Here is a 57,232-nt window from a genome sequence, read left to right on the forward strand (position 1 = left end):
CAATTAACCGCAAGGAGGGGTGAACCGTAGGCATGGCTTGTATCGTATATTGCTTTACCGCTTCTGACGGGTAGAGAAGTGTAGGTATCGGCGGGTCTATGCCTTCAAGTGAGATGGATATGTTTGCCAATGACGTCAATCTCCTGTTTACTATTTGATATTACGCCGTATTATGATATATTCGCCGGAATATTTCAACGTGCTCTGAAGATTTCATTATCATTCTTTTAATTGAAAAGTAGAGAGATTTTGGCAACACCCGCTATTTAAATGATAAGATTGAAATTTTTGTCAATTGTGCTAAGGAGATAAGGTTATGACTAAAATAATGACAATAGCAGGTCAGAAGGGGGGGACCGGTAAAAGCGTTACAGCAGTAAACCTGGCCACCTCATTTGCTTTAATTGAAAAATCCACGCTGTTAATTGATTGTGACCCCCAGGCAAGCGCCACACAATGGTGTGGTATCAAGGCGTTGGATTATACTGCTGACATTGCCCGGGTGTTGTCCGGGAAAGCAACATTTAAAGATGCTGCAATAAAAACAGAATTCAAATACCTGGATGTCCTGCCGGCAGGATTTGATTTGTTTCAAGTCGCCTTGAAATTAGCCAAAACCACTGAAAATGAAAAAATGCTACGTCTTTTCCTGAAAGATGTTGAAGATGTGTATGAGTATATTATTATTGATGCACCGTCTTCCTATGGCTTTTTAAGCGTTGCCGCCATGACGGCTGCTGACTGGCTGCTGGTCTGCATGTCTGTTCATGACAACTCAAGGCAAGATTTTCATGCCCTGCTCAGAATGGTAAAATATATCCGGACAACGCACAATGTCCCTTTGAAAATCGCCGGACTTCTTTTCAACCGGTGTGATACAAAAGAAGAAATCTTGTCCTTTATGGAAAATCAAAACCTGCCGGATATCAAACAAATGGTGTATGATACCTTTATTCCCAGGGATGAGACCATTCAGCGATCCATTGATTTGAAAATTCCCGCTGCATTGCAGAATATAAAGAGCCCGGCAGCAGAAGCCTATTTACGGTTTGCAAAGGAACTCCATTTTTTTTTCAATAAAAGAGGTGTTTTATGAAACTTACAAAGCCAGAGACCCTTCAGGAACATGAAAAAGACTTTATTGACGCAATAAACGCAGAAATAGACTGGGATGCCATTGAAAAACTGCTGCTTGAAAAGCATTGTTTCAGTCTTCAAGAGGAGATAGATTACAAAGAGGGCGATCTGGTGGTGTATGAGAATCATATTGCCTATAAATTTGATTTTGAGATTAAGGTCCCTTTAACTGTGATTTTTAACAGGAACGGTGAGTGTTTGAAGATGTCAACCCTGGGGGATGATTTTGAAGGAGACCATTCAGTGCCGCCAATAAATCCAAAACAAGATGATAAGGTGGCTCAAATGGCCTTGAATATAGCAGATATGATTTCTGAAATAAATCAGGACGATCACTAATGGCGGGGGAGGCTAAACCCGTTAATGGATTTTCTCCAGCCGTTGTAAGGGCGCAATTGGAAGAAATGCTGGCCCGGGAAATAACGGCAACGCCTGACATGGATTCAAGCCGTTTCATGTCGCTCTTGGATTTGCCAGGGATCTGCTGCATAACCCTTATTGTTGAAAAAGAAAGGGACATTCTCCAGGCGTTGGATTCCCCACCGAAAAGATATACACGAGCATCCTTTGTAAAGGAATTGATCGATATCGGGCTTGAAAATGATGCGGCCCTGGACAAGACGGTGATGTCAGTTTTAAACAGGGGATATATCGGTACAAATGCAAACGGGGAATTTATATCTGAAAAACCGGCCTTTGAGATGGCGGCGTTTCTTGACAGCAGGTTTCCGGGTATGCCGGGAATAAACCTGGTTGCCTTTGCACTTCAGATGATGGAAGAGGTGAGTTCGGGAAGAAAAAGCCTGGCCCTGGCACTGCAGAGCTTTAAGGACACCCTGAAAAGCCGTGGCGGATCGCTTTCTCGGGACCACACTGAAAAAAAATCTCCTGAATTGGTTTCAGGCAGTGTTTTAATCCCAAGTCTGGCTGAGGAAACTCCCCGGGAATTAAAGAAAGACAATCTGGATCGCCTGGCCAAAATTATCAAAAAAAGAAAAAAACAGTCAATTGATTCTCCCGGTCAATTAATTATAAAAAATTTATTTGACAAAGGATCCTCAAAAGAAACGATAGACGATCAGCAGGCAGAAGCCAGAAAAGCCCTGGAAGCGAAACAAGCCGAGGAGGTTAAACAAGCTGAGGAAGCTAAACAAGCTGAGGCAGCTAAACAAGCTGAGGCAGCCAGAAAAATAGCGAAAGCGCAACAAAAAGCCGCAGCAGAACTTGCCCTGGAGCGGGCCCAGGCAGAAGAAAAAAAGCAGGCAGCAGAAGCTGCGGCAAAAGAAACAGCAAGACAACTGCAAGAACTGGCGCTGAGGGAAAAACAGCTGTTGGCAGCCCGGGAAGCAGCACGGAAAGCCGCTGAACAGACCGCTGAAATCAAAGCAATAATGCTTGAAAAAGAAGCCCGGCTAAAGGCTTTTGAAGCGAGACTGAAAGAACAGGAAGCGCAACCGCAGCACCACAGAAAAGCAGCCGGACAAAAACAGATCCCGGAACAGGATATAAAAAAAGGGCCTCAAACAGACGCGGATGTCGCGTCCCCGGGTGTGGCCTTTGAAATCCCCCGCCCCCTGTCTTGTCCCCTGTGCAAAGACGGGGAAATTGTTTTAAAAATGACAGAAAAAGGAAAAGAATTCTTTTCATGCACCCAGCCGGAGTGCCGGTTTGTCTCCTGGGATAAACCCTATCTGTTTGAGTGCCCGCTGTGCAAAAACTTGTTTTTAACAGAAACACTGACGCCCACTGGTGAAAAAGGTCTGAAATGTCCCCGGGCGTCCTGTTCCTATACCCAGGGGAACCTGTTTGATCCAAAACAGAATATGGCGGCCCAGCCAGTCACCGGATCCGTACTGAAAAAGAAGAAAAAGATCGTTAGAAGAAGAAAGAGACGTTAAGGACTATATCCTTAGATAACCGGGTAAGAAACCATGGGAAAAAAACAGGTGAACCCTTCACAGCTGGTTCTGGCATATGCAGGCCTTGCCCTGGCTGTTTTTTTCTGGTCCATCAATACCGTTATTGCAAAAGCGGTCATGTTTCAGATAAAACCCATGACGCTTTCCTTTTACAGATGGCTTGTGGCCTTTGTCATCCTCTTGCCCTTTGCGGTTCCCCGGCTAAAAAAAGAGTGGCCATTGATTCAACAACACCTGGGATTTTTATTTATTTTAGCGGTTCCCAGTGTCGCGGTTTATAATTCTGTTGTCTATTTCGGTGCCCAGTATACCACTGCCACCAATATTTCTCTGGTAGTGTCCACAATGCCGGTTATGACCCTGCTTTTTTCCTGGATCATCAACAGAGAAGACCCTTATCTTTTACAGGTACTGGGCGTGACGATTTCTCTTTTGGGAATGGTGATGATCATCGCCAAAGGATCATGGCAGGTTTTGCTCAGTCTGTCCTTTAATTCCGGAGATCTGCTGATTGTTTTTTCCATTACCTCCTGGGCACTCTATTCTGTTTTGTTGAAAAAAAGGGAGATTGATATTTCGCCTATTTCTTTTCTAATCGTTTTGATCTGTTTTGGTATGGGTTGCATTTTACCCTTCTATTTGTGGGAATTTTCAGTTTTTGGGGGGATTGAGATCAATCCTGCCAATGTGTCAACCTTTTTGTATCTGGGAATATTTCCTTCAATCCTTTCCTATATCTTCTGGAATTATGGCGTAAAGACAGCAGGGCCGTCCGTTGCATCCATCTTCATGTATCTGTTGCCCGTTTATACGTCGATTATTGCCTATGTGTTTTTAAACGAACGTCTTTTCTTTTACCATTTTGTTGGAGGATGGCTGATTCTGTCTGGGTTGATCCTCTCATCTTTCAGGCGAACGATAAAACATCTTTGATTATTATTCCTTGACTTGGCGCTTGATTTGAGCATAAAACGAGATTTAGTAAATCAACGATATTCATTTTAGCGATAACGTAGTAAATTTGTTCGTGTTTGCTCCAAAACGGTTATGGTTAACACCCTAAGGGGAATTGTAAAGTTAATAATCACTAAAAGGAGATGTTGCATGGAAAACAACGACAGGCGAAAATTCATTAAAAAAGTTGGAATGGGTGCTGCTGCCATTGGTGCAGGAATCGCTTCCAGTGCAGTTCCTGCAATGGCCAAAGAAAAGACCTATAGATGGAAAATGGTGACCACCTGGCCGCCGCATTTCCCCATGCTGGGTGAGAGCGCAGATAAAATTGCCCAATGGGTAGATGAAATGAGTGCCGGGAGACTTAAAATTTCTGTGTATGGCGGGGGTGAGCTGGTGCCACCCTTGGGCACGTTCGATGCCGTCAGCCAGGGGACTGTTGAAATGGGGCATGCCGCTTCGTATTACTGGGCAGGAAAATGTCCGGCAGCCCAGTTTTTTGCTGCAGTGCCGTTTGGATTCAACGCCCAGTCCATTAATGCATGGATCTTATCAGGCGGTGGAATGAAACTGTGGGAAGAACTCTATGCAAAATTTAACATGAAACCGTTTCTCGCCGGTAACACCGGTGTTCAGATGGGTGGTTGGTTCAATAAAGAGATCAACTCCATGGATGACTTTAAAGGTCTTAAAATGAGGATACCGGGTCTGGGCGGTAAAGTCCTTGCAAAAGCAGGGGGCAGTGCCATTCTCATGGCTGGCGGAGATATCTATACCAACCTTGAGAGGGGGGTCATTGATGCAACCGAATGGGTCGGTCCTTTTCATGATTTGAAACTGGGCTTTTATAAAGCCGCAAAATATTATTATTATCCGGGGTGGCATGAATTTGGCACTGCATTTGAATTAATGGTGAACCTGGATGCATGGAATTCGTTACCGGACGACCTTAAGGCCATTGTCAGTGCAGCCACTTACAAGAGTAATATATGGATGTTGTCTGAGTTTGAAGCCAAAAATAATGCCGCCTTAAGGGAACTGATAGATGTCCATAAGGTCCAGCTCAAGGAATTCCCGAAACCCGTTGTCAAAGAGCTTAGAAAATTGTCCACCGAGGTGCTGGAAGAACTGGCAGCTTCTGATCCGGACAGCAAAAAGGTGTATGAGGCCTTTCTGGCATTCCAGAAAAATATTCATGCATGGAATAAACTGACAGAAGAGCCCTACCAGCAGTTGAAAAATCTTTAACCCAACTTTTGGAGGTGGCTATTTTTAAATGGGGTCAGGCTTTCCTTGTGGCACGTTAAAAAAAGTCTGACCCCGTCCAAGATAAGCGGTTAGCACCCAAAAGGGCTGGAAAAATTTTCCAGCCCTTTTGGGTCTTTTGATATAGATGAGAAAGCTATTTTGTGTTTGGACGAAAACTTACCCATCTGCTGCGTTGCTGCATAACTCTGAAATCCTCTGTACAGTAGTACATTCCGGTTTCAGAGTTTCTTGCGCCTTGCATATGAGCAACTTTTCGTCCAAACACGGGTTTCCGTTCAGGCACTATTTTATCAAAGAGTGCTGGGCAACCAGGTCACTGACTCGGGCACCAGGCAGATAATTAAAAGTCCGATAATCTGAATAATCACAAACGGAATGATCCCCTTGTAAATATCCATGGTTTTTATTTCCGGCGGGGTGACCCCTTTCAGATAAAAGAGTGAAAACCCGAAAGGGGGTGTCAGAAAAGAGGTTTGAAGGTTGACGGCGATCAGGATTGCCAGCCACAGGGGATCCACCCCCAGGTGAATCATGATCGGTGCCAGAACCGGGACATGGATAAAGGTAATTTCAATAAAATCCAGGAAAAACCCGGCAATAAAGATAATGGACATGACAATAAAGAGAATTCCCCACTTTCCAAAAGGGAGACCTAAGATCAGTCCTCTGACCAGCGCATCCCCTCCCAGGCCCCTGAAAACAAGTCCCAGGGTGGAAGCCCCCACCAGGATGATAAAGACCATACAGGTCAGTTTGGTGGTCGTATTCATGACATCTTTTACAATTTTATAATTGAATCGCTTGTGCATGGCCGTCAAAAGGGTTGCACCGATGGCACCGACGGAGGCCGCTTCTGTGGGGGAAGCGATGCCGGCAAAAATAGACCCCAGGACAGCGATCATAAGGGCCAGGGGTGGGATAAGTGCCTTAAAGACTTTTCCCAAAAGTTCTTTTCGTGTCATCTGATCAAGGATTTCTTGATCAATGGGAGGTGCCCATTCCGGTTTTATCTGGGCGATGATCAATATATAGGTCATATACAATGCCACAAGGATTAATCCGGGGATAATGGCAGCGATAAACAGATCACCAACCGAAACATTCATGATTTCTCCCAGCAGAACAAGGACAATGCTGGGCGGTATGATCTGTCCCAATGTCCCCGAGGCAGCAACCGTTCCCGTGGTCAGGCTTTTACTGTAGCGATTCCGGAGCATGGTGGGCACGGAAAGCAGCCCCATGGTCACAACGGTAGCCCCGACAATACCGGTGGAAGCCCCCATGAGTGCTCCGACAAAAATAACGGAAACAGCAAGACCTCCTTTGATCCTGCCGAAAACAAGGGCCATGGCTTCCAGTAATTCTTCAGCAAGGCCTGACTTTTCCAGCATGACCCCCATGTAAATAAATAGCGGCACCGCCATAAGGGAGAAGCTGGTCATGGTCCCCCAGATTCTTAACGGCAAGAGGTTAAAGAACCCCGGGCCAAACCCATATAGACCGAACACCAAGGAAACACCTCCGATGGTAAAGGCAACGGGGAAACCTAAAAGCAATAATGCAAAAACAACGGCAAACATAATCAGGGGCAAAAACTCAGTGATAAATTCCATTATGATTTATCCCCCTGTCGTTTGCTTGTGACCTTCAGGTTACGTGTGCCCTTTAGGTTAAGTCTGCCCTTAGGGGTATATCCCATGATGACCATAAGATTTTTAGCGGCTTCAGACAATCCCTGCACAATGAGAAGGGAAAACCCTAACGGAATCATTGTTTTTAAAATATACCGTGCCGGCAGGCCTCCAGGATCGGGTGAGACTTCCCGGACTGCCCAGGAATTCAAGATAAATCCCTTGGTGGCGAGAATGATGGCCACGGAAAAAGGAATAAGAAAAAGAAATACACCTAAAAAATCAATCCATGCCCTGGTTTTTTTCGATAGGTTGACATAGAGGATGTCCACACGGACATGTCCCCCCTCTTTCAGGGTATAGGCAGCGCCTATCAAGAAGACAATGGCAAAAAGATGCCATTCTAATTCCTGAAGGGCAACATTTCCCTTATTAAAAGCATATCTCATTACCGTGTCGTAAAATACGACCAGGACCATTAAGGTTGTCATCCACCCGACGAGATGTCCGATTTTGTCGCTCAGACCGTCGATTATCCGGACAATTTTTTCAAGAAAGGATATCAATTTTTTTGCTCCTCGATTCAAATAAACAGGGTTTAACTGCTGTACCCCTTTTAGTAAGTATGAATGAATTCAAAAAGTGAATTCCTTATAAATGTTAGGAAAACAGAAATTTGTCAAGGTTTTATCGTGGTAAGGGGGGAGTTTGTCTGGCGAAAGAATAGGTGAAAAGAATTTTTTCCCGGTAAATGATTAAATGGAGATTCGGGTGGTAAGGTTTGGTATATAATATACCAGAATTTGTTGATCAAAAAACTTTAAAAGCTGGTCGGGATGAGAGGATTTGAACCTCCGACCCCAGCGTCCCGAACGCTGTGCTCTACCAGACTGAGCCACATCCCGACTGCAGAAAAAGGTTATACACAAAAAAAACAAAAAAGTCTAATTGAAAATGCTTTCTTTTAATATTGTTGCTTCTCTTCCCGGTCCTACGGAAATAATTTTAATTTTGACATGAGACAGTTCTTCAATCCTAGCAAGGTACTTCTTTGCATTTTCCGGCAGGTCATCAAATTGTGTAATGCCTGAAATGTCGTGTTTCCAACCTGGATGGCTCTCATATACAGGGGTACATTCCTGTAAAATTTTAATGTCAGCTGGAAAATGTTTGATAATGGTTCCACTATGGTCATAGCCGGTACAAATTTTAATCTCATCCAGATCATCCAGAACATCCAGTTTGGTAATGGCAAGGCCGGTCAGGCTGTTTAACCGGGCCGCGTTTTCAAGAACAACCATATCCAACCAACCACAGCGTCTTTTCCTGCCGGTGGTGGCACCGAATTCTGAACCGGTTTTCTGGATTTTTTCTCCAATGTCATCAAATAGTTCCGTGGGGAAGGGGCCTTCACCGACGCGGGTTGTATACGCTTTTACAATCCCGATGATTTCATTGAGATTTGCAGGGCCGACACCGGACCCATTGGCGGCATTTCCAGACACAACGGAAGATGAGGTTACAAACGGATAGGTTCCATGTTCAATATCAAGGTGGGTACCCTGAGCACCCTCAAACAGCAGTGTTTTGTTATGGGCTATTCCGTCACTCAATATGACCGACACATCTGCAATATAAGGAATCAACCGGTCTTTTATTTTTTGAAACTGGTCAATTACCGTTTCCGGGTCCATGGTTTCCGTTTTAAAATAGTGCTTCAGATAAAAGTTTTTTTCTTCAAGAATAGCGGTTACTTTTTCTTTAAAAAATTCAAAATCAAGGAGGTCACAAAACCGGATGCCCCTCCGGGTTGCCTTGTCTTCATAACAGGGACCGATGCCCCTGCCGGTTGTCCCGATCTTCCGATCCCCCTTCCTGGTTTCCCTGGCACTGTCGATCAGTCGATGATAGGGCATGATGATATGGGCCCGGTTACTGATTTTAAGCATATCCGGTGACACATCGATATTATTGGATGTCAGATAATCGATTTCTTCCAATAAAACAAAGGGATCAACGACAACACCATTGCCGATAAAACATTTTTTCTGTTGGATAATCCCGGAAGGGATGAGATGGCTGATAATTTCTTTCCCCTTGACAACCATTGTGTGTCCGGCATTGTTGCCCCCCTGAAACCGGATGACATAATCTGCATGTTCGCTTAACAAGTCAACAATCTTGCCTTTTCCTTCATCTCCCCATTGTGTTCCGACAATTACTGTATTTCCCACTAATTACTCCTTTTATTCAAAAAAAAACCTTTAATGAGCTGTTTTGTTTTTTCTTCACATATCCCTGATACAATTTCAGGGTGATGGTTCAATCGTTTATCCTCTGCCATGGCATATAATGATATTACCGCCCCCCATTTCGGATCGCTTGCCCCAAAGACAAGTCGTTTGATCCTGGCATGAATGATGGCCCCCATGCACATGATGCAGGGCTCAATGGTAACATATAAAGTCGTGTCAACCAGCCTGTAATTGTTGGACACTCCGGAGGCCATGCGCATGGCATTGATCTCAGCATGGCTTGTGGGGTCATTTGATGATATGGGACAATTGTAACCATATCCGATAACCGCTTTATTCTTGTCCACAATGACGGCACCGACAGGAACTTCATCCCTGTCTGCTGCTTTTTGTGCCTCTCCAATGGCAAGGTTCATATAATATTCATCATCCATAATTCAGGCTATAGTTATATAAATCTTTTTTCTTAAGGTCAAATTAATTAAATTGTTTTGCTTGAAAATTAAACAATGATGTTGTGAAATGGTTTCAGGTCGGGGACGGATGCAGGTGGTTTCCTTTAGAAAAATTCGGTCAGGAGTTGCTATCGGGATGGGGGGGATGGTCTTTTCTATATTCAAAATGCCATTCGCCAAAACAAAATCTTGAAATATTGCAAAAATCTTGATATAAGAACCAGATTGTTTGCGCGCCCGTAGCTCAGCTGGATAGAGTATCTGACTACGAATCAGGGGGTCGTGAGTTCGAATCTCGCCGGGCGCACCACTAACAATAAAAGTTTTCAGCGTTTAGTTGAAAACTTTTTTTGTTTTAAATATCGTTTGTCCATGATTATTAGTATTCATCGACGATAATAGAAGAAGTAAAGAAGGCTATGCTATCAAAATCTATCAATCATAATAGGCAGGTTCATTATATTCAACCCCATACTTATGGGAACCTTTGGTATCAAGATCAGACGATGAAGAAGGCGTTGACCATTTGACACTGCCAAAATAACTCTTGTATTTTTCAGGACCGGGTGCATGGTCATCATAATTTTTCATTTCAAGATAAACAAGATGACCGACAACAAGTTTTTTATTCGTCAACAATAACATGCCGCCTTGGGAGTAATCTTTCATCTCTGCATAATAGTATTGATCCTGGTTGTCCATCAGGTGCAGATGCATTGGGCTGCTATGTCCATATCTTTGATAGTGCCTTTTTTCTTTATAAACTTCCATTTTTAGATCCTATTCCACGGCTTTTAAAGTGCCGGTTGAACATATCATGTAAAAAAACTAGGGTAGTTTATAACAATAATAGTGACTAAATCAATAACATCATCAATAATTGAACTAAAATTATTTTTTTTGGGTCGCTGGTTCATCTGAGTGTTTATATCCGGATGATGGCAGGTTGCGTTCAGGGTATAACCATCATGAGAATTGCTGGGCAGCCTATTGGAAATACCTGTAAATGGTGATAAATTGGTTTCCATGACAGATCTAATCCTGACAGAAAAATTTTCCGTGGCAGCTGATTTTGCAAAAGCGCTGGGCGTAAAAAAAAAGGGGGAGGGGTGTTTTGAGGGGGATGACCATGTTATCACCTGGGCTGTTGGGCATCTTGTGACCCTGTATGAGCCGGATGATTATGATAAAAAATTGAAAAAATGGAAAATTGAAACACTGCCGATTATCCCCGGTCGTTTTAAATACAAACCCATCAGAAAAACGGTTCGGCAATTTAAGAATATTAAAAAGCTGTTGGGTAAAAACCGTTTTACGCGTATCATCATCGCCACGGATGCAGGGCGTGAAGGTGAGGTCATCGCCCGGACCATCCTTTTTGAAGCGGGTTTTCTGGACAAGAGCCGCATGTTCCGTTTCTGGACCAGTCAGGCCCTTGTTCCAGAGGTGGTCAGAAGCACCATGGAAAAATTGAAACCGATTACAGATTATGACCGATTATGGCGGGCAGGCTATTACAGACAGGTATCCGACTGGATGATCGGTATGAACTGCACCCGGGTGCTGACGATTCGACTGAAAGACCTTTTTTCCGTGGGCCGTGTTCAGACCGCTGTGCTTGCCCTTCTGACCGATCGCAAAAATGAAAGAGATACGTTTGTTCCCACCCTCTATTGGACGATAACGGTGGTGTTTGCCGGGGAAAGGGGAAAATGGAACGGTCACTGGTTTAAAAAAAAAGAGACCCAGCTTACAAATAAAAAAGCGGCAGCAGAACTGTATACCCAGCTGACCCATGAAACTTTACCCGGCGTTGTGCAGTCTTTAAAAACGGAGAAAAAAAGGGAGCAACCCCCCTATCTTTTTTCCCTTACCGACCTTCAGCAGGCGGCCAATATTAAATTTGGGTTTCCGGCAAAGAAAACCTTAGACATTGCCCAGCGATTGTATCAGGATAAAAAGTGTCTGTCCTACCCGAGAACCGATTCCCGGGTATTGGGCACCCAGAGTATTGATATGGCCAAACAGATCATCAAAAAATTGACTGTGGCGTACCCGGAAATTTTCAAGGATATTGACGGGCAAAAGGTATCCCTTTCAAACAAGAGAGTGTTTAATGATGCAAAACTTACTGACCACCATGCACTCATTCCGTTCAAGCCGCTATCCGCAATGGCAACAGGGGATGAAAAAAAGGTGTTTGATCTTGTGATGAGACGGTTTTCTGCAGCATTCCACCCGGATTGTCAGTTTGAAAATACCCGGATCATTACCCTTTTCAGCAATGAAACGTTCCAGACCCGGGGAAAAATAGTTCATGTTCAAGGGTGGCGGCAGATTTACATGGAAAAAACAAAAGACAAAAAACGGATTGACCATATCCCCCCGCTTGTTCAAGGGGACACGGGTATTGCTGAAACCGTTACCTCTGATGAAAAACAGACCCAGCCACCCCCGGAATATTCGGATTCACTGTTGTTAAAAGATATGACAAATCCCGGCAGATTTGTGGCAAAAGAGGCGATAAAAAAATTCTATCGGGGGGATATCGGTATTGGTACTCAGTCAACACGAGCCCAGATAATTGAAACCCTGATCAACCGAAAATATGTCCATCGATCCGGTAAAAAACTGTTGGCAACGGACAAGGGGGTTTTTCTGGTTGGATTTTTGAGAAAATGTCCGGTTTCTTCTGTTCTTACCTCCCCCGAGGAAACCGCACGATGGGAGATGACCCTTAACACCATCGCCCTTGGAGAAGGGTCTGATACCCATTTTCTTGTGAATATTAAACACTTTGTCACCGAAGCTGTCAGCGAACTGAAACAGGCAGCGCTTGCATCAAACCGGGTGAAACCGGATATTCAGTCCTTACCCTTGATCAACAATGGTCCTGTCTGCCCGGTATGTGGCGGAAAAATAATTGAAGGGAAAAAAGGGTATGGATGCGCCAACTGGCGGGTGGATGACGGCAACTGCCGTTTTGTTATATGGAAGGACATCTCCGGTAAAACGCTGACGGCAAAAAATATCGAGACACTTCTGACAGGCAAAACAACCCGGCCGTATGTATTGAAGGATACAGCCGGTGAAAAATTCAAAGCACGGATGAGACTGATTCAAAACACACAGACGCTCTTTGCCCTGGAGATAGTGCCGGAAAATGAATCCCCGGCCACACCAGGTTTTCAGGTTTCCTGTTCCCGTTAAGAAGCGGCCAGCCGCTGGTCATACATGGATCCCACCCCATATTCATTCCGGCGCATGAATTTATCCAAAGACGGCCCAATGAGCTGCATCTCGGGATTTTCCCGTTGCACCTCCTGGGCAATTCTGATTTCTTTGGTACAGCCGGTGCTATAGGTTGAATCTTTCCCGATCCATTCCGGCGGAACCTTTTTGTTTAACAATGAAAAGCTTTCGGCAATATCGTCTGATGTCTGGAATCTCCATATATCGATGTACCGGCTTCTTTGAACAATTTCCCACATGAACATGAGATCGTCTGCATCCATACCCGGTTCATAATAGTGGGACGGGTTGATAATAAAAAGATCCGTAGACTGTTGGTGCAGGTATTCAATAAAGGTCTGCATTATTCGTTTGGCCACATCGATTTTTCCAGGGATGGAGCCAATGATACCGCTGTAAAACATAACGGTCATCCCTTTCTTTTTAGCGGTTTTCATTTGATCGATAATTTTATTGGCCATTTCTTCCAGTTGCTCATGGGAAAATTTGATAAAATGGGGATGCCTGGGTTTATACGTCACCCATAAGGCTTTTTTTTCAAGACGGATATTGATGATGTCCTGGGTAAACTGAAAATGCGAGTCGATTAATCTTTTTTTCTGGGCCACACCCCGGGATATGACACAATCTACCTCCTTGAAGATTCTGGAAAAGGTCGTAGAGGTCAGCAACAGGTTTATATTCTCCCGGGTCCCGTCAGATACCACATAGAGATGCTTATCATGTTTTAACAGCTTAACCAGGTTATTTTTGCTGATGGTTTTTTCATGAATAAAATGGGCATTTTCAAACTCCTTCACTAAAACAGGATCTGTCCTGGTGTCGGCCAGACAGACTTTTTTAAAGAAGGGCGCTTCCTTTACTGCGAAAATAACGATATGCCCAAGGTCTGCCAGAAATTTAGCAATTTTAAGATCCGCAACCACTTCACCGGATTCATCGGCAAGCCATAGTATTTTTTGGCTTTGGGCTTTCATGAGCTCGAGTAATTGCGGCAGTCCATTCCCTTTGATAGGGGTTTTAAATATCTCTTTGATCTGGCTCAATGACGGCAGTTTTGTATTTTTATGGGTCCAGAGACTGTCTTTTGCCATCAGGGTTAAACGCCTTTGGAATTCAATTTCTTTTATTCGTTCCCTTAATGCAAACAAAGAGAGGTCTTTTGGGGTCACCAGGGTCCCATTAATCTGATTTAACGCTTTTTTAAAGGTCTCAGAGTCTAAAAATTTTTGTATTTTTTTATTGGCCGCCCTCTTTTCAGCTGAATAGGGGTTTTCGATATGGGTGCGGCTTGAAAAGATCTGGTAAAGGCGTTTCTCCAGCCTTGACGGTATCAAGAGACCGGTTCGGATTTCATCATCATATTTTATTTTGATCAAGGCCTTCAGGAACTGATTGTCATAGGGTGAATCGATTAATTCATCAATCATGCATATGAGTTTATTGAACACCTGCTCGTAATGACCCTTGAGAGAGGGAAGGTATTGTCGTGACATGATCGAATCAAACATTTTGTCGGAACAGGGATAATACCGTTCTCCGTTTTCTGGATAGACCATGAATTCGATCTGTTCCCTTGAACCAACCGTGGTGGGATAAGCAAACGGGTCAATATGGTTTTTAAGGAAAAATGAAAAAAACCATGCATCAAAATCAGGATTTTCACCCACACGAACCCCCTTGTTTTCTTCGTCTTTCATGGATCCTCCTTTTTGAAAAAAAACGGTACATGCTATCATTCCCATGGGCCTTTTGCAATGAAATATCTGTGCAAATGACCTTGACACAGTGCCCCCAGGAGGCATACACATAGGATATGATGGATATGAAAACCGCGTTAGGGATTTTAAATTTGGATGGCACCGCTTCTGTTGCCGATGCAAAAAAAGCGTACCGGGATTTAGCAAAAAAATATCACCCGGATGTGTTTGAAAAGAAAAATGGCCGCCAAATTAATGCAGAGGCAAAAATGAAACAGATAAATCTGGCATTTCGCCATATGGTTCCTCTGCTGAAAAAAAAAGAAGCCAGAATAAAAGTAAAAGAAACAAGGGATGGTAGAGAAACGGTCAAAACCGGATCCATGAAACATGACACCAAACGGTTTGTTTCCTTTTTAACCCATATCATTAAATCATGGGTGTCCTTTTTCAATAAAAAAAGAAAGAACAGCAGGCCCCTTCGAGGCAAACCTGAAAAAAAAATACCGATAAACAAATTCAACCGCAAGGTCCTCCGGTTTCATGAGGTCCTGAAAAGTGTTCATCCCGTCCCCACTGATAGACAAAAAAAGACAGGTAGGCCGGAAAAGAAACGATATCCGAGAAGCCGGAGTCCTTACCTGGGGTACCAGAAGTATATGGCATTGAAAACAAAGCTGGCATCAGGACAATCCGGCCGGCATCAGGGGATACCCATCGAAAGCGTGCATAAAATTGAACCGGTAGAACCCATACCCCCAGTGGGTAAACGCTAAACCGGTTGTTGAACCATCCTTTAAAAATCTATTGTGATCAATTTGTCGCCTGTTTTAAGATCAATCAGATGGGCTGATGTGTTGTCAATCACCCCATACGTATAAAGGCCGTTTCGAGGACACGTAATGGAGCCTGGATTCATAAAGATGATGGACTCCTTTTTTTCCAGAGAACAAAGGTGGGTATGGCCCTGTATGATAATATCGGTCTCTTTGGAGCAGGGGTAAGGGCGATGGCCATGACAAAGCAGAATTTTTTTATTGAAAGCGGTAAATGCCATTGCTGTGCTGCTCCCGGGAAAAAAAGAGGGGCTGTCGCAATTTCCATAGACGTAATAAAAATGGTGTTTGAAGGTCTGTAAATCCCTTTTTATAGATTCCGGCTGAAAATCAATATTTGCGTAATTCCCGTATCGGGTATCAAAAAGATCTCCGGCAATGGCAAGTCCGTCATTGGGTGTTAACAGCTGTTTCATGGTTAGCCATGAACCGTAACTGCCATGGATATCTGCGGTAATAAAAAGGTTTTTCATGGGCGTTTTCCCTTGTTAAAAAAACTAAAGTTTCATATTATCCCATTCAAATCAATAAAATTTAAAAAAATAATATGAAATTTAAACCCATAGAAGACATATTTGACTATTCTTATCTTTCTGTGACACCGACCATCCAAATTCGGTATGGCATCGCCAAACGACCGATTGCACCGGCAAAAGCCATTCTTCTTTTATTACAGGGCCGAGCCGAGTGTATTGAAAAATATAAGGGCATTGCAAAGCAGCTCCAGGCGAAAGGATTCCAGGTGATCAGTCTGGATTGGCGGGGACAGGGCCTGTCCTCCCGGGAGCTTGAAAACCGGCACAAGGGTCATATTCAGCGGTTTGATGATTATGTGGATGACCTGGAAGCAGTCTATTCAAGGGCCATCGCGCCCCAGGGGATACCGGTTTATATCCTGGCACATTCCATGGGCGGACATATCGCCCTGCGATTCATGAGCCGGCACCCTTTGAAAATTAAACGGGCTGTCCTGGCGTCGCCCATGATTGATATCGTTTTGCCGTCAATGATGCGGCCCGCAGTAAAATTGATTGCCCATGGATTATCTAAAACGGCATTTGTAAATAAATATGTCCTGGGGTCAAAGGATTATGCGTTTGAAAACGTAAAATTCAAAGGGAATAATCTATGCCATGATCCGGAAAAATTTTGGATCTTACACAATGAGATTTTTCATAACCCTGACCTTGCCCTGGGAGGGGTCACGTGGGGCTGGCTGAGCCAGGCCCTTGAATCCATTGCAATCTTAAAACACGAAGACGTTATTCATAAAATTACCACGCCCATATTGATGGTCAGTGCCCAAAAAGATACAGTGGTATGCCCAAAGGCCCAGGAAAGATTAAGCCATCAATTGCCCCATTGCAGATTCCTTTCAATTGAAGGGGGATTCCATGAACTTCTTTTTGAACAACGGCAGATGACCCGTCAGTTCTGGGATGCATTTACCCTGTTTATGGCCAACCCAGAAAGTTGAGTGGACAATAAATTACAGGGATTTTAAGGCGTTGATTCTCTCGAGTACAGGGGGGTGGGAATAATTTAAAAACACATAAAACGGGTGGGGGGTTAAATTTGAAAGATTGTGGACAGACAGCTTCTTTAAAGCACTGATCAATGGCCGGGTGTCCTTAATCGTATCTGCGGCGAACCGGTCAGCCTCATATTCATCTTTCCGGGATGAGATTTGAAGCAGCATTGATATAAGCAGGCTTATGGGGGTGTATAACATACTAAAAAAGATCAACCCGGCATAAATGGAAACGTCTGTCATGAAAAAAGCATGAAACAACCCTTCATGGGAGATAAACAAAGACATCAGATAAAAAACAAATCCCATCTGGAAAATACCGGATAGTAGTCGTTTATGGATGTGCCGTTTTTTAAAATGTCCCATTTCATGGGCAAGAACTGAAACCAATTCTTCAATTGTCTGTTCTTTGATCAGGGTATCGAACAACACGATTCGTTTGTTTTTCCCAAAACCGGTAAAAAATGCATTGGATTTGCTGCTTCGTTTGGATCCATCCATGACAAAAACGTTGGCAAGAGAAAAATCAATGGATGCTGCATAGGCCATGATGGCTTTTTTCAGGGGTCCTTCTTCCAACGGACTGAATGTGTTGAACAACGGCATAATCCAGGTGGGAACGATATATTGAACAGCCAGAAGGAAGACAGCACTGCTTGCCCAGCACATGACCCAGGCAAATCGGCCGCCAAACTCCAGAAAGCTGAGGATCAATGATAATAGGACGCCTCCCAGTATTGCAGATAGAAAAATGGACTTGATAAGGTCGGTAAAAAAAAGCAGGGGGGTGGTTTTGTTGAATCCGAATTTTTCTTCAATCACAAAAGTGGAATACATATTGAAAGGAAGAGACAGGATCAGCTTTAAGGTCAAAAGAATGCCGGTAAAAAAAAGTCCTGAAACAATTGAGTTAAACTGAAAAGATCTGACAATGGCATCCGTCATTTGAAATCCGCCTGAAAACCAGAACAGCAAAAGGACTGCCAGGTCAACACTTGAAGTGATAAATCCAAATTTGGTGGTGACCTTCAGATAATTTTGCGAGTCCGTATATTTCTGATGGTTGTAATGATCGCTAAATTCTTTGGGAAGGGGCTGGTTCAGATTTTCCAGATTGAGGAAATCTGCCAGGTTATCCATGAAATAACCGCCGATCAGTGTTGAAAGAATAATAAGGGTAATCGCCTGTTCTGAAAAGACCATTATTAAAGAAGATCAGCCTTAAGAATTGATCTGATCTCTTAATTTTCCTGAACATTTAAACGTGACAACTCTTCGGGCCGGGAGGGTCATCTCTGCATCGGTTGCTGGATTTCTGCCTTTTCTGGCTTTTTTTTCATTTACACAAAATTTTCCAAACCCGCTAATCATGATATCTTCACCATCTTCAATGGTTTCCTTGATGATTTCAAGAAACTCTTCCATTATTTCATAGGTGGTTGTCCTGGATAAATTGAGCTTGTTTTGTATTCTTTCAGCAATAATTGTTTTTGTTAATGCCATAAATTCTACTCCTGCAGCTAAAACTAGACTTTGAGTTAGATAGTGTGTTAAAATGTTTGCTAAAATACTTTATTCCCTGTGTATTTGTCAAGTCACTAAGCTCAGGGATATTTAATTAAATGCAACCAGTGGTCATTGCATAAAAAACACGGATATGTGTTGACTGTCTTTTGTGGCAATATTTGGGTTGCCGCCGGATGGCTTTGCCATCCGTTAATGAAGCGACTGTGTTTTGGCTGGCATTGGGTTCATCCTCTTTTGGATTGTTAAATTTTAGATTGTCTGTTATTTTAAGACCATAACAATATTGAAAATATTTAAATAAATTAATACGATAAGTCAAATGATTTTAATTGTTTGGTTTTTAAAGATGGAGTAGAAAAATTCATGATAACTGCACTGACTGCTTTAGATGGAAGATATGCCGGATTAACCACACAAATTGCGGATGTCTTTTCTGAATATGGGTTGATCAAACACAGGGTGTTTGTTGAAATTGAATGGCTTAAATTTATATTAATCGATTTGAAACTCGCACCATTTGACACCCTGAACACTGAGCAACTGGATATGATAGTGGCAAATTTTGATGTGGAAGATGCCCGGAAGGTTAAAAAAATTGAAAACCAGACCAATCATGATGTAAAGGCCGTTGAATATTTTATAAAGGACAAACTGGATCTGTCAGGACTTTCAGACATCAAGGAATGGGTTCACTTTGCCTGTACCTCAGATGATATCAATAATGCCGCCTATGCATTGATGTTGAAAAAAGGCAAAGCGCTTGCAACCGAAGTGTTGCGGCAGCTTCTGGTGGATATTGAACAAAAAGCACTGCTATACAAATCCATTCCAATGATGTCAAGAACCCATGGTCAGCCGGCAACCCCCACAACGGTGGGCAAGGAATTTATCAATTTTGCCTGGCGAATTTTACAGGAAGCCGATATCATTGATGCCAGTCAGGTCCAGGCTAAAATAAACGGGGCAACGGGAAATTATAATGCCCATTATTTCGTATATCCTGAAATTAACTGGATTGAGGCCTCCCAGCGATTTTTGATGAACCACCTGGATCTGGAACCTATTTTGTTTACCACCCAGGTGAATCCGAATCATTCCATTGCCTTTGTCCTGCATGCCCTGATCCGGGTTGCCGCAACCATTATTGATCTGGATCGGGATATGTGGGGGTATATCAGTCTGGGGTATTTTAAGCAACGCGTTAAAAAAGGGGAGACCGGCTCATCCACCATGCCCCATAAGGTAAACCCCATTGATTTTGAAAACAGTGAAGGCAACATGGGAATTGCCATATCAATGATGGAGCACCTGAGTGTTAAACTTCAAAAATCAAGATTTCAAAGAGATTTGAGCGACAGTACGGTTTTGAGAAGTCTGGGGTCTGTGTTTGGTTATTTTACCATTGGCGTGAAAAATGCTCTAAAGGGATTGTCAAAAGTAGAATTGAATCATGAGGTGATACAAAAAGACCTTGAAAATAATCAGGAACTCCTGGCAGAGCCCTTCCAGACCGCTATGAGGGTGTTTGGCGAAGCCAATCCCTATGAAAGATTGAAAGACCTTACCCGGGGTCAGAAAATCGGGAAAAAGGATCTGGAGACCTTTGTTGACGGCCTTGAAAAGGTGCCTTTGTCGTTTAAGAAACGAATGAAACAATTAACCCCTGAAACCTATACCGGACTTGCGCAGAATTTGGTGGATCTCTATTTTACTAAATGACACGGTTCCCTGCAATCCGTTTGAGAATGGGGATAACCTGGATGTTTAGGGAGACAAACACATGACGGGAAAACTCTCAAAAGAGGATGGTGCATTGCTGTTAACACTTGCAAGACAGACCATCCTGGACGAGCTTGAAACAGGACATGCCGGACTTGGCGATTTGAAGACAAAGGGGTCCGCTTTGGTCCTGAAAGAAAACCGTGGCACCTTTGTCAGCTTGCATAAAAAAGGGACACTAAGGGGGTGTATCGGTAATATTGAACCGGTCAAACCTATTTTTGAAGGGATTAAGGACAATGCAAAACATGCGGCCTTTAATGATTCAAGATTCAGTCCCCTGTCCCATGAAGAGTTAAAAGATACGACCATTGAAATCAGCATCCTGACCCAGCCCCAAAAACTGGACTACACGGATGCCGATGATTTGATGGCAAAGCTCAGGCCGGGCATAGATGGGGTGATGATCAAAAAAGAATATAAGGGGGCAACCTTTTTGCCCCAGGTATGGCAGCAGTTAAAAGAGCCCAGCGACTTTTTGACGCAGTTGTGCATGAAAGCCGGATTGCCATCGGACGAATGGAAATCCGGGAACCTCAGTGTCGCTGTATATCAGGTGCAATTGTTTGAAGAGGAATCCTGATGCCGTACGCTAAGATCAATGGAATACGGTCGGTTCAATGTGAAGAAACCGATCAATGGGGGCACATATGTCAGTTGATCCGGAATTGTTAAAAGTGATTGCCTCAATGGATAGCCTGGCAGATTTAAACCGGTTTTTTGAAGACATCTTTACGCCGGCGGAACTGGATGATATTTCTTTGCGGTGGAAGCTTATGAAAGATCTTCACCATGGGCTGACCCAGCGTAAAATTGCAGAGAAATACGGTATCAGCCTGTGTAAGATTACAAGGGGATCAAAGATCCTCAAGGATAAAAATTCCCTTGTCTTTAAAATTTTAAATTCCTGAAGAATGGGATATGAGCTTCAGCGCCAGGGTTGACCATAATTCCAAATTTAACTGGTCCAGGTGTTTTGTCGCTTTCCACGCAAATTGAAACAGTTCAGATCCGGGTTGAAATTGTTCAGGAGCAGGTGTCAGTATCCTGAAAACAGCGCCCAGATGAACCCTTCCGACATCTGTAACATCTTCGCTGATCACGCCCATAAAGACGGGCAGATCGTCTCCAGGCCGTTGATCCAGTTCTTCTGTTAATTCTCTTTCCATACCGGACATCAGGATCTGTTTAAATGAGGTATGGGGGGTGTGCTGGTCAATGGGATTAATATGACCGCCTATTCCAATGGACCAGAGGTCATGAAGACGGTTTTCACTTCCCTGCCGGTTGTATATGGCTGTTTTTTCAAAGTTGGCGGTTTGCAGGATGACATAGGGAATAATCTGCTTGTATGAGGGGTTATTTTCAGCATCCGGGCGGTTTATAAATGTGAATCCTGCAGCAGAACAGGTTTCAATAAACCCATCCAGATCCAATGGTACAATACTCGTTTGTTGCACCCATGCGTCGGGTAAAAGGTCTTTTTTAATGCATAACACGGTTTCATTTTTTGTCACAGAAATGGTCCTTTGGCTTGTATATGGGAATTAAATTTCATATGTTTATCACAGATTGCAAAAAAAATGAAATACGATCTGGTGCAGCAATTCTCATTTTGGCATTTTCTTGAACGGGTCAGGCTTGTTTTATTGTGCTTTTTATCGAAAATCGGTTCTCAAAGAGGTTAAAAGCGCAATAAATCAAGCCTGACCCTAACCTGATGTTTTATATTTAGAATTGCTGGATTTTGTGAGTTTTAATGGTGCTTTTATCGGGTCCATGATATGGGGGAGAGGAACATGATTAAATCCAGAGAGGGCCTATGCTGTATTTAAACAAACATGCAATTCAACAGATGGATCAACAGATGATTCAAACAGCCGTTGAACAGGCATACCGCCTGGTATTGAATAAAAACTATACCATGCCGGACAGGATGCATGTGACAGACCATCAGAATACGCTTTTATTTATGCCGTGTTTCTCAGAAAATTTTTTTGCAGCTAAATTGGTTTGGGTTTTTCCAGAGGCCCGGCAGCATGGACAACCGGCAGTGAATGGACTGGTGGTTCTTTCTGATGCTGTTTCAGGGCACGCATTGGCCATCATGGATGGTGCGGCCATCACAGCTCAGAGAACCGGGGCAGTTGGGGGATTGGCGGTCAAGTTGCTTACGCCTAAAACTGTGACGACAGCCGGTGTTCTGGGGGCAGGGGTCCAAGGACTCAGTCAGACCCGATATCTTCTGTTTAATCGGAACATTCAAACGCTTTATCTTTATGACCTGAATCAAGAAGCGGCTAAGGCGATGCGCAGGAATATAAAACAAGAATTTATGGACGTTGACGTTGTGATAACGGATGATCCGGATCAATTGGTTGAAGCATCCCGGGTGATTATTGCAGCCGGCATGGCCCTGTTTGATTTGACCGCAGCCGCTGCCATTTATCAGGGGGCCCTGGAAAAAAATATTGGACAACTTCTTGATGGGTAGCCTGAAGGAAAAAAATGGAGCGGGAAACGGGAGTTGAACCCGCGACTTCGACCTTGGCAAGGTCGCACTCTACCACTGAGTTATTCCCGCTCAGCAAAAGTTTGTTCTACCTACTTTAAAATCGGTTGTTTGTCAAGGGAAGATTCCCGGAATTTTTCTTCGGACAAACAATTTTGCTGTGCATCCCTGAATATGATATAAAGATTTGATCATTGAAATTCTATCAATGGTCAATAAAAAAAGGCAGGCAATGGGTACACAAAAAGTGTTGGTTACCGGAGGCGGTGGTTTTTTGGGTAAGGCCATCGTTAAAAAATTGGTCGAGAAAAATTTTTTTGTCACTTCTTTTTCAAGACGGTTTTATCCTGATCTTGAACAGATGGGGGTTCTGCAGATTCAAGGAGATCTGGTAGACCTAAAGCCCCTTATGACGGCCACTCGACAAATGGATGCGGTTTTCCATGTTGCCGCAAAAGCCGGCCTTTGGGGGGCTTTTGAAGACTTTTATCGGGTCAATGTGACCGGGACGGAAAATGTGATCGCCGCCTGCCGGGCAAATAAGATTCAACAATTGATTTATACCAGTTCTCCCAGCGTTATATTTGATGAACATGATATGGAAAATGTTGATGAACGTGTGCCGTATCCGAGCCGCTATCTGGCTCCCTACCCGCAAACCAAGGCTGCAGCGGAAAAGTTGGTGAAAAAAGCTGCCAAAAAAGGGGTGAACACCATCATTATCCGGCCCCACCTGATTTGGGGCCCGGAAGATAACCACCTGGTACCCGGGATTATCAGCCGCGCCCATAAATTAAAACGGATCGGGCGAACAGACGATCTGGTGGATACCATCTATATTGATAATGCAGCCGATGCCCATATTCTGGCCTATCAAAAACTTTTGGAAAACCCGTCGTTGTCGGGGAATGTCTATTTTGTCAGCCAGGATGACCCTGTCTCAAAATGGGAAATGGCCAATGCTTTTTTAGCTGCGGCCGGCTTGCCCCCCATAAAAGGACATGTCTCGGCAAAAACCGCCTACATTGCCGGCGCCATTTTTGAGGGGGTATATCAATTTTTCAACATTAAAAAGGAACCGCCAATGACCCGGTTTGCCGCAAAAGAACTTGCCACATCACATTGGTTTAATATCTCCCGGGCAAAAAAGGAGTTGGGATACACACCAAAGGTGTCGACAAAAGAGGGCCTGCAAAGATTAAAACAATCATTTTCAGCAATGGAATAAACGGATGATGAATTATTTTCAAACGATTGCCGCCCTCAGGTATAACAAGATCATAAAGGTTATTGTGTTTTCTGCTAAAGGGTTCCGGCAGGATCGGTGTGACCTCAGGGCGTCGTCGTTGACATTATTTACGCTGTTATCCATTGTTCCGGTGATGGCCATGGCATTTGGCATTGCTAAAGGGTTCGGGTTTAAAGAAATTCTGGAAAAACGGGTCCTTGAATTATTTGCCGGCCAGGAAGAGGTGATCCAGAATGTTCTCGCCATTTCAACGAACCTTCTTGAAAGAACCAAAGGGTCCCTGATGGCGGTTTTTGCTGTTATCCTCCTTTTTTATTCTTTGATAAAACTCATCGCGCATATTGAAAATGCATTTAATCAAATCTGGTGGGTAAATGATGACAGGCCCTGGGTTCGAAAATTTACCGATTATATTGCTATTTCAATCACAGCCGGTATCCTGATTATTTTTTCAAGCAGCGCCAATATTTTTATTACAGCATACCTTGAAAAGTTTTTAGCCGATGTTAAGCTGCCGGTAAATATAGAAAACTTGATTTCTCTGGGGTTTAATATCTTTCCCTTCTTGCCCATCTGGATATTATTTGTCTTTTTCTATCTGTTTATTCCCAACAAGAAAGTTGATATTTCAGCAGCCCTGGCAGGGGGGATGATTGCCGGAACCATTTTTCAACTGGTTCAAATGACCTACTTGAAATTCCAGATGGGGGTATCCAGTTATAACGCCATTTATGGCAGTTTCGCAGCCCTGCCCTTGTTTTTAATCTGGTTGCAGACGTCCTGGGCCATTGTGTTGTTCGGGGGTGAAGTTTCATTTTCCTGGGAAAATACGGAAACACTGGAACCCCAGGATATTGATTATAATAAAATCAGTATCCGGTTAAAGAAACTGATTGTTTTGAGAATTGTTCACTTGTGCGTAAGCCGATTCGCCTCCAATAAAATGCCGGCGTCAGATATTCAGATTGCATCTGAGATAAAAATTCCCTTAAAAATAGTGAAAATCTTATTGGGCAAACTCATTGAATGCCGGATCCTGCTGGAAGTAAATGGGGCAAACAGCCAGGGGTATGTGCCGGCCCGGGATATCGATGGCCTAACAATTCTAACGGTATTGACGGCCTTTGAACAAAAAGGAAAGGGCATCCTTCAGGTGGGGGGTACCCTGCAATTTGAAGCCCTAGAAGAAAGCATGAATGAGTTTGTCAAAGCCTGCAAACACTCTTCCGGGGAAAGAAAACTCAAGGATATTTAAGCCGGTTATGCCCCGGTTGTGATATTAAAAAAATCATTAATTTCATCTTCTTTCCGTTTCAGCAGATCCAGGGTCAGTTTTAATATTGATGGACTGATACCGATCTTTTGGGGAGAATCTTTAATGGCAACGGGAAATGGATTTCCGCTATACCCAATTCCAGCCTTTTGAGTCAGGTAATCTGCCAGATTAATAATTAACGCGTGATGTTTGAATTTAATGGGGGAAGATTCCGGGTGGTGATGGAACCGACAGGGCAGTATAATAGACTGAGGGAAATGCCATCGTTTCATCATCAGTGCTGAAAGTACGGCATGATCTATCTTAAAAAGGGCATTTTCAGCAAAATATAACGGTTTTTTTTTCTCGATGGCAAATTGTCTGGCGCGTGTGTATTCCTCTTTAAAGTATACGGAAAAGATAACCTTTCCCATATCGTGGAGAAGCGCGGGAATAAAAATCTTGTTTGCTAAACCCGGATCTGTTCTTTTCGCCAGTTCCTTGGCAGCTGTTGCTACACCGATACCATGAATCCACAAGGCTTTCATGTCGAGACTGAGCCCTGTTTTTTCCGTAAAAGATGACAGTATCCCCATGCCAAGGGCAATACCGATGATTTCCTCAAACCCAATAATTGTGATGGCCCGTTTAATGGTTTCAACTTTTATTTTTTGGGCATAGTAAATGGAGTTGGCCAGTTTTAATAATTTTGTGGTCATTCCCTGGTCATAGGAGATAACCGTTAACAGTTCCTGGGTTGTTGTTTTTTCATCAGATGCAACGCTGATAATTTTATCAACAGCAACCGGGAGCGTTGGCAGCTCACTCTCCTTTTTTTGAACCATTTGGAGAATTTCAGTTCGTATGTCCACTTAATCTTTCAGGGTGTAAGTATTAAAAGACACTTTGCCGGACGGTAATGCATTTTTTTCATGCCCTTTTTTTATTTCATCAGGATAGCCGATGGCAATAATGGATTCAATCATTAGATGATCAGGTATGTGTAACAGGTCTTTAATATAAGCATCAGCACTTTTGGATGTCGTATGATCTCTTTCTCGAATTTGTATCCAGCAACTGCCAAGTCCCATGTCATGGGCGGCCAAATGGATAAAAATAGAGGCAATGGCAGTATCTTCAATCCAGACATCACTCGTGGATGTGTCGCCACAAACCACGATGCCAAGGGGAGCGCCTTTTAAGAAACCGGCACCATGGGGCTTGGCCTGGGAAAGCTTTTCAAGAAGGGATATGTCGTCAATCACAATAAATTGCCAGGCGTTGCGACCTCTTGAAGAAGGGGATCTCAGGGCGGCTTCAATAAGGGTGTTTATTTTTTCTTTTTCTACAGAGGTCCGTTTAAATTTTCTGATGCTTCGTCTCGTGTTGATCAATTCTAAAAACATGGGCAGTCCTCCTTATCATTAATGGAAACGGGTTATATTAACATTGCCCTTCAATTGCATGTCATCGAATTTTTTTCTTACCATTCGCTTGAATTTATTCCGTGTTACCGGCCACAACAGGAGCAGCCCGAAAATATCAGTAATCAGCCCGGGTGTGATCAATACCATACCGGCAATAAAAATGATAACCGCATCAAGCAACTCTTCTGCCGGCATCAGTCCCTGCTGCAAGTTCATCCTGAGTTTCATCATGGTATTCATGCCTTCCATTCTGGCAAGCCAGGCGCCGATAAATCCCGTCAGAAGCACCAGCAGAATGGTATTCAATCCCCCGATGACGGTGCCGACTTTTATCAGCAGATACAGTTCAATAACAGGGATCAGGGTAAAACATAAAAATAGTTTTAACAGCACTTTTTTGCTCCTTATGTGTTTGGGTAATCTTAGGGACTCGGAAATAAACAATTACTCCATCTTGCTTGTCTTTCAGCTCGTCTTCTTCGTTGCATCAAAGAGCACATATTTCAATATGCTCCCTTTGATGCGCCTTGAACACGAGCTGAAATACTACGCCATATTTTGTATAATTATTTGTTTCCGAGTCCCTAACCCATAATGAGGCTTAAAGTTTTTTTGTCAAGTTTTTGACAGCGCCCCTTGAAAGGCGTGTTCAAAGAATCGCCAGGCGGGTACCGGGGGTCCAGATATCTGTGATCAATTTTTTTTTAACAGATCGACGGATGATATCAAGAAAGGAATTCCTGGAAATTTCAGTGGCACCCATGCGAAGGAGATGGCTTGTGGTTACCTGACAGTCAATCAGATCAAAGTGATACTTTTTGACATGATTTGCCAGCGCCACCAAAGCCATTTTGGACGTATCACGTTCAAGGGAAAACATGGATTCCCCGAAAAAAGAGGCGCCGATGCAAAGTCCATACAGCCCGCCGACTAATTTGTCCTCCCGCCAGGTTTCAACAGAATGGGCGTATCCCATTGCATGAAGGGTTGAGTAAGCATCTATCATTTCTTCTACAAGCCATGTACCTTCATCGTTTCTTGGTTTTGCGCAGGAAAGAATGGTTTGATCAAATGCCGTGTTCACCTTAACGGTAAATTGATTCTTCTTGATTTTTTTTTTCAGGCTTTTTGAAATATTGATGTCTTCTGGGTAGAGAACAAGTCTTGGGTCCGGAGACCACCACAAAAAAGGTTCTTTTTCTGAAAACCACGGAAAGATCCCATTTTTATAAGCCATCAGGATCCTTTCGGGAGATAGATCCCCCCCGATACATAGCAGGCCGTCAGATCTTGCAAGCCATGCCGGGGGAAAATCCAATCTTTTTGATAACCTGAAAAGGGGCATTCAGTTCTTAAATATAAAATTAAGCTTATTATTCCTCAGGCTGATGGATATTTTACCCCCTTTTTCCAGTCGGCCAAAAAGAATCTCATCCGTGAGCTTGTCTTTTATGGTGGTCTGAATAATTCTTGCCAACGGCCGGGCACCAAATTTGGGGTCATGGCCTTCCTTTGCAAGAAATGATCGAACTTTTTCAGAGTAGCGCAGGGTAATTTTTTTGGCCTTGAGCATGGATTTAAGTTCTTTCATGTTTTTATCAACAATCATCTCCATGACCTGGGGTGATAGATGGTTAAACTGGACAATACCGTCAAGCCGGTTTCTGAATTCAGGACTGAATGTTTGTTCAACCGCTTTTAATCCCTTGGAATCGGAATCTGAGACCTGGGAACCAAATCCAATGGCATTGGCACTCATTTCCCTGGCACCGGCATTGGAGGTCATGATAATGATAACATTTCTGAAATCCGCTGATTTGCCGTTGTTATCGGTAAGGGTTGCATAGTCCATAACCTGTAACAGGATGTTATACAGATCCATATGGGCTTTTTCAATCTCATCAAGCAGCAGAACACAATGGGGATGTTTTCGGATATTGTCGGTTAAAATTCCGCCCTGGTCAAATCCGACATACCCCGGAGGTGCCCCGATAAGCCTGGAAATGGAATGTTTTTCCATGTATTCGCTCATGTCAAACCGTAAGAACTCTATCCCCAGATGAGAGGCCAGCTGTTTTGCCACCTCTGTTTTACCGACACCGGTGGGTCCCATGAAAAGGAACGAGCCAATGGGGCGATCCGGTGCAGCAAGACCTGCCCTTGACCGTTTAATGGACGTGGTCAGGGTCTGGATGGCATCATCCTGCCCGAAGATGACCTTAAACAGTCGTTTGGGCAAAGATTCCAGATTGGCTTTATCTTTTGAGGTAACACTCGTGACCGGCACTTTGGCAATTTTTGCCACAATTTCTTCAATATCTTTTGAGCTGACAATTTTTCGATGACCCTTTCCCTTCAATCGAAGATAGGCACCGGTTTCATCAATCACATCTATGGCTTTGTCCGGCAGGCACCGGTCATTGATATATTTATCCGACAGATAGGCAGCCGCCTCAATCGTTGCGGCCGGGTATGTCAGGCCGTGATGTTCTTCGTATAATGGTTTAAGTCCTGTCAGTATTTGAGTCGCTTCATCAAGGGACGGTTCTGACACTTCAACCTTTTCAAATCGTCTTGAAAATGCCCGGTCTTTTTCAAAATGATTTTTGTATTCCTCATAGGTGGTGGTACCGATACATTTAATATCCCCGGAAGAAAGGGCCGGTTTTAAAATGTTTGACGCGTCCATTGAACCGCTGGTGGTTGCACCGGCACCGACAACAGTATGGATTTCATCGATTACCAGCAAGGCGTTTTCTTTGGATTCAAGGGCATTGATAACATCTTTCAGGCGCTGTTCAAAGTCCCCTCGATATTTTGTTCCTGCAAGGAGTGCCCCCATATCAAGGGAGAACAGCTCACAATTTTCCAGGAGATCCGGCACGCTCTTTTCGTTTATTTTTAAGGCAAGCCCCTCTGCAATGGCGGTTTTTCCCACACCCGGGTCTCCCACCAGAATCGGATTGTTTTTTCTTCTGCGACACAGAATCTGCATGACCCTGTCCAACTCATCGGTTCTTCCGATGAGCGGATCAATCTTTTTATCCAAAGCCTTTTGCAACAGATTTGTCGTAAAATTTTCCAGGGGATCTTTCTTCTTTTGCCGCTTGGTTTTCATATCCGAGGGCTTGAATAGTTTTTGGGATGGATCCAGGGGCGGGGGGGTTTTCCCCGAAGGGCTGACACTATGTGAAATGTATTTTAACACATCCAGACGGGTAATGCCTTCTGATTCGAGGTAAAAAGCGGCATGGGAATCTTTTTCCTGGAAAATGGATGCCAGAATATCCCCTAAATTGACTTCGCTTTTTTCAGCGGATCTGGCCTGGTTGATGGCCCGCTGTATCATTCGCTGGAACCCGATGGTCTGTTGCAGCACATATTCTTCTTTTGAATCAATTCTTGTTAATTTTTCATCAAAAAATTTTTCAAGTTCTTCTTTTATCTGTTCAGGATTACCACCACATTTTTCAATTGTTTCGGCGCCTGATTCATGGTTAAGGATTGCATAAAGAACGTGTTCCACACATACATACTCATGCCTTCTTTTTTTCGCTTCCCGTACGGCAAAACCGAGAGCTGTACTTAGTTCTTTGCTTATCATACCTACTCCTTTTCCATTGTACTTTTTAAAGGAAAGCCTTTATTGGTTGCCAGATTATGAACTGTTTCCACCTTGGTCTCTGCTATCTGCCTTGGGTAGATACCACACATCTCTTTCCCTTTATTATGTATATTAAGCATTATTTGCGTTGCTTTTTCAAGTGATTTTCCAAAAACGGTTGTAAGAATTTCCACAACAAATTCCATGGTTGTATAATCATCATTATGGAGGATGACCTTATACATGGGCGGATGAACAGTTTTTGCCCTGGAGGAAACGTCTTCTGTTGTTTTGGAATCAGTGGATGCCATTAATCTAAAACCTCCTAATGCATACAGCATTTTTTGTATTTTTTACCGCTTCCGCAGGGGCAGGGGTCATTTCTCTTTATTTTTTTAGAGGATCGTTTCACGGGCTGTTTTATGCTGGAACCATCTGAATGGGAAAATGTTAGATTTTCCTGCTCCTTTTTTTGAATTTCCTCTACCTGGGATGATTCGGATATCCGGATCTTGAATAAAATATCCACTATTTCTTCTTTTATCCGTTCCATCAGGTCCTGGAACATGTCAAACCCTTCTTTTCTATAAATCCGCAGGGGGTCCTGTTGCGCATAGCCCCGCAGCCCAATACCCTCTTTTAAATGGTCCATGGACAATAGATGCTCTTTCCACCGGGTATCGACCGTCTGCAGAATGATATGCCGTTCGATTTGTCTGGTGATCTCTTCTCCAATGGCCGCTTCCCGTTGATTGTACCGTTCCCTTATATGGTCAAAAAGCATTTCCGACAGCTGTTGGGCCGTGTGATTATTCTTTACGCCAGTTTCAAGGTCAGGCGTAATGGTAAATAATTGTTTGATCCGGTTTTCAAGTCCGTCCAGATCCCATTGCTGAATCGGGGCCTTTTCCACCACAAATTCATCAACAATATCATACACCTGGTCTTCAATCATTTCCATGACAACCGGCTTTAAGTTATTCTCAAGCAGTGCTTTCCGTCTTTGTTGATAAATGACCTCCCGCTGCTGGTTCATGACATCATCATATTCCAGCAGGTGCTTTCTGATTTCAAAGTTATGACCTTCTACCTTGGACTGAGCATTTTCTATGGCCTTGCTGATAAATGAATGTTCAATATGCTCACCGTCCTCAATCCCCAGTTTGTCCATCACCGCATGGATCCTGTCGCCGCCGAAAATTCTCAATAGATCATCTTCCAGGGATAGATAGAATCTTGAGGATCCGGGGTCTCCCTGTCTACCGGCCCGCCCCCGAAGCTGATTGTCAATTCGCCTGGATTCATGGCGGGATGTTCCGAGAATATGGAGACCGCCAAGTTCCTTAACCCCTTCTCCAAGGACAATATCCGTACCGCGACCGGCCATGTTCGTGGAAATGGTGACCGCACCTTTTTGTCCGGCATTGGCAACGATTTCCGCTTCTGCTTTATGGTGTTTTGCATTGAGCACCGTATGTTTGATTCCCTTTTTTTTGAGCTTTGTGCTCATATCTTCAGACACATCAATGGAAATCGTTCCCACAAGAACCGGCTGCCCTTTTTTAGACAGCCGGATGATTTCTCGTATGGCGGCGTCATATTTTTCTTTTTTTGTCTTGTATATCAGATCTGGAAAATCTGTGCGGATCATTTCCCTATGGGTCGGGATGACCAGGACATCCAGATCATATATCTTTTTGAATTCAGCCGCTTCGGTCTCTGCTGTACCGGTCATACCGGAAAGGGTGTGATACATTCTGAAATAATTTTGAAAGGTGATGGAAGCAAGGGTTTGATTTTCATTTTCGATTTTAACGTTTTCCTTTGCTTCAAGGGCCTGGTGAAGTCCTTCACTGTAACGTCGACCCTCCATCAACCGTCCTGTAAACTCATCAACAATAATGACGTGATCGTTTTTAACGATATAGTCCGTGTCCCGTTTGAAAAGGGTGTGTGCTTTCAGGGCCTGGTTCAAATGATGGAGCAGTTCAATGTTTAGCGGATCATACAGGTTGTCCACTTTGAGGAAGCCTTCCCCCTTGGCAATTCCGGCTTCTGTTAAAGAAACGCTTTTAGATTCTTCGTCAATGGTATAATCCGTGTCCCGTTCAAAGGCCGGAATAATGAGATTGACCTGGGAATAAAAATGGGTGGATTTTTCAGCCGGTCCGGAAATGATCAACGGTGTCCTGGCTTCATCAATCAGAATACTGTCAACCTCATCCACAATGGCAAAATTGAGCTCTTTCTGGGCAAGAGAATTTTTATCAAATTTCATGTTGTCCCTGAGATAATCAAACCCGAACTCATTGTTTGTGCCATAGGTGATGTCCGCATTATAGGACCGTTTTCGTTCCTGGTCATCAATGTCATGGAGAATTGCCCCCACGCTGAGTCCCAGGAAATTGTAAATTTTTGCCATCCATTCGGCATCTCTTTTTGCCAGGTAATCATTTACCGTAACAATATGAACCCCTTTTCCGGACAAGGCATTCAGGTAAGCGGGAAGGGTGGACATCAATGTTTTTCCCTCACCGGTTTTCATCTCAGCAATGTTTCCCTGGTGAAGGGCAATTCCGCCAATCAGCTGAACATCAAAATGCCGAAGCCCAAGGGTTCTGACAGAAGCTTCTCTGACCAGGGCAAACGCTTCCGGTAAAATATCATCCAGCGCTATGCCGTTTTTAACGCTTTCTTTGAATTCAATTGTTCGTTGCGCTATCTGCTCATCAGAATATTGTTGCATTTGGGGTTCAAGATGATTAATTTGCGCAACAATCGGTTGGAGGGTTTTTATAATCCGGTCATTGTTAGATCCAAAGATCTTCGTGAAAAAGTTGAATACCATGTTGAATGTTTACCTATCATTAAATATAATTTTTAGCGTTCCGAATAAAACATATAAGCATTAATTGGTGAAATTAAAACAAAAAATTAAAATTAATTTTGTGTTTTGAGAAAAAAACAAAGAAAAAAATAATATGAACTAATTCAGGAAATATTTCAAAGGATTTACAGGGGTTCCATTCAATTGAATTTCATAATGTACATGGGGACCTGTGCTCCTGCCTGTGTTGCCGAGTGTGGCAATGACCTCCCCCCGCTTAACTTCCTGCCCCGGTTGGACCAGTATTTTTTTCAAATGACCGTACTTGGTGACCCGGCCGTGCCCGTGATCAATCACCACCAGATTGCCGAAGAACCGCTTTCCAGAGGCATAGGCGACCCTGCCATTGGCCGTTGCAACAATTTTGGTGCCGCTTTTATTTGAAATATCCAGTCCGGAATGAAATTCTTTTCTTCCGGTGAAGGGAGATGCCCGATATCCGAATTTTGACGTGATCCATCCGTCCACCGGTTTTATGGACGGACAGGATGCCAGAAGGTTTCTTTTTTGTTCCAGCAATTGAATCAGGTTTTCAAAATTAAGGGCTTGTTTCTGGGCTGTAAGATTTGTCTGGTTTGCCTGCTGGTGCATTTCACGAATCAGGGCGGTGTGCTTTTGCTCCAACGGAATATCCAGGTCCAACTCATCCTGGGGGATTCCCCCGATACCAATCAACCCGCTGGAATTACTGGTTTGCTGGATTCCTGCGATGAGCCGCACCTGGGTTTCAAATTTAGACAGATTATCCAGCTGTTTTTTCAGGGATTCAATTTCACCGGCAAAATTCTGGATTTGACCTCTCTGGTGTTTGATTTCAGCATCTTGCTGAACAACGGTTTGATTTAAACGGGTGGCGTCAAATGCGATGTTTTTCAAGCGAAAGTAATCATATCCAATAACGGCGGTGCCGGCAAGAGCCGAAACAGCCATGAACAAGACACCCCATAATACGGTTTTGTGGATGGAAAACTCCTTGATATCAGAGGTGGCACCGGGATGAAACCATATTTTAATTCTTTTCCTCATCATGATCCTTCTGAATGAAAATTTTTTTTCAATGTTGAGACCACCCTGTCCATTATAAAAATCCCTGAACCCAATTTAATCCTGTTGCATCGTCCAGTCCAAACAGGAGATTCATGTTTTGAACCGCCTGGCCTGCGGCCCCTTTTAAAAGATTGTCAATGGCGGAAACCAGAATGATCTGGCGAGTTGTTTCATCAAAGTGAATGCCGATATCACAGCAGTTTGTCCCCCTGACATGGGAGATTGCCGGATACAGGTTCTTGTCCAGCAGCCGTACAAATGGTTCATCCCCATAATATGCATCATAGGTGTCTCTGATCATGGTTTCCGTTGCAATGTCGGTTGCCTGGGCATAAATCGTTGACATCATTCCCCGTGTCAGGGGTAACAGGTGTGGCACAAAGGTGATGGTCACCGGCTGTTGCGACTGCAGGCTTAAAATTTCATTGATCTCCGGGGTATGCCGGTGGTTGCCAACTTTATAGGCGCTGAAGGATTCATTGGCTTCACAAAAATGGCTGGAAAGTGACAGGGACCGTCCGGCACCACTTACGCCGGATTTTGAATCTGAAATAATGCCGGCAGGTCGGATCAGTCCTTCCTTTAAAAGGGGTAGCAGGGGCAATAGAATGCTGGTGGGATAGCAACCCGGGTTTCCGATAAGGGAAGATGTCTTGATCTGGTCCCTGTATATTTCACAAAGACCATATACACTTTCGTTTAAGAGATGTTTTGAGGTATGGACCTGGTAAGCGGATTCGTATGCTGCCGCATCTGTAAACCGGTAGTCGGCAGACAAATCAATCACTTTTATGTTCTGTTCCAGCAGAGCAGGGACATACTGCATGGATATTTTGTGGGGCAACGCTAAAAATATGACATCTATTTTTCGGGCGAGAGCCGGGATATCCAGATCTTCGCAAATCAGGGATTCAAACCCTCTCATGGAAGGAAAAAGATCTGTTAATGCCTTTCCTTTGTAACTGTTTGAGGTGACGGCACACAACGTCGCTTGGGGATGATTGGAAATCAGTTTGACAAGCTCAATGCCTGTATACCCTGATGCTCCTGCAATACCTACGTTAATCATATGGTTCCTTTTGGTGTGAAAATTTTTGATGACCTTTCTTTTTATCAGATAGATACCGTGTTTTCAAGAATAATTACCGCCCAAAAACCTAATGAAGAATCTGGCTCAAGAAGAACTGGGTTCTTTCATGTTGGGGATTTTCAAAGAAATCGGTGGGGTTATTCTCTTCAAGGATCTCGCCTTCATCCATAAAAAGAACCCTGTGGGCAACACTTTTTGCAAATCCCATTTCATGGGTGACAACAATCATGGTCATCCCATCCTGTGCCAGGCTTATCATCACATCAAGCACCTCTTTTACCATTTCAGGATCAAGGGCCGATGTCGCCTCATCAAACAGCATGATATTGGGCTTCATGCACAGACTTCGGGCAATGGCCACTCGTTGCTGCTGACCACCGGATAATTGTCCTGGAAATTTTGCTGCCTGTTCTGCAATCTGGACTTTCTCAAGATAAACCATGGCAATCTCTTCCGCTTCTTTTTTGGGTGTTTTTCTTACCCAGATAGGTCCGATGGTTAAATTTTCAAGAATGGTAAGGTGGGGAAACAAATTGAAATGTTGAAACACCATGCCCACTTCAGACCTAACTTTTTCAATGTTTTTAAGATCTTTGGTGAGTTCAATGCCATCGACAATGATCTGTCCTTTCTGGTGTTCCTCAAGCCGGTTGATGCATCTGATCAGGGTTGATTTTCCCGATCCGGACGGACCGCAGACAACAATCCGTTCTTTGCGCTTAACATCGAGATTAATATGCTTTAACACATGAAAATCGCCGTACCATTTATGCATATCAACAATTTTAATGACGATATCTTCACTTGAAATATCGATTTTTTGATTCGTTTCTTCGTTCATAAATAATCGCTTTATACCTTGTAGTGTCAATCATAATTATTCTAAACTGGTATTCAGTTCTTTTTCCAGCTTTCGGCTATAGTTAGACATGAAAAAGCAGCAGATAAAATAGATAAGGGCCAAAAATATATAGGCTTCTGCTGAAAATCCCATCCATTTTGGTTCTGACAATGTTGTCTGTGTTGTTTTCAGTAAATCATATAATCCGATGATCACAACCAGGGAGGTATCTTTGAAAGCAGAAATTAAAACACTGACCGATGGCGGGATCACAATTTTTAATGCCTGGGGTAAAATAATGAGCCGCATGGTCTGGGTGTAATCTAATCCAATGGCGTCTGCGGCTTCAAATTGTCCCTTGTTCATTCCCTGTAATCCGCCCCGGACAACTTCTGCAATATAGGCTGCCGTAAACATGATAATGGCCACCTGGGCTCTCAATATCCCATTTATGGAGACCCCTTCCGGCAGGAATAAGGGAAAAACCACTGAAGACATGAACAATAAACTGATTAACGGAACCCCCCGTATCAGTTCAATGTAAAAAATACAAAACGTTTTAATCACCGGCATTTTTGATTGCCGTCCCAGGGCCAGAAAAATACCCAGGGGGTAGGCTGCGGTTAGACCAAAAACAGACAGGAGCAGGGTCAGAATGATGCCGCCCCATTTTTCAATATCCACGGGTTCCAGCCCTAAAACTCCCCCTTTTAACAAGATGCCCATCACTATCAGTGAAACAATCCAGGCATATCCCAGCGCTGCATGCCAGTAGTTTCTGTTCCTGCTGATGACGAGTAATGATACCAGCAGGGCAATTGCGGTGATGGGACGCCACAAGATGTCCTGGGGATAAAATCCAAACAGGATAATTTTATAATTGCTGGAGATGAGTGACCAGCAGGCCCCATCTCTTTGCCGGCAATTGGCATCCGGCAGCCAGCAACTGTCAACGAGTGCCCATTGTAAAAACGGCACAACTGAAAACCACAGGATACAGACAATCACAACCGTCAGTATGGTGTTTAAGGGACTGCTGAATAAATTTTCCCTCATCCATCCCAGAATACCAACACTTGCCAGGGGCGGTTTGATTGTTTCTGTCTTGTTATTTGTTTGCATGGTATTCCATAAACCCTTGTCTTATCATCCTCACCTTTCCACGATGGCCATTTTTTCATTATACCAATTCATGAAGGCCGAGGTTGATAAACTGAAGATAAGATAGACAATCATGATCAACATAACACCCTCAATCGCCTGACCGGTCTGGTTAATGGCGGTTCCGGCCACCGAAACAAAATCCGGATATCCAATTGCGACTGCAAGAGAACTGTTTTTTGTTAAATTGAGCATCTGGCTTGTTAAAGGCGGAATAATAACCCGCAATGCCTGGGGCAGAATAATGAGATTTAAAATTTGTCCCGGCTTTAACCCGATAGCCATTGCTGCTTCCGTCTGACCTTTGTTGACGGATTGAATACCGGCGCGCACCACTTCAGCAACAAACGCTGCCGTATATAAGACAAGTCCTAAAAGCAGGGCCGCGAATTCAGGGCTGATCGTTAATCCACCTTTGAAATTAAATCCTTTTAATACCGGAATATTCATATCCGTCGGTGCACCGCCAATGAGCCAGCATACTAAAGGCAGTCCAATGACTAACGCCACGGAAGTATATAAAACCGGAAATGTCTGGCCCGTTAAATTTTGTCTTTTGGTTGCCCATTTTTTTAAGAAAAAGATAACAATAACCGCAATGATGAAGGCCATTGCCATATATGTATAAACCGGATGGGCTTGCGGAATGCCAAAAATGAACCCCCGGTTACATAAAAACAACCCATTGAAGGGATGTATGGCATTTCTTGGGGACGGCAGCATTTCATAAAAAAAAGCATACCAGAAAAAAAGCTGGAGCAGGACCGGTATATCCTGGAAGAGTTCAATATATCCTGCAGCACATTTGTTGATCAGCCAGTTTTTTGATAATCGGGCAATCCCGAGAAATGTGCCAAGAATAACCGTTAGGATGATGCCGATAAATGAAATCAGCAAGGTGTTTAAAAACCCGACCCAAAGGGCTCGAATATACCGGTCTGCCGCCGAATACTCGATGAGTGACTCTCCGATTTCAAAAGCCGCCTCATGATTTAAAAAACCAAAGCCCGTCGCAATGGATTGCCGTTCCAGGTTGGCCATTGTGTTGGAAACCAGGTACCATGCGACAAAAGCAAACAAACAGGCCGCGCCAATCTGGTAAATGATGGATCGTTTGTCAGGGTCATACCAGAACGATATGTGGCTGGAATTTTTATGATGGATAGCGTTATTCATTAGACGGTTCTAATACTCTTTATAAATATTAAAAGATGGTGCAATTTTCATTGCACCACAATGATATGCAGCGGGATGGGCTACTTGAAGGGCGGAGAGTACATTAACCCACCGTCCGTCCACAGTGCATTCAGCCCTCTTTCAATACCCAGCTGAGTATTTACCCCAACGTTTCTTTCAAAGATTTCGCCATAATTGCCCACCATCTTGATAATATTATAAGCGAATTTTTCATCCAGGCCCAGGGCTTTTCCATTGCCTTTTGTAACGCCTAAAAATCGTTGGACTTTTGGATTTTTGCTGTTCAGCATCTCATCCACATTTTTAGATGTAATGCCCAGCTCTTCAGCATTTATCAGCGCCAGTACGGAATAATTAACAATATCCTTCCACTGGTTATCACCATGTCTTACCGCCGGTGCCAGTGGTTCTTTTGAAATGATGTCAGGAAGAATCATGTAATCATCAGGGTTTGGTGCCACGGCCCGGGTTCCTGCCAGTTGGGACGCATCAGAGGTTAAACAGTCACATCTGCCGGCAAAAAAGGCCTTGGCAAGCTCTGCCGTGTTTTCAATGACAACCGGATTCATTTTCATTCCATTGGCCCTGAAATAATCAGCCACATTCAATTCCGTGGTCGTTCCCGGAAGCACACAAACGGTTGCACCATCAAGTTCTTTAGCACTTTTTACGCCCAGTTTTTTGGGAATCAGGAATCCCTGACCGTCATAGTAATTGACTACAGCGAAATCAAGGCCAAGTGCTGAATCCCGGCTTAAGGTCTGGGTACAATTTCGGAAAAGGACATCAATTTCTCCGGACTGTAATGCGGTAAATCTTGTTTTAGCAGTCAGAGGGGTGAATTTTAATTTGTCAGGGTTGCCAAATACGGCAACGGAAACTGCCCTGGCACAATCCACATCCAGACCTTTCCAGACCCCTTTGTCATCAGCTTTTCCAAAACCAAAAAGACTGCCGTTGACGCCCGCCTGAATAAACCCTTTCGCTTTAACATCTTCCAGTGTTCCCGCCATGGTTAATGTGGACATGGCCAGAACAGTAGCGCAAACAGCGATTACTTTGAATAACTTCATAAATACTCCCTCCATCTAATTAAAATTAATTGATCTTGAACAATTCTGTTAAGAATTGCATATACGGTTGTATAACATGAATTTTTAAGGCCCTTATACCTATTAGCATATTCGCAATATTTTTCAAGCACTTTATTTGGCGATATCAGGGTCTGCCCGAAGGGTCAGGGTAAAAGAAATGTAATATTAAAAAAAACAATGTTATTTAATAAAATCAGAAATTATATTGATCCCATGTGTAAATGTGGAAAAGTTTTTAGAGAACCGGTAAATGCCATATCCCATATGGCCGGTGCTTTGGCATCCATTGCCGGACTGACGGTATTGGTCGTCTATGCCGCCATCAGGGCGGATGCCTGGCATGTGGTTTCCTTTGCCGTTTTTGGCACCTCCATGTTTTTAATGTACACCGCAAGTTTCCTCTACCATGGATTGAAGTTATCTGAAAAGGCATTGCTGGTGTTTCGGCGGATTGATCATATTATGATTTTCATGTTGATTGCCGGTTCTTATACCCCTATCTGTCTTGTGCCGTTGCGCGGCCCCTGGGGATGGAGTATTTTGGGGACGGTTTGGGGGTTTGCCATTTGTGGCATGGCATTAAAAATTTTTGCCATGAATGTCCCCCGATGGATTTCCACCCTGATTTACCTGATCATGGGGTGGCTGTGTGTGATTGCCATTTATCCGCTTGTGAAATCCCTTGAGCCGGCATGTCTTTTCTGGTTGGCCTTAAGCGGATTGTTCTACAGCGTTGGGGCCATTGTTTATTCGATTAAAAAACCCGATCCTTTTCCCGGTATTTTCGGATTCCATGAGATATGGCACGTGTTTGTCCTGTTGGGAAGTGCCTGTCATTTCTGGCTTGTGTTCAAATATTTAATGTACGTAAGCCCGGCTTAAACGAACCGTTTCTTTCATTGTAAAAATAAATCAGATTGGGTAGTATTTGTTCCTTGCATGCTTATTTTCTGACAAGGAGTCTTTATGAAAATCAATACGGTAAAAAAAATAACGGATTGCAACCACCTGAATCTTTTTTTAATTGAATATATGGATCGGGTAAATCGTGAAAAACAATGGATTTTCGCATCACGATCAGATCGCTTAAACCCCTTTGAAAAAACGGATCGCAAACCAGATGCAGTGGTCATTGTGCCGTATCATATGCAGGAAAAAAAACTGGTGATGATAAAAGAATTCAGGGTTGCCCTTGACGATTATCAATACGGATTTCCGGCAGGCCTTATGGACGAGGGAGAGTCTGTGGAGCAGACCGGAAAAAGAGAACTCTTTGAAGAAACCGGATTAACCCTTACACGAGTGTTGAAAAAAAGCCCGGCTGTTTTCTCCTCTTCCGGTATGACTGATGAGTCCGTCAGCCTTGTGTTTGTTGAATGTGACGGTCGTCCCACAACCCGTTTCAATGAGGCCTCGGAAGACATTGAGGTGCTGATGCTGTCCCAGGATCAGGCTTCGGATCTTCTGTCCGACAACAAGATTAAATTTGATGTAAAATCCTGGCTGGTGTTGAATACCTTTGCTTCCCAGGGGGTCATCTGAATGTTTTCTAATTTTTTATTTTTTCTCATTGCATTGGTTATCTATACAACCTCTGACCTGTTTGAGACGGTAAAAGAGGTTGATATTGTCCTTATTTCCGGTAGCCTTGGGGCCAGTGCTTTATTTGTTCTTATTTGTCATATGGCATTCAAACGGCTTGAACGAAAAGCCTTAAAAAATCTTTATGCGAATATGGATCCGTTTGTTCATGCCTATATTTCACGGTTGTCGGTGCTGGCCCTGATAATTTTTACCGTCAATATTTATGGATTTAAATTAAAGCGTCTTTTTTCCGGCATCCCCATTTTTGATACGCTACCCACCCTAGAAGCCCTTTTTTTTCTTGGGGTATTTCTCTTTTATCTCATGATGGTCTGGAATGAAGCATACCGGGTGCAAAAGCGAATTTTTTCCAGTGCAGTGTCGAAAAAGGACTATGTTTTATCCAATATTGCGTTTTCATTGCCGGCGCTCCTGCCCTGGTTCTGCCTGTCGCTTATTGCCGATATCCTTGGCATTATACCCTGGCAGCCCCTGGAAACGGTGTTGCATACCCCTGCAGGCGAAATCGGTTATATTGCCCTGTTCCTGATTGCCATCGCCATCTTTGGGCCGGTATTAATCCGGCGGCTATGGAATTGCAGCCCCCTGGAGCCGGGATATGCCAGAAGCAGGATTGAAAAAGTCTGTAAAAAAGCCGGGATGACATATTCCGATATTTTAAGGTGGAACCTGTTTGGCGGGACAATGATCACTGCAGGTGTGATGGGGCTTGTCGGGCGGTTTCGCTATATCCTTGTGACCCCCGCACTGCTGAAATCACTGAATGATGATGAATTGGATGCCGTTATGCTGCACGAAATCGGTCACGTCCAAAAACATCATATGGTGTTTTATCTTTTCTTCTTTGCCGGGTTTATTGCCTGTAATTTCGTTTTTTTTGAACCGGTTATGCTGTTTTTGTATATCCTGGAACCGGTGTATGATTTGTTTGCACGCATGGGGGTTGGAAAAGCGTCTGCGCATCCAATCCTGATCAGTGTGACGCTCATTGGCAGCTTTGTCGTGTATTTCCGATTTGTATTCGGGTTTTTTATGCGAAATTTTGAACGTCAGGCAGATCTTCATGCCTATCATCTTGCCAATGGTGCAGCCGCTCTTATTTCAACCTTTTACAAGATTGCATCCTTTTCCCGGCAACCCATTGATAAACCCAATTGGCACCATTACAGTATCGGTCAACGCGTTCGATTCCTGGAGAACTGTCAATCAAACCCGGCCTTGATACACGCCCATCATTTAAGGGTCAAAAAAATGATTGCCGGATATTTTGTCCTGGTGAGCCTGGTTTTTGGTATAGGCTATTCCATTAATTACGGGATGGCCAAGGATGTATTTGACAATTTTATTGCTGAAAAAATTCTGTTTCAACAACTGGATGTTGACCCTGAAAATTCGGATCTGTATGCGGTGGTCGGTGATTATTATTATAATAAAAAAAATTATGAAAAAGCCATTGATTCATATGAAAATGTCCTGCGGGTGGACCCGGAAAATGTTCATGCATTAAACAATTTGTCCTGGCTTTTTGCCACCTGCCCGGAACCGGGGTACCGAAATGGGAAAAAGGCCCTGGAATATGCCAGCCGGGCATTGACACAAAAAAAAGACGCCTTTGTCTTCGACACCTATGCTGAAGCACTTTTTGTGAATAATGATATCCCGAATGCCGTAACAGCAGCAAGGGAGGCCCGGCGACGGTCAACGGATAAAAAAGCGTATTACGAAAATCAATTGCAGCGGTTTGAGAAAATGTTAGCCCCTTGACACCTTGAATAGTGCCTGACCGGAAATTAGGTGTTTGGGCGCCTCTAAGAGCGGTTCAAACACTAAATGCCGATGGGGAAAAATGCCATGCCCGCTATTTGAACGACTTCTTTTATCACCCGTCCGGTCCGGGTGGCTACGATTAACGCCATGGTATCCTGGAGGGAAACCAGTTTTCCGAAAATTCGTTCATAACTCAGGTTTTCCACCTCGCCGTCAAGGCTATTGGTCAGGACGAATAATTGACCGTTATCCTTGTACCGGTTTTTCAGTCGCCAGACAAAGATTTCAATATTTCTGGCACTGTTATACAGGGTCTGTTCATTCAGGTAATCCAGCATGAAAAGTTCACACTTGCTGTTATATGATTTATGAATCATGGTGTATAACCCCACCATCAATGCAAAGATCCGATCCCCTTTGAATTCGGGTTCAAGGCCCAGTAAAATGGCATCGGTACTGTCTTTGAAATTTAATTCCGGGTGTTTTTCAAGGGCCGGACATTGAAAAATCTGGTTCAGGCGGGAATCCATTGTCTGGCCGTTACCCTTTTGCAATTCAAAGGGATTTCTTTTGTAAAGTTTTTGGGTCAGGGTTTTTAGAAGGGAGATCGCCTGGTTCATGTGGATTTCAGAGATGACATCAATATCTGTTTTGGCAAAATTCTTAATATGAAAGTCAGAAGATCGGACGCATCCGGACAATAAAAAAATACAAACAAGCGTGAAAAACAAAAGTTTAATCAGGGGGGGTGGGGGAAGTCGGTGTTGCTTTTGTTGTGTCCCCCTGAAATTAATGGGCATCATTTCAGGGGGATAAATCATTTACACGACTTTTTCGGCTCTATATTCTTGAAGTCCCTTGTGCATCGTCTTGACAGCAAGCTGAATACAATGATGCTTTTTTTCCGGGATATTTTCAAGGACTTTAAAAACATCCCCATCGTTAATTTTTAATGCTTCGTCAATGGTTTTACCCTTTACCAGATCAACAGCTGCCATTGCAGCCGATATCGCACCGGCACAACCTGTGATTTCATACCGGACATCTTTGATGAGATGATTGTCATCAATTTTCAGGTAAACCTTCATCGTATCGCCACAGGATCCAACGTTTTCAGACACCTGATCCGCATTTTCAATATACCCCATATATTTTTTTTCAAGATAATAATTGATTGCCGGATCAGCATAGCCTGCATCCGCCAGCATTTTACGTTCAGCATCAGATGTTGTAATTATTGTAACCACCGCTTCTTCCTTCACTTCACCCTGATCAAAAGAATATTTTACCGGGCATGATAAGTAAAATCTCTTATTGTTAAAACAAAAACTTGTGTTCTAGAATAATGAATTTCTTTTTGATGTCAAGCAAAATGGACAAAACAGTTTATTTATTCCCTCCGGTTATGGGAATATTGTTCCCCCCTCCGGCAAGCAAAAAATAATACTTGAGATTATTATAAGCTGTGATATTCTATGCAATGAGGTTTTCTGGGTTAATTTCCCAAAAGATTCAATGATGATGGCAATACTTGCAGTAGCTCATATTATTATATTTTCTTCTACCATTGGACAGGACAAAAAGGAGAACAGTTTATGAAAGAGTTGATTAAGTACATTGCTCAGGCGTTGGTTGATAATCCGGATCTGGTCGAGGTCCAGGAAATTAAGGCACAGCAGACCCTTGTGTTGGAATTACGGGTTTCAAAAGAAGACCTTGGAAAAGTTATTGGTAAAAAGGGCAGAACTGCCCAGGCCATGCGAACTATTTTGTCATGTGCCTCTGCAAAAGAGCAGAAACGGGTTATTCTGGAAATTGTTGAGTGATCTTCAAAACCGCCAGGGTTTCTATCAATGGATGAATTAAGAGACAAACATCACACCCTTAAAAACCCAGATGTTTTACCGGTTAAGAATCCAGATAATATCAGTGGCCTTTGTTTCAGGATGTCCCCTTCGTCAGGTGACACAAATTTTTGAAACAAAGGCCACTGAATCAGGCGTGCCGGTTACATCTTGAAATCCCTGTTCGGGTCCGCGGACCGCGCGGCAAATCCAGGAACTGCGAAATTTACGAAATCATGGAAATTCGTTTTTTTCCATGGCGTTTCGTTTGACGTGAGCACGGATACGCCAATAACTTCTCCATACATAAATCTGGGTTCTGTTGATACCAGAAAAAAACAATTGTTAACCGATTAACACTTTCGTGCCTATGCTTTGATGGACAGGGCAGGATTTTTATGGTTCTTTTTATCACTTTTAAAGGCCAGAGGGGGAAAAAAGAAATGTGCAACGCCAGGCCCGATGTAGAAATAGATACATCGATCATTGAGTTGTACTAAGAATGGTTAACTAAAGGTTAACAATTTATTTACAGCTTTGTCGCGAACCCCTCAATCTTATTCTCCGCCCTCAATATTTTTTATCGTTATAATTCAATTTGTTATAAATAATTTTTAAAAAATTTAAAGCAATGGCACGTTTGTTGGTTTGATAAGGCAAGTACCATATGTTTGAAATTTAAAAAAGGAGGGGAAAACACGAGAGGATTGACGGTATCGTTAAAAGGAAAAATGACGAAATGACATTAACCTATCTGCCGGGTCCGGAGGCAATAGATATTCACAGATCATGCACTGTCTATTGGTGAATCTGGAATCCGGAGGGATAAAAAAGGAAAATGAAGATGAAAAAAACGATTGGATATTTTATTTTTTCTCTACTTTTTTTAAGTTCACCGGTTTTTGCATCTGACGATATTGAGATGCTTAAAAACGAACTTATGAAAATGTCCCAGACCATGGAGGCGCTGCAAAAAAAAATTGAGGGTCTGGAAAAAGAAAGAATAGAAGAGAAAGAAGAGGTTCAATACCTCAGTGGACGGGTGGATAAAACAGAACTCCATACGGTGACAGACAAACTTTCTTTGGGGGTTGAGCTTAGAACCGAGGGGCATTCCCTTCACTATGAGGATATGCAGGTGGCACCGGCAGGATTAACTCAGACGTTTACGAAACCCTATACAGGTCCGTTTGGACCGGGTTTTACCGGTTTCAGTGGTGGGACATTGAACCAGATCCAGACCGCTATCGCTGGAATGGCAGGTGCCGGCGTTATCCCACCTGCAGAGAAATATGATGCAGACAATGATTTTATACCCACCACCAAGTTTAATCTGAATATGCGGGCAAAGGTTAACAGCAACCTGAGTTTTGACGGCCGGTTGGCCGCTTATAAGGCCTGGGGGGATTCTTCCGGTGTAAAAATAAATTCCGGCAGTCTTGGCGATGTGACCCTGGATGGCAATACCACCTCAATTCCCCATGGGGATACCATTCGTCTTGAGCGGGCCTATTTTTTATATTCAAATCAGGTCAATGATATCCCCATCAGTTTTTCTCTGGGTCGACGACCGTCGACAGACGGACCGCCCATGGAATTCGGGAAAAACAGCCTGGAGGCAGGGTCACCCCTTGCCACTATTATCAACTGGCAGTTTGACGGTGGGTCACTGGTATTCGGGCTTGAGGAGCTGACCGGTATACCGGGAGCAGCCTTTAAACTCTGTTACGGCCTTGGATTTGAAGGGGGATGGGGCAATTCCTATTCGCTTCAAAATACATCTGCTGATGTGGATGATGTTCATATGTTTGGTGTCATTGCCACCCTTTATGAAGATGATTCCTTCAGCAGTGTCTTTAATTATGCCCATGCCTGGGATATTACGGACGGGTTTACCGGACTGACGGTCATGCCGTTTATCGCATATGAATCCGGGGGGCAATACTATTTTGACGCCAATGCCGGCGGTTACATCAGCCGGATGCAGCCGGTCAGCGATATCGGAGACTGGGATGCGGCTTCCCTGCTGTTAAGATCAAACCTGGAGGAACGTACGGGAAAAGATATTGATGTTTTTCTGGCCCTGTCATGGAGCCATACAGATCCGTCACAGATTTCCCAGAACCCGTTTTACAAGATAATGGGCCAGGGATTGTTAAGTTCCAATGGACAGCTTGAATCCCAGCATGGGTATAGTATCTATACCGGGGTGAGGCTTCCCATGCCCTTTGATGCAAAGCTGGGGCTTGAGTACAATTGGGGGTCACAATACTGGTTTAACTTCACCGGAGCAGAGGATGCCATTGCCGGAAGCAAGTTGGCAGCCCGGGGTAGTGTGTTTGAAACCTATTATCTCCAGCCGGTTGTTTCAAATAATTTTTTCCTGAAACTGGGGATGAAATATTACGATTATGAGTATACTGGCAGTGGTAATCCCCTTGGCGCGCCTGTAAAGATTTCAGACATCAATTCCCTGAATGCAATATTTCCGGTTATTGACAAGGTGTGGGACGTGTATGCGTCATTGACAATGAGATTTTAAAGGGTAAAGTAAAGGTAAGGTCGTTAAAAAAAAATTATTTAATAACGCCCATGCCCATACGGGCACAACAAAGCATGAAAGTGATGAGAGGTGAGGTATGCGTATTGAGGGAGGGATAAGTTCTCACGACTCAAAACTCATAACGCACGACTTTCATACAAAAAGAGAAGGAGAATTAAATGAATAGAAAAATACTGAGTCTGGCGGTGGCGATCATGTTTGTATTGTTCGGGACATCGATTTTGTTTGCAGAAGGTCCCAGCGGGGACAAGAGAAAAGGCAAATATACCTATAAAAAAGTTTATAAAACGTGTGCAAAAAGGGGGGCAATTGAATCAACGACCCCTTTTATCAGCCCGAGCGATAAGACAATGGCACAGTGGGAAAGAATTTTTGACAAAAAGAAGTTTGAGATTTTTAAATGCAGCGAAGAATTCAATGCTCTTTCCGAAGCGGATCTTCAGGATATTTATGCATATCTCTACAATTTTGCTGCCGATTCTCCAAGTCCGGCAAAATGCAAATAATGTCATGCCGGCCGTACCATGCCTGGAAATACTGTGAAATTCACCGTTGTTAAATGGTACAGATAGAGAATCGATCCTTTTTCAAGGGCAGAGGTCATGAACCTCTGCCCATTTTTATGGAAACAAGGGGATAAAACTGTAATAAAATGGGGGGGTGTTGTTAGGCCGTCTTTCGGTGCTGACAAGGGTAGGCGCGTAAAGAGATCCACCCGAATATCGGACCGATTACCAGGGGCAGAAAAGCGGTCCTTACCCCGAACCAATTGATCCACAGGCTTAACAGTTCAATGGTGATAATGGTGATTAAAAAACCAATGCAATTCACAATCGTTAAGGCGGAACCCACGTATTTTCGTGGCGCAAACTGGGTGTTCAAGGATGAAAATTGTGGGGAATCAGCCACAACTGTCACCCCCCATATCTGTATAATGATCAAAGCAATGCCCTGGGGAAGGTTCTGGAGAAATGGGGAAACAAGACAGATGGAACCAGACATAAACAATACCACCAATGCGATTTTACGACTTCCCACCCTTAATGCAATAATGCCCCCCACGGCACATCCCAAAAAACCAAATATGAAAAAACCAAAGGTCCAAAGTTCGACATTGGTTTTTACAATGGTGCCGAAAAGCAGGGGAATGTAGGCAAAAACCGCATAAAGTTCCCACATGTGGCCGAAATATCCAAAAGAGGCAGCCCGAAAACCGGGGTGGCGGAAGATATCTTTGATCACACCGAGATCAAATTTAGACCCTTTCGGCAGGTGGGGGCCATCTCCCACCAGGAACAGCTGGATCAATCCCCCGGTTAAACACAGCACAGAGGTTACCTGAAGAATGGAGCCGATATTGCCCTGCCAGTTCAACGCCTTGATCAGATAGGGAAAGCCGGCGGCCAGGACCAGGGCCCCCACCAGCCATCCCAGGGCTCTTGAAATCGTCTGGGGATACCAGGATGCGGCGATTTTCATGCCCACAGGATAGATGCCGGCAAGGGATACCCCACAGAGCATTCTTGACATCAAAAGAACCGATTTGTGAGTTTCCAGGAAGATCCCGGAAAAATTAAACACAGCCCCCAGAAGGGCACTTAAAAAAAACACCCGGGCAGGGGAAAACCGATCGGAAATGTTTAAAAAGGCAAACGCCAAAGTGCCGATGATAAACCCGAATTGAATGGCAGACAACAGGAATCCCTGACCCATATAGGCCACATTTGCCGCAAACCAGATAGAACCGGAAAGAAACTGGGATAAAATAATAAAAAATAACCGCATGTAAACGCTCTCATCCTTTTGGATCTATCTTATCGATATGCTTCAACAATTTGTGCAAGCACTTGGTCACCTGGACACAGTTCCTTTTCCGTTAAGGCATTCAGGGGGGTGTCCGTGGTTTCGAGAATGGCATGGGTGTCCTTGAGGTCCTCATTCATATGCAGGATTCCCGTAAGGAGGTGCCCCTTTTCCCGGTGGCGTTCCAGCCCGTCAAGGGCAGATCGTCTGTTCGTTATATCAAGGGAATCACCGCTTTTATAAAGCTGGATCACACTGCTGTCATGCAGGGTAACCGATTGGGTTGTCCCGGGTTCATACTGGGTGGTGATTTCCTGCCGGGGGGGGATGAAATCAACCGTGGCCGTGGCTTCCCGATGGTCCCGGACCCACTGGTAGCTCTTGGTGGAGGTGACGGTATTGTTGAAGGTGACACAGGGAGAGATCACATCCACCAGGGCAAACCCTTTATGGGTTATGGCTGCCTTGAGCATGGGAACCAGCTGCGCTTTGTCGCCTGAAAATCCCCGGGCAACAAAGCCGGAACCCATCTGGATGGCCAGTTGACACAGGTCGATGGCTTCAAACGGACTGGGATGTCCTTTCCGGCTGGCCGATCCCCTGTCCGTCGTGGCAGAATCCTGTCCTTTGGTGAGCCCGTAACAGCCGTTGTTCATGACAATATAGGTCATGTTCAGGTTGCGTCGCACAATGTGTACAAATTGTCCCATACCAATGGACGCGGTATCGCCATCACCGGAAACCCCTATATAAAGGAGGTCCTTGTTGGCCAGATTGGCACCGGTGGCAACGGAGGGCATGCGGCCATGGACGGAATTGAACCCATGGGATTTGCCCAGAAAATAGGCCGGTGTCTTGGAGGAACAGCCAATCCCGGACAATTTAACCACCCTATGGGGTTCCAGGGAAAGCTCATAGCAGGCCTGGATGATGGCATTGCTGATGGAATCATGCCCACACCCGGCACAGAGCGTGGAAACAGCGCCTTCATAATCGCGTCGGGTATACCCGAGATCATTCTCGGGAAGGTCGGGATGACGGAACGTGGGACGTCGGGAGCTCATTTGGCACCTCCTTGATGGGTGTCGGTTCCCGGGGGTACCGATGGGGTTATGATCGCTTTTATGGACCGGGTAATATGGCCGGCAGTGATGGGCAAGCCATCCATGGCGGGGATGGAGAACAGTTTGTCCGGACGAATATTGCACTCGTTTATCAGCAGGGTGCGCATCTGGCCGTCCCGGTTCTGTTCGATAACAAAAATGTGATCATGCCGGTCAACAAACGCTGTGACTGCTTCCTGGAAGGGAAACCCCCGGAGTCGCATGGTATTAATGATGATATCCTGCTCACCCAGCTGGTCCATGGCTTCATAGGCCGAATGGGTGCTGGTACCGAAAAAAATGGCACCCTGGACACAGGTCTCATCCTTTATTCGGATATGGGGCCCGGGTACAAGGGGTTTTGCCGTGTGCCATTTCTGCGTGAGACGTACCATACAGCGTTCATATGCATCATTGTCCTCGGTGTAGGCTGCATATTCGTCATGGGAGGATCCCCGGGTAAAGTAGGCCCCCAGCGTCGGGTGAGTCCCCGGGATTGTCCGGTAGCAGATGCCGTCCCCCTCCCGGTCGAGATATCTGCCCCATTTCTCGGTCATGGCTTCAAGTTGTCCGGCATCAAGAACCTTTCCCCGGTCATAGATACGGCTGTCATCCCATTCCAGGGGCAGGCTGATATGATCATTCATGCCCAGGTCAAGGTCGCTCATGATGATAATCGGGGTTTGAAGTCTTTCCGCCAGATCAAAGCTGTCTGCCGTCATCTCAAAGCATTCTTTTGGATTACACGGAAACAGCAGGATGTGTTTGGTGTCCCCATGGGATGCATAGGCCGCGAGTAACAGATCAGATTGCTGGGTCCGGGTGGGCATTCCCGTGCTGGGTCCGCATCTCTGGACATTGATCAGTACCACGGGGATCTCTGCAAAATAGGCCAGCCCCAGTAATTCATTCATCAGGGAGACCCCGGGGCCTGATGTGGCGGTAAATGCCCGGGCGCCGTTCCAGGACGCACCCATGGCGATCCCCAATGCTGCCAACTCATCTTCGGCTTGAATAATGGCTGCCTTTCGTTTACCGTCGTCATCCCGTCTGTATTGGCTGGTGAACTTCTCAAATGCTTCAATCACAGAGGTGGACGGGGTTATGGGGTACCACCCGGCCACGGTGGCCCCGCCATACAACGCCCCCAGTCCGACTGCGCTGTTACCATCCATCAAGATATGGTGGGGCATCTTTTGGCTGCGTTTCACTGACAGCTGGCAGGTGTCGGGAAACTGTTTGACAGCGTATTCAAATCCCAATTCCAGGGCGTGGATATTCGGTGTGGCCAATTTTGGTTTTTTACGAAACTGTTTCTTAATTGAATCGGTTAGAACGGAAAATTCCATATCCAGCAGATGGGCCAGGGCCCCGACATAGATGATATTCTTGAGCAACTGCCTGAGTTTCGGATTCTCAATTTCCCGGATGCAGATCTGTGTTAACGGGATATCGATAACCGTGATATCCTCCCGGAGAAAATCATCCGGCAGCTGCCTTGAGGAATCATAGAGAAAATATCCGCCCGGCGAAAGATCATCATAGTCCTTTCGTAATGTCTGTCCATTGACAGCCACGACAAAGTCATATCCTCCCCGGCGACCCAGGTAACCCTTCTCACTGACCCGCACCTCATACCAGGTGGGCAGGCCCTGGATATTGGAAGGGAAAATGTTTTTGGGACTGACCGGGACCCCCAGTCGAAAGACTGCCTTGGCAAAAAGATTGTTGGCACTGGCAGAACCTGAGCCATTTACATTGGCAAAGCGGATAACAAAGTCATTGACCCTTTTAAGTTTCATCATTTCTGTCCTGCCTTTGCTGGTTTGTACGTATATTTTTGTATGTCCCAGGCTGCCGTTGGACATCGCTCTGCACAGAGTCCGCAGTGAAGGCAGACATTTTCGTCCTTGACCATGACCCTTCCCGTGGGCAGCAGGTCAGAAACATAAAGGAACTGGGATCGGTTGGTTGCCGGGACGGAGAGGCTGGACCGCAGGTCCTCCTCTTCTTTGTTTTCAATAAAGTTAATACAGGTGGTGGGGCAGACATCAACACAGGCATCACATTCAATACAGTCCTGGACGGTAAAAACCGTCTGCATATCGCAATTGATGCACCGCAGGGCTTCTGTATGACCGATTTTCCGGTCAAAGCCAAGTTCAACTTCCATCAGGCGATCCTTGATGGACTTAACCGTTGAAACCATGGGAACAGCCTGCCGGTGCTCATCCGAGACATCGCTATGGTACATCCAGTCATGTAGTCCCATCTTCTGACCGGCAAGTGTGGTAAAGGGCAGGGGTCGTTTTGAAAGGTCCTCCCCCCGGCAGAAAAGATCCATGGAAATGGCGGCTTCGTGACCATGTGCCACGGCGGTAATGACATTTTTGGGTCCGAAAGCGGCATCGCCGCCGAAAAAAACTTTTTTAATACTGGATTGAAACGTGATTTCATCTACCCGGGGTCGGCCTTGATCATCGAAGATCAGGCCGATATCTTTTTCAATCCAGGGGAAGGCGTTTTGCTGGCCAACGGCCAGCAGCACTTCGTCACACGGGATGAAAACCGGTTCCTGGTCAGATGCCGGACTTCCTGGTGCCAGTTGAAAGGTCATACCGGTTAACCGGTCCTCTTTTACCACAAACGCCGTGGGGGACAGGTATTCTAAAATAGGGATGTTCTCTCTTACGGCATCTTCAATTTCCCAGGGAGATGCTTTCATTTTTTCCCGGGGGCCTCGAATGATGACCGTGACATTTTCCCCGCCAAGCCTGCGGGCGGTCCTGCAACAATCCATGGCGGTATTGCCGCCGCCAATCACAAGGGTTGTTTTGCCGGTCTTTTTTTGATGGCCATATTGAACGCCGGCAAGCCATTCTATACCAATGTGAATAAACGCGTTTCCCGCCTGTCTGCCGGGTAGGTCAAGATCCCTGCCCCTTGGCGCCCCGGTACCGATAAAAACAGCATCATACGCCTTGTCGAGAAATGACTTCATGCTGGAGATATAGGTGTTAAAATAGGTCTTCACCCCCAGATCAAGAATAAGGTTTACCTCTTCATCGAGAACTGTCTTGGGCAAACGGAAGGACGGTACCTGGCTCCTGATAAACCCACCGGCCGCTGACTGATCGTCATAAAGATCGATGGCATACCCCAGCGGTAACAGATCCCTGGCCACCGTGAGGGAGGCGGGTCCCCCCCCGATAAGGGCAATTTTTTTCCCGTTTTTTTTCTTGGGAATGTCTGGGAGACGCTGGGTGATGTTTCCCTTATTGTCAGCACAAACTCTTTTCAACCGACAGATGGCCACGGCGTTTTTTTCCACCCGGCCTCTCCGACAAGCCGGTTCACAAGGTCTGTCACACACTCTGCCCAGGATACCGGGGAAAACATTGGACTCCCAGTTGATCATATAGGCATCTGTGTATTTCTTTTCGGCGATGAGCCTGATATATTCCGGAACGGGCGTATGTGCCGGACAGGCAAATTGGCAATCAATCACGCGATGAAAATACTCGGGATTTGTAATGTCAGTTGGATTCAATAATTTTTCTCCCACTTATGTTGATGTGTGTGCATTGTTGATATGTTAATTTAAACCATAATACGGTGAGCTTGTGAAGTTCTTTTTTCCGTTGATATTTAAAACAGACATCACCCTAGTTCAAAGACGGAAATATCGGTCCTTTTTTTTTCATTTGTTTTCTCGATTGTAACTCTTTAAAAAAAAATGGGGAAAGAGGATAGAAAAGAGGCCGCCTGTATATCCCGGAACGGCCTCGTGAAGCGTAATTTATTTTGATAATAGTTTTTGTAATTGAGTGGTAAATTCGGTTTCCATCTTCAGTTGTCCTTTCCATCCTTCGGTGTAGGCCATCTCCAGGTATTTTTTCTTATCTTCAGGTGAGAAACTGATCACCTCCATGCCGGCTTGTTTGAGAATTCCCACTTCATTTTTCATGTTTTCAACGGATTCCGTATCAACGATGGCCGCTTGTTCTGCCAATACTTTCAATACGGCTAACCTTAAATGATCCGGCAGATGGTCCCATTTTTGGGCATTGGCCAGGACAGGATGACAGACTTTGTAAAAAGGAGGGCCAACAACATATTTTGCGACTTCATGCCAGCCCCAGGGCCTGATACTGTAAAGCGGCCACATGAATCCGTCCACAACACCCCGTTCCAGGGCTTGATAGACATCCCCCGGTTTGATGGCACTGGGAATGCCGCCTAAAGATTTAATAAAATCGATGTACATTGCAGAGGTTCGAATCCTGAGGCCTTTTATCTCCGCCAGGTTTTTGACTGGTTTGATGGTGTAAAGTTGAAATTGGATTTCACTGCCCAGCCTGCCTAAATAAGCCGCATTCAGTTTATCCCGGTGGATCTTGTCAAAGATGGCATCCACTCCTATCATCCGTTCTTCAGTGGTGTTCAGTCGAGACAGTTTGGCGACATTTGCGGCGGGTGCAATGCCGGCATAGTACGCCGCGGTTCCGAACATCACATCAATGGTTCCCATCCGGATTGCCTCAGCCTGGTCCCTGGAAGGGATGACCTCAGGGCCCCCTAAATATTGTATTTTCAATTCACCTGGATATGTTTTGGATAGATAGTCATTTGCCGCCTTGATAAACGGTAAATACTCTGTTGCAACTTCAGAGGCGTTTTTCGGCCAGGCACTGATCGCTTTTAAGATGTATTTTTCAGCAAATGCGTGGCTGGTGAAACTAAAAAAAATAAAAACCGAGACCATAAAAATCAGTTGATGTGGGACTGTTTTTTTCATCCTGTATTCTCCTTTCGTTATATCTAACGGGTAATTATAAAACGGACATCTGGCTTTTTGTATTTTTTCCTGTGAATTTTAACTCAATGTATCATAGCTTTGGATATGATTGCAAATTTGCATGAGAATTCCCATAGAAAGTTGTTGCGGTTAAATAGCGCCAGCGCAACATGATATAATTGAAGACGGGCTGTTGTCCCATCCTGAAAATGATTTTTTTTGAGTATGTTGTTAAAATGGCGCACCCTTGTACCCATTTTTCCGGTTGGCGATCAGAGTAATGCTTGTGTTTTTTCATGTAGACTTTTATATATTCCATATCTGTCTTTCATATAAAAGGAGAAAAAGGAATGAAAAGAACGCTTATTATTGCAATATTGATCCTCTTTAATACTGTTTCAGTATGGGGTTCAAATGGTAATGAAGCAGATAAAGCGATTGAACCGGAAACGGCGTATCTGGGTGAGCAGAAAAAGATTTTCAGGCAAAATATTCCATCCATCGCAAAACAATTTATTGGTATCTCCTATGAACTTGGTGCCAATCCACTGCAATCAAGCGCTTCTGATAATTCTCACTTGTTTTTTTCTATTTATACGTTAGCTGCCCAAAAGGCTGGTTTATCTTACAAAGAATATCTGCCCATGAAATACCTGTTACTCAATATACATGAAGTGGACGAGAACGATCTTCAAAATGGAGACCTCCTGGTGCTTAACAATGCCCATGCCGCCATGATTTATCATGTTGAAAAGACGGGGAAAATTCATTTAATCTACGCATCAGGAAAGCGCAGACAAGTTTTATCCTTTAATAGTGACAACCCCGTATTTTATGTCTACTGGTTGGAAAATTTGAAAGGGTTTTACAGGCTGGCAGATGTCATGCTGAAACAAACCAATTGAGTGCGATAATGATTGTATTGGATCGGGTTACGAAAAAATTTGGTACGCTAAAAGCGGTCGATGACGTTTCATATCAAATTCATAAAGGAGAATTCTTTGCGTTGCTTGGACCCAATGGCGCCGGGAAAACAACGATTATCAAAATGCTCTTAGGCTTTATTCGACCCACTTCAGGCAGCATCAACATTAATGGGGTCCCCTCTTCTGAAACACGGGTACGGAAAAATATGGGTTATATAGCAGAACGGCATATGATCCCCCCATACCTTTCCGGTTTTGAATATCTGCATCGCCATGCATCGCTAATTGGATTATCCGGGAAAAAAGCACGACTCGAAGTAGAAAGGGTTGTGGAACTCGTATCAATGTCAGGTATAGAAAAGAAAAAGAGTGCTGGCTATTCAAAAGGCATGAAGCAACGGATTGTGATTGCGGGCGCATTAATCGGAACCCCGGATCTGTTGATACTTGACGAACCGGTTTCCGGCTTAGATCCAATGGGTATCAGAGATATCAGAAATATTATTGATAGCCTCAGGCGGTATGAAATAACCATTGTCTTAAATTCTCACTTGTTATCAGAGGTTGAAAAAACATGTGATACGGCAGCGATTATGCATAACGGCAAAATAGTCGCAAAAGATTCAATTGACGCTATAATGGCGCATGGGGAAAGTCTTGAAGATGTATTTGTTAAGCATGTAACCCAAAACACTCAATACTGATAAAATCATATGAAAATGGTTTTCAAAATTGCACGTTATACGATGGTGGACCAGATGAGGGCCAAAAGTTTTTATCTGCTTATCGCTCTGTCAATAGGCCTTCTTTTCTTGATGAGGGGGTGTTATTCGGCAGATTATGTGATCAACGGCCAGCCGGTTGAAAGCATCTGGCATGTTTCCCGGGTTATTTTCCAGGTAATCGTTATGGGAATGCTTCTAATGGTGTCCATGATATCCATGAGGATATTCACCAGGGATCAAAACGATGGTTCAGTGCAGATGTTTCTTTCAAGACCTGTTAATCGCAGGGAATATGTGCTGGGCAGAATCATCGGCACATGGTTAATTTCTTCAGGATTTATGTTGCTGTTACATTTGACCATGGTTTTAATGGTCTGGTCCCATACCGGTGACATTAATTTGGGATATATAGGGGCATCAATTGTTTGTTCAGTGAACCTTCTTTTTATTGTTGCAGCAGTGTGTTTATTTTCTTTGTTCATGCCGGAT

General features: G+C 44.2%; 54 protein-coding genes and 3 tRNA genes (1 of these 57 cut by a window edge). 24 read left to right on the plus strand and 33 right to left on the minus strand.

Translation table 11 applies throughout. The features are described 5' to 3' along the window. The first annotated feature begins 316 nt into the window (after positions 1-316). The 5 genes from Q1Q15_RS17920 (at position 317) to dctP (Q1Q15_RS17940) (ending at position 5,258) form a co-directional block, all read left to right on the plus strand. Entirely contained in the window at positions 317-1,096 is a 780-nt protein-coding gene (locus tag Q1Q15_RS17920) for a ParA family protein (protein WP_300463033.1), read from the plus strand. After that, positions 1,093-1,476, plus strand: coding sequence for a hypothetical protein (locus tag Q1Q15_RS17925; RefSeq protein WP_300463036.1), 384 nt, complete (start codon positions 1,093-1,095; stop codon positions 1,474-1,476). Before Q1Q15_RS17920 ends, Q1Q15_RS17925 begins: the two co-directional genes overlap by 4 nt. Next, positions 1,476-3,035 (plus strand): topoisomerase DNA-binding C4 zinc finger domain-containing protein, encoded by a 1,560-nt coding sequence (locus Q1Q15_RS17930; RefSeq protein ID WP_300463039.1) that lies wholly within the window; start codon positions 1,476-1,478, stop codon positions 3,033-3,035. The genes Q1Q15_RS17925 and Q1Q15_RS17930 overlap by 1 nt, the downstream gene beginning before the upstream one ends. Positions 3,036-3,068: 33 nt before the next feature. Beyond that, entirely contained in the window at positions 3,069-3,989 is a 921-nt protein-coding gene (locus Q1Q15_RS17935) for an EamA family transporter (RefSeq protein ID WP_300463042.1), read from the plus strand. A gap of 171 nt (positions 3,990-4,160) precedes the next feature. After that, a complete protein-coding gene (gene dctP / locus Q1Q15_RS17940) occupies positions 4,161-5,258 on the plus strand; it encodes a TRAP transporter substrate-binding protein DctP (RefSeq protein ID WP_300463044.1) in 1,098 nt (365 codons plus the stop codon). Between the two features lie 311 nt (positions 5,259-5,569). Here dctP (Q1Q15_RS17940) and Q1Q15_RS17945 read toward each other — a convergent pair whose 3' ends face one another. The 5 genes from Q1Q15_RS17945 to tadA all read right to left on the minus strand — a co-directional run bounded on the left by Q1Q15_RS17945 (position 5,570) and on the right by tadA (position 9,599). Continuing rightward, positions 5,570-6,892, minus strand: coding sequence for a TRAP transporter large permease subunit (locus Q1Q15_RS17945; RefSeq protein WP_300463047.1), 1,323 nt, complete (start codon positions 6,890-6,892; stop codon positions 5,570-5,572). Further along, positions 6,892-7,476, minus strand: coding sequence for a TRAP transporter small permease subunit (locus tag Q1Q15_RS17950; protein ID WP_300463049.1), 585 nt, complete (start codon positions 7,474-7,476; stop codon positions 6,892-6,894). Before Q1Q15_RS17950 ends, Q1Q15_RS17945 begins: the two co-directional genes overlap by 1 nt. 262 nt (positions 7,477-7,738) lie before the next feature. Further along, positions 7,739-7,815, minus strand: a tRNA-Pro gene (locus Q1Q15_RS17955). 39 nt (positions 7,816-7,854) lie between these two features. Next, positions 7,855-9,144: an adenylosuccinate synthase gene (locus Q1Q15_RS17960; RefSeq protein ID WP_300463052.1), complete on the minus strand. Its 1,290-nt coding sequence runs from the start codon at positions 9,142-9,144 to the stop codon at positions 7,855-7,857. After that, positions 9,144-9,599, minus strand: coding sequence for a tRNA adenosine(34) deaminase TadA (gene tadA, locus Q1Q15_RS17965; RefSeq protein WP_300463055.1), 456 nt, complete (start codon positions 9,597-9,599; stop codon positions 9,144-9,146). The genes Q1Q15_RS17960 and tadA overlap by 1 nt, the downstream gene beginning before the upstream one ends. 254 nt (positions 9,600-9,853) lie before the next feature. Between tadA and Q1Q15_RS17970 the strand changes: the two genes are divergently transcribed. Further along, positions 9,854-9,930, plus strand: a tRNA-Arg gene (locus Q1Q15_RS17970). Between the two features lie 125 nt (positions 9,931-10,055). Here the strand turns inward: Q1Q15_RS17970 and Q1Q15_RS17975 are convergent. Both Q1Q15_RS17975 and Q1Q15_RS17980 read right to left on the minus strand, forming a co-directional pair. After that, on the minus strand, positions 10,056-10,391 hold the full coding sequence (locus Q1Q15_RS17975) for a PilZ domain-containing protein (protein WP_300463056.1): 336 nt from the start codon (positions 10,389-10,391) through the stop codon (positions 10,056-10,058). Between the two features lie 44 nt (positions 10,392-10,435). Beyond that, positions 10,436-10,648: a hypothetical protein gene (locus Q1Q15_RS17980; RefSeq protein WP_300463059.1), complete on the minus strand. Its 213-nt coding sequence runs from the start codon at positions 10,646-10,648 to the stop codon at positions 10,436-10,438. Here Q1Q15_RS17980 and topB point away from each other — a divergent pair. Further along, the gene (gene topB / locus Q1Q15_RS17985; RefSeq protein WP_300463062.1) at positions 10,647-12,830 is read left to right on the plus strand and encodes a DNA topoisomerase III; all 2,184 of its coding nucleotides are present in this window, start codon (positions 10,647-10,649) and stop codon (positions 12,828-12,830) included. The two genes, Q1Q15_RS17980 and topB, sit on opposite strands and share 2 nt — an antisense overlap. Here topB and Q1Q15_RS17990 read toward each other — a convergent pair. Then, on the minus strand, positions 12,827-14,572 hold the full coding sequence (locus Q1Q15_RS17990) for an ARMT1-like domain-containing protein (RefSeq protein ID WP_300463064.1): 1,746 nt from the start codon (positions 14,570-14,572) through the stop codon (positions 12,827-12,829). The genes topB and Q1Q15_RS17990 overlap by 4 nt on opposite strands. Before the next feature lie 125 nt (positions 14,573-14,697). On the opposite strand from Q1Q15_RS17990, the gene Q1Q15_RS17995 reads away from it, so the two are divergent. Continuing rightward, the gene (locus Q1Q15_RS17995; RefSeq protein WP_300463067.1) at positions 14,698-15,348 is read left to right on the plus strand and encodes a DnaJ domain-containing protein; all 651 of its coding nucleotides are present in this window, start codon (positions 14,698-14,700) and stop codon (positions 15,346-15,348) included. 20 nt (positions 15,349-15,368) lie between these two features. On the opposite strand, the gene Q1Q15_RS18000 is transcribed toward Q1Q15_RS17995, so the two are convergent. After that, a complete protein-coding gene (locus Q1Q15_RS18000; protein ID WP_300463070.1) occupies positions 15,369-15,881 on the minus strand; it encodes a YfcE family phosphodiesterase in 513 nt (170 codons plus the stop codon). 74 nt (positions 15,882-15,955) lie between these two features. On the opposite strand from Q1Q15_RS18000, the gene Q1Q15_RS18005 reads away from it, so the two are divergent. Next, entirely contained in the window at positions 15,956-16,885 is a 930-nt protein-coding gene (locus Q1Q15_RS18005) for an alpha/beta hydrolase (RefSeq protein WP_300463072.1), read from the plus strand. 12 nt (positions 16,886-16,897) lie between these two features. Here the strand turns inward: Q1Q15_RS18005 and Q1Q15_RS18010 are convergent, their stop codons facing one another. After that, positions 16,898-18,142 (minus strand): M48 family metallopeptidase, encoded by a 1,245-nt coding sequence (locus Q1Q15_RS18010; protein WP_300463074.1) that lies wholly within the window; start codon positions 18,140-18,142, stop codon positions 16,898-16,900. An 18-nt stretch (positions 18,143-18,160) separates the two neighbouring features. Then, complete coding sequence (locus Q1Q15_RS18015) at positions 18,161-18,442, minus strand: integration host factor subunit alpha (protein ID WP_300463077.1); 282 nt, start codon at positions 18,440-18,442, stop codon at positions 18,161-18,163. 387 nt (positions 18,443-18,829) lie between these two features. On the opposite strand from Q1Q15_RS18015, the gene purB reads away from it, so the two are divergent. From purB to Q1Q15_RS18030, 3 genes are all read left to right on the plus strand, one after another. Continuing rightward, positions 18,830-20,185: an adenylosuccinate lyase gene (purB, locus tag Q1Q15_RS18020; RefSeq protein ID WP_300463080.1), complete on the plus strand. Its 1,356-nt coding sequence runs from the start codon at positions 18,830-18,832 to the stop codon at positions 20,183-20,185. 61 nt (positions 20,186-20,246) lie between these two features. After that, on the plus strand, positions 20,247-20,828 hold the full coding sequence (gene amrA, locus Q1Q15_RS18025) for an AmmeMemoRadiSam system protein A (RefSeq protein WP_300463083.1): 582 nt from the start codon (positions 20,247-20,249) through the stop codon (positions 20,826-20,828). Between the two features lie 67 nt (positions 20,829-20,895). Beyond that, on the plus strand, positions 20,896-21,156 hold the full coding sequence (locus Q1Q15_RS18030) for a Trp family transcriptional regulator (RefSeq protein WP_300463085.1): 261 nt from the start codon (positions 20,896-20,898) through the stop codon (positions 21,154-21,156). Here Q1Q15_RS18030 and Q1Q15_RS18035 read toward each other — a convergent pair. Further along, complete coding sequence (locus tag Q1Q15_RS18035) at positions 21,145-21,762, minus strand: phosphoesterase (protein WP_300463087.1); 618 nt, start codon at positions 21,760-21,762, stop codon at positions 21,145-21,147. The genes Q1Q15_RS18030 and Q1Q15_RS18035 overlap by 12 nt on opposite strands. Positions 21,763-22,067: 305 nt before the next feature. Between Q1Q15_RS18035 and Q1Q15_RS18040 the strand changes: the two genes are divergently transcribed. Continuing rightward, entirely contained in the window at positions 22,068-22,739 is a 672-nt protein-coding gene (locus Q1Q15_RS18040; RefSeq protein WP_300463090.1) for a hypothetical protein, read from the plus strand. A 15-nt stretch (positions 22,740-22,754) separates the two neighbouring features. Here Q1Q15_RS18040 and Q1Q15_RS18045 read toward each other — a convergent pair. Further along, positions 22,755-22,829 (minus strand) — tRNA-Gly (locus tag Q1Q15_RS18045). A 160-nt stretch (positions 22,830-22,989) separates the two neighbouring features. Here Q1Q15_RS18045 and Q1Q15_RS18050 point away from each other — a divergent pair. Beyond that, on the plus strand, positions 22,990-23,985 hold the full coding sequence (locus Q1Q15_RS18050; protein WP_300463092.1) for an NAD-dependent epimerase/dehydratase family protein: 996 nt from the start codon (positions 22,990-22,992) through the stop codon (positions 23,983-23,985). Positions 23,986-23,989: 4 nt separating this feature from the next. Beyond that, positions 23,990-25,261, plus strand: a complete 1,272-nt coding sequence (locus Q1Q15_RS18055; RefSeq protein ID WP_300463095.1) for a YihY/virulence factor BrkB family protein — start codon at positions 23,990-23,992, stop codon at positions 25,259-25,261. A gap of 5 nt (positions 25,262-25,266) precedes the next feature. Here the strand turns inward: Q1Q15_RS18055 and Q1Q15_RS18060 are convergent, their stop codons facing one another. The 13 genes from Q1Q15_RS18060 to Q1Q15_RS18120 all read right to left on the minus strand — a co-directional run bounded on the left by Q1Q15_RS18060 (position 25,267) and on the right by Q1Q15_RS18120 (position 39,588). Continuing rightward, a complete protein-coding gene (locus Q1Q15_RS18060) occupies positions 25,267-26,133 on the minus strand; it encodes an HDOD domain-containing protein (protein ID WP_300463097.1) in 867 nt (288 codons plus the stop codon). After that, complete coding sequence (locus tag Q1Q15_RS18065; RefSeq protein ID WP_300463099.1) at positions 26,134-26,667, minus strand: nitroreductase family protein; 534 nt, start codon at positions 26,665-26,667, stop codon at positions 26,134-26,136. Between the two features lie 18 nt (positions 26,668-26,685). Continuing rightward, positions 26,686-27,081 carry an FxsA family protein gene (locus Q1Q15_RS18070; protein ID WP_300463101.1) on the minus strand — a complete coding sequence of 132 codons (396 nt, stop codon included), beginning with the start codon at positions 27,079-27,081 and terminating at the stop codon, positions 26,686-26,688. Positions 27,082-27,337: 256 nt separating this feature from the next. Then, positions 27,338-28,033 carry a leucyl/phenylalanyl-tRNA--protein transferase gene (aat, locus tag Q1Q15_RS18075; RefSeq protein WP_300463104.1) on the minus strand — a complete coding sequence of 232 codons (696 nt, stop codon included), beginning with the start codon at positions 28,031-28,033 and terminating at the stop codon, positions 27,338-27,340. Then, on the minus strand, positions 28,034-30,292 hold the full coding sequence (gene clpA / locus Q1Q15_RS18080) for an ATP-dependent Clp protease ATP-binding subunit ClpA (RefSeq protein ID WP_300463106.1): 2,259 nt from the start codon (positions 30,290-30,292) through the stop codon (positions 28,034-28,036). It lies immediately after the preceding gene. A gap of 2 nt (positions 30,293-30,294) precedes the next feature. Further along, positions 30,295-30,603 (minus strand): ATP-dependent Clp protease adapter ClpS, encoded by a 309-nt coding sequence (gene clpS / locus Q1Q15_RS18085; RefSeq protein ID WP_300463108.1) that lies wholly within the window; start codon positions 30,601-30,603, stop codon positions 30,295-30,297. A gap of 14 nt (positions 30,604-30,617) precedes the next feature. Beyond that, on the minus strand, positions 30,618-33,140 hold the full coding sequence (gene secA, locus Q1Q15_RS18090; protein ID WP_300463111.1) for a preprotein translocase subunit SecA: 2,523 nt from the start codon (positions 33,138-33,140) through the stop codon (positions 30,618-30,620). A 138-nt stretch (positions 33,141-33,278) separates the two neighbouring features. Further along, positions 33,279-34,208, minus strand: coding sequence for a M23 family metallopeptidase (locus Q1Q15_RS18095; RefSeq protein WP_300463113.1), 930 nt, complete (start codon positions 34,206-34,208; stop codon positions 33,279-33,281). Between the two features lie 49 nt (positions 34,209-34,257). Further along, complete coding sequence (gene argC / locus Q1Q15_RS18100) at positions 34,258-35,295, minus strand: N-acetyl-gamma-glutamyl-phosphate reductase (RefSeq protein WP_300463115.1); 1,038 nt, start codon at positions 35,293-35,295, stop codon at positions 34,258-34,260. An 88-nt stretch (positions 35,296-35,383) separates the two neighbouring features. Then, positions 35,384-36,157 (minus strand): amino acid ABC transporter ATP-binding protein, encoded by a 774-nt coding sequence (locus Q1Q15_RS18105; protein ID WP_300463118.1) that lies wholly within the window; start codon positions 36,155-36,157, stop codon positions 35,384-35,386. 36 nt (positions 36,158-36,193) lie between these two features. After that, positions 36,194-37,279: an amino acid ABC transporter permease gene (locus Q1Q15_RS18110; RefSeq protein ID WP_300463121.1), complete on the minus strand. Its 1,086-nt coding sequence runs from the start codon at positions 37,277-37,279 to the stop codon at positions 36,194-36,196. Positions 37,280-37,309: 30 nt separating this feature from the next. Continuing rightward, a complete protein-coding gene (locus tag Q1Q15_RS18115) occupies positions 37,310-38,494 on the minus strand; it encodes an amino acid ABC transporter permease (RefSeq protein WP_300463124.1) in 1,185 nt (394 codons plus the stop codon). An 80-nt stretch (positions 38,495-38,574) separates the two neighbouring features. Further along, positions 38,575-39,588, minus strand: coding sequence for an amino acid ABC transporter substrate-binding protein (locus Q1Q15_RS18120; RefSeq protein WP_300463126.1), 1,014 nt, complete (start codon positions 39,586-39,588; stop codon positions 38,575-38,577). Positions 39,589-39,786: 198 nt separating this feature from the next. On the opposite strand from Q1Q15_RS18120, the gene Q1Q15_RS18125 reads away from it, so the two are divergent. The 3 genes from Q1Q15_RS18125 (at position 39,787) to Q1Q15_RS18135 (ending at position 42,978) form a co-directional block, all read left to right on the plus strand. Further along, positions 39,787-40,491, plus strand: a complete 705-nt coding sequence (locus Q1Q15_RS18125) for a hemolysin III family protein (RefSeq protein ID WP_300463129.1) — start codon at positions 39,787-39,789, stop codon at positions 40,489-40,491. 84 nt (positions 40,492-40,575) lie between these two features. Continuing rightward, the gene (locus tag Q1Q15_RS18130) at positions 40,576-41,151 is read left to right on the plus strand and encodes an NUDIX hydrolase (protein ID WP_300463132.1); all 576 of its coding nucleotides are present in this window, start codon (positions 40,576-40,578) and stop codon (positions 41,149-41,151) included. After that, on the plus strand, positions 41,152-42,978 hold the full coding sequence (locus Q1Q15_RS18135) for a M48 family metallopeptidase (protein ID WP_300463135.1): 1,827 nt from the start codon (positions 41,152-41,154) through the stop codon (positions 42,976-42,978). A gap of 62 nt (positions 42,979-43,040) precedes the next feature. On the opposite strand, the gene Q1Q15_RS18140 is transcribed toward Q1Q15_RS18135, so the two are convergent. Together Q1Q15_RS18140 and Q1Q15_RS18145 are read right to left on the minus strand one after the other, a co-directional pair. Continuing rightward, the gene (locus Q1Q15_RS18140) at positions 43,041-43,802 is read right to left on the minus strand and encodes a hypothetical protein (RefSeq protein WP_300463138.1); all 762 of its coding nucleotides are present in this window, start codon (positions 43,800-43,802) and stop codon (positions 43,041-43,043) included. After that, positions 43,803-44,228, minus strand: a complete 426-nt coding sequence (locus Q1Q15_RS18145; RefSeq protein ID WP_300463140.1) for an iron-sulfur cluster assembly scaffold protein — start codon at positions 44,226-44,228, stop codon at positions 43,803-43,805. 348 nt (positions 44,229-44,576) lie between these two features. On the opposite strand from Q1Q15_RS18145, the gene Q1Q15_RS18150 reads away from it, so the two are divergent. The 3 genes from Q1Q15_RS18150 (at position 44,577) to Q1Q15_RS18160 (ending at position 47,894) form a co-directional block, all read left to right on the plus strand. Then, positions 44,577-44,807, plus strand: coding sequence for a KH domain-containing protein (locus Q1Q15_RS18150; RefSeq protein ID WP_300463143.1), 231 nt, complete (start codon positions 44,577-44,579; stop codon positions 44,805-44,807). An 862-nt stretch (positions 44,808-45,669) separates the two neighbouring features. Continuing rightward, positions 45,670-47,367 carry a DUF3373 family protein gene (locus tag Q1Q15_RS18155; protein WP_300463146.1) on the plus strand — a complete coding sequence of 566 codons (1,698 nt, stop codon included), beginning with the start codon at positions 45,670-45,672 and terminating at the stop codon, positions 47,365-47,367. A gap of 179 nt (positions 47,368-47,546) precedes the next feature. Beyond that, a complete protein-coding gene (locus tag Q1Q15_RS18160; RefSeq protein WP_300463148.1) occupies positions 47,547-47,894 on the plus strand; it encodes a cytochrome c family protein in 348 nt (115 codons plus the stop codon). A 160-nt stretch (positions 47,895-48,054) separates the two neighbouring features. On the opposite strand, the gene Q1Q15_RS18165 is transcribed toward Q1Q15_RS18160, so the two are convergent. The 5 genes from Q1Q15_RS18165 to dctP (Q1Q15_RS18185) all read right to left on the minus strand — a co-directional run bounded on the left by Q1Q15_RS18165 (position 48,055) and on the right by dctP (Q1Q15_RS18185) (position 55,092). Further along, the gene (locus Q1Q15_RS18165) at positions 48,055-49,173 is read right to left on the minus strand and encodes an MFS transporter (RefSeq protein WP_300463150.1); all 1,119 of its coding nucleotides are present in this window, start codon (positions 49,171-49,173) and stop codon (positions 48,055-48,057) included. 29 nt (positions 49,174-49,202) lie between these two features. Beyond that, positions 49,203-50,255 carry a 2-oxoacid:ferredoxin oxidoreductase subunit beta gene (locus Q1Q15_RS18170; protein WP_300463153.1) on the minus strand — a complete coding sequence of 351 codons (1,053 nt, stop codon included), beginning with the start codon at positions 50,253-50,255 and terminating at the stop codon, positions 49,203-49,205. Further along, positions 50,252-52,099 carry a 2-oxoacid:acceptor oxidoreductase subunit alpha gene (locus tag Q1Q15_RS18175; protein ID WP_300463155.1) on the minus strand — a complete coding sequence of 616 codons (1,848 nt, stop codon included), beginning with the start codon at positions 52,097-52,099 and terminating at the stop codon, positions 50,252-50,254. The genes Q1Q15_RS18170 and Q1Q15_RS18175 overlap by 4 nt, the downstream gene beginning before the upstream one ends. Further along, complete coding sequence (locus Q1Q15_RS18180; protein ID WP_300463156.1) at positions 52,096-53,844, minus strand: FAD-dependent oxidoreductase; 1,749 nt, start codon at positions 53,842-53,844, stop codon at positions 52,096-52,098. Before Q1Q15_RS18180 ends, Q1Q15_RS18175 begins: the two co-directional genes overlap by 4 nt. Before the next feature lie 249 nt (positions 53,845-54,093). After that, positions 54,094-55,092: a TRAP transporter substrate-binding protein DctP gene (dctP, locus tag Q1Q15_RS18185; RefSeq protein WP_300463158.1), complete on the minus strand. Its 999-nt coding sequence runs from the start codon at positions 55,090-55,092 to the stop codon at positions 54,094-54,096. 350 nt (positions 55,093-55,442) lie between these two features. Here dctP (Q1Q15_RS18185) and Q1Q15_RS18190 point away from each other — a divergent pair, with 350 nt between their 5' ends. The 3 genes in view from Q1Q15_RS18190 to Q1Q15_RS18200 are tightly spaced (at most 54 nt apart) and all read left to right on the plus strand, a layout consistent with a single transcriptional unit that may run on beyond the window. Then, entirely contained in the window at positions 55,443-55,997 is a 555-nt protein-coding gene (locus tag Q1Q15_RS18190; RefSeq protein WP_300463160.1) for a peptidoglycan endopeptidase, read from the plus strand. An 8-nt stretch (positions 55,998-56,005) separates the two neighbouring features. Beyond that, complete coding sequence (locus Q1Q15_RS18195; RefSeq protein ID WP_300463162.1) at positions 56,006-56,722, plus strand: ABC transporter ATP-binding protein; 717 nt, start codon at positions 56,006-56,008, stop codon at positions 56,720-56,722. A 54-nt stretch (positions 56,723-56,776) separates the two neighbouring features. Then, a protein-coding gene (locus tag Q1Q15_RS18200) for an ABC transporter permease subunit (protein ID WP_300463165.1) crosses the window boundary here: on the plus strand, positions 56,777-57,232 show its 5' portion. 300 nt of this gene lie beyond the right edge of the window; 456 of the gene's 756 nt are visible here — the first part of the coding sequence; the start codon lies at positions 56,777-56,779; the stop codon falls past the right edge of the window.

The sequence above is a fragment of the Desulfobacula sp. genome (assembly GCF_030145145.1).
In the GTDB taxonomy this organism is placed as follows: domain Bacteria; phylum Desulfobacterota; class Desulfobacteria; order Desulfobacterales; family Desulfobacteraceae; genus Desulfobacula.

What these genes read in the sequence shown, in the direction of transcription:
- Q1Q15_RS17920 (WP_300463033.1), top strand. Translation starts at nt 317, where the DNA reads ATGACTAAAATAATGACAATAGCAGGTCAGAAGGGGGGGACCGGTAAA.
- Q1Q15_RS17925 (WP_300463036.1), top strand. Translation starts at nt 1,093, where the DNA reads ATGAAACTTACAAAGCCAGAGACCCTTCAGGAACATGAAAAAGACTTT.
- Q1Q15_RS17930 (WP_300463039.1), top strand. Translation starts at nt 1,476, where the DNA reads ATGGCGGGGGAGGCTAAACCCGTTAATGGATTTTCTCCAGCCGTTGTA.
- Q1Q15_RS17935 (WP_300463042.1), top strand. Translation starts at nt 3,069, where the DNA reads ATGGGAAAAAAACAGGTGAACCCTTCACAGCTGGTTCTGGCATATGCA.
- dctP (WP_300463044.1), top strand. Translation starts at nt 4,161, where the DNA reads ATGGAAAACAACGACAGGCGAAAATTCATTAAAAAAGTTGGAATGGGT.
- Q1Q15_RS17945 (WP_300463047.1), bottom strand. Translation starts at nt 6,892, where the DNA reads ATGGAATTTATCACTGAGTTTTTGCCCCTGATTATGTTTGCCGTTGTT.
- tadA (WP_300463055.1), bottom strand. Translation starts at nt 9,599, where the DNA reads ATGGATGATGAATATTATATGAACCTTGCCATTGGAGAGGCACAAAAA.
- Q1Q15_RS17975 (WP_300463056.1), bottom strand. Translation starts at nt 10,391, where the DNA reads ATGGAAGTTTATAAAGAAAAAAGGCACTATCAAAGATATGGACATAGC.
- topB (WP_300463062.1), top strand. Translation starts at nt 10,647, where the DNA reads ATGACAGATCTAATCCTGACAGAAAAATTTTCCGTGGCAGCTGATTTT.
- Q1Q15_RS17980 (WP_300463059.1), bottom strand. Translation starts at nt 10,648, where the DNA reads ATGGAAACCAATTTATCACCATTTACAGGTATTTCCAATAGGCTGCCC.
- Q1Q15_RS17990 (WP_300463064.1), bottom strand. Translation starts at nt 14,572, where the DNA reads ATGAAAGACGAAGAAAACAAGGGGGTTCGTGTGGGTGAAAATCCTGAT.
- Q1Q15_RS17995 (WP_300463067.1), top strand. Translation starts at nt 14,698, where the DNA reads ATGAAAACCGCGTTAGGGATTTTAAATTTGGATGGCACCGCTTCTGTT.
- Q1Q15_RS18000 (WP_300463070.1), bottom strand. Translation starts at nt 15,881, where the DNA reads ATGAAAAACCTTTTTATTACCGCAGATATCCATGGCAGTTACGGTTCA.
- Q1Q15_RS18005 (WP_300463072.1), top strand. Translation starts at nt 15,956, where the DNA reads ATGAAATTTAAACCCATAGAAGACATATTTGACTATTCTTATCTTTCT.
- Q1Q15_RS18010 (WP_300463074.1), bottom strand. Translation starts at nt 18,142, where the DNA reads ATGGTCTTTTCAGAACAGGCGATTACCCTTATTATTCTTTCAACACTG.
- Q1Q15_RS18015 (WP_300463077.1), bottom strand. Translation starts at nt 18,442, where the DNA reads ATGGCATTAACAAAAACAATTATTGCTGAAAGAATACAAAACAAGCTC.
- purB (WP_300463080.1), top strand. Translation starts at nt 18,830, where the DNA reads ATGATAACTGCACTGACTGCTTTAGATGGAAGATATGCCGGATTAACC.
- amrA (WP_300463083.1), top strand. Translation starts at nt 20,247, where the DNA reads ATGACGGGAAAACTCTCAAAAGAGGATGGTGCATTGCTGTTAACACTT.
- Q1Q15_RS18030 (WP_300463085.1), top strand. Translation starts at nt 20,896, where the DNA reads ATGTCAGTTGATCCGGAATTGTTAAAAGTGATTGCCTCAATGGATAGC.
- Q1Q15_RS18040 (WP_300463090.1), top strand. Translation starts at nt 22,068, where the DNA reads ATGCTGTATTTAAACAAACATGCAATTCAACAGATGGATCAACAGATG.
- Q1Q15_RS18050 (WP_300463092.1), top strand. Translation starts at nt 22,990, where the DNA reads ATGGGTACACAAAAAGTGTTGGTTACCGGAGGCGGTGGTTTTTTGGGT.
- Q1Q15_RS18055 (WP_300463095.1), top strand. Translation starts at nt 23,990, where the DNA reads ATGATGAATTATTTTCAAACGATTGCCGCCCTCAGGTATAACAAGATC.
- Q1Q15_RS18065 (WP_300463099.1), bottom strand. Translation starts at nt 26,667, where the DNA reads ATGTTTTTAGAATTGATCAACACGAGACGAAGCATCAGAAAATTTAAA.
- aat (WP_300463104.1), bottom strand. Translation starts at nt 28,033, where the DNA reads ATGCCCCTTTTCAGGTTATCAAAAAGATTGGATTTTCCCCCGGCATGG.
- clpA (WP_300463106.1), bottom strand. Translation starts at nt 30,292, where the DNA reads ATGATAAGCAAAGAACTAAGTACAGCTCTCGGTTTTGCCGTACGGGAA.
- clpS (WP_300463108.1), bottom strand. Translation starts at nt 30,603, where the DNA reads ATGGCATCCACTGATTCCAAAACAACAGAAGACGTTTCCTCCAGGGCA.
- secA (WP_300463111.1), bottom strand. Translation starts at nt 33,140, where the DNA reads ATGGTATTCAACTTTTTCACGAAGATCTTTGGATCTAACAATGACCGG.
- Q1Q15_RS18095 (WP_300463113.1), bottom strand. Translation starts at nt 34,208, where the DNA reads ATGATGAGGAAAAGAATTAAAATATGGTTTCATCCCGGTGCCACCTCT.
- argC (WP_300463115.1), bottom strand. Translation starts at nt 35,295, where the DNA reads ATGATTAACGTAGGTATTGCAGGAGCATCAGGGTATACAGGCATTGAG.
- Q1Q15_RS18105 (WP_300463118.1), bottom strand. Translation starts at nt 36,157, where the DNA reads ATGAACGAAGAAACGAATCAAAAAATCGATATTTCAAGTGAAGATATC.
- Q1Q15_RS18110 (WP_300463121.1), bottom strand. Translation starts at nt 37,279, where the DNA reads ATGCAAACAAATAACAAGACAGAAACAATCAAACCGCCCCTGGCAAGT.
- Q1Q15_RS18115 (WP_300463124.1), bottom strand. Translation starts at nt 38,494, where the DNA reads ATGAATAACGCTATCCATCATAAAAATTCCAGCCACATATCGTTCTGG.
- Q1Q15_RS18120 (WP_300463126.1), bottom strand. Translation starts at nt 39,588, where the DNA reads ATGAAGTTATTCAAAGTAATCGCTGTTTGCGCTACTGTTCTGGCCATG.
- Q1Q15_RS18125 (WP_300463129.1), top strand. Translation starts at nt 39,787, where the DNA reads ATGTTATTTAATAAAATCAGAAATTATATTGATCCCATGTGTAAATGT.
- Q1Q15_RS18130 (WP_300463132.1), top strand. Translation starts at nt 40,576, where the DNA reads ATGAAAATCAATACGGTAAAAAAAATAACGGATTGCAACCACCTGAAT.
- Q1Q15_RS18135 (WP_300463135.1), top strand. Translation starts at nt 41,152, where the DNA reads ATGTTTTCTAATTTTTTATTTTTTCTCATTGCATTGGTTATCTATACA.
- Q1Q15_RS18140 (WP_300463138.1), bottom strand. Translation starts at nt 43,802, where the DNA reads ATGATTTATCCCCCTGAAATGATGCCCATTAATTTCAGGGGGACACAA.
- Q1Q15_RS18150 (WP_300463143.1), top strand. Translation starts at nt 44,577, where the DNA reads ATGAAAGAGTTGATTAAGTACATTGCTCAGGCGTTGGTTGATAATCCG.
- Q1Q15_RS18155 (WP_300463146.1), top strand. Translation starts at nt 45,670, where the DNA reads ATGAAAAAAACGATTGGATATTTTATTTTTTCTCTACTTTTTTTAAGT.
- Q1Q15_RS18160 (WP_300463148.1), top strand. Translation starts at nt 47,547, where the DNA reads ATGAATAGAAAAATACTGAGTCTGGCGGTGGCGATCATGTTTGTATTG.
- Q1Q15_RS18165 (WP_300463150.1), bottom strand. Translation starts at nt 49,173, where the DNA reads ATGCGGTTATTTTTTATTATTTTATCCCAGTTTCTTTCCGGTTCTATC.
- Q1Q15_RS18170 (WP_300463153.1), bottom strand. Translation starts at nt 50,255, where the DNA reads ATGAGCTCCCGACGTCCCACGTTCCGTCATCCCGACCTTCCCGAGAAT.
- Q1Q15_RS18175 (WP_300463155.1), bottom strand. Translation starts at nt 52,099, where the DNA reads ATGATGAAACTTAAAAGGGTCAATGACTTTGTTATCCGCTTTGCCAAT.
- dctP (WP_300463158.1), bottom strand. Translation starts at nt 55,092, where the DNA reads ATGAAAAAAACAGTCCCACATCAACTGATTTTTATGGTCTCGGTTTTT.
- Q1Q15_RS18190 (WP_300463160.1), top strand. Translation starts at nt 55,443, where the DNA reads ATGAAAAGAACGCTTATTATTGCAATATTGATCCTCTTTAATACTGTT.
- Q1Q15_RS18195 (WP_300463162.1), top strand. Translation starts at nt 56,006, where the DNA reads ATGATTGTATTGGATCGGGTTACGAAAAAATTTGGTACGCTAAAAGCG.